At 66.0% G+C, this 44,770-nt stretch carries 40 protein-coding genes, 3 tRNA genes and 2 pseudogenes (1 of these 45 cut by a window edge); 22 read left to right on the forward strand and 23 right to left on the reverse strand.

Annotation, left to right across the window (positions count from 1 at the left end; translation table 11 throughout):
* From ACT53U_RS14785 to ACT53U_RS14820, 8 genes are all read left to right on the forward strand, one after another.
* Positions 1-53 carry the end of an efflux RND transporter permease subunit gene (locus ACT53U_RS14785; RefSeq protein ID WP_476156291.1) on the forward strand. It extends 3,073 nt beyond the left edge of the window, so 53 of the gene's 3,126 nt are visible here — the last part of the coding sequence; its start codon lies beyond the left edge, outside the window; it ends in the stop codon at positions 51-53.
* Complete coding sequence (locus ACT53U_RS14790; RefSeq protein ID WP_476156292.1) at positions 50-3,145, forward strand: efflux RND transporter permease subunit; 3,096 nt, start codon at positions 50-52, stop codon at positions 3,143-3,145. The genes ACT53U_RS14785 and ACT53U_RS14790 overlap by 4 nt, the downstream gene beginning before the upstream one ends.
* 44 nt (positions 3,146-3,189) lie before the next feature.
* Positions 3,190-4,611, forward strand: coding sequence for an FAD-binding oxidoreductase (locus ACT53U_RS14795; protein ID WP_476156293.1), 1,422 nt, complete (start codon positions 3,190-3,192; stop codon positions 4,609-4,611).
* A 294-nt stretch (positions 4,612-4,905) separates the two neighbouring features.
* Positions 4,906-5,943, forward strand: a complete 1,038-nt coding sequence (pyrC, locus tag ACT53U_RS14800; protein ID WP_476156295.1) for a dihydroorotase — start codon at positions 4,906-4,908, stop codon at positions 5,941-5,943.
* 157 nt (positions 5,944-6,100) lie between these two features.
* Positions 6,101-6,610 (forward strand): MaoC/PaaZ C-terminal domain-containing protein, encoded by a 510-nt coding sequence (locus ACT53U_RS14805; protein WP_476156297.1) that lies wholly within the window; start codon positions 6,101-6,103, stop codon positions 6,608-6,610.
* A 22-nt stretch (positions 6,611-6,632) separates the two neighbouring features.
* The gene (locus ACT53U_RS14810) at positions 6,633-7,019 is read left to right on the forward strand and encodes a DUF423 domain-containing protein (protein ID WP_476156299.1); all 387 of its coding nucleotides are present in this window, start codon (positions 6,633-6,635) and stop codon (positions 7,017-7,019) included.
* Positions 7,020-7,127: 108 nt separating this feature from the next.
* Positions 7,128-8,009 carry an HpcH/HpaI aldolase/citrate lyase family protein gene (locus ACT53U_RS14815; protein WP_476156300.1) on the forward strand — a complete coding sequence of 294 codons (882 nt, stop codon included), beginning with the start codon at positions 7,128-7,130 and terminating at the stop codon, positions 8,007-8,009.
* An 8-nt stretch (positions 8,010-8,017) separates the two neighbouring features.
* Complete coding sequence (locus ACT53U_RS14820) at positions 8,018-8,224, forward strand: DUF1737 domain-containing protein (RefSeq protein WP_476156302.1); 207 nt, start codon at positions 8,018-8,020, stop codon at positions 8,222-8,224.
* Between the two features lie 107 nt (positions 8,225-8,331).
* Here ACT53U_RS14820 and ACT53U_RS14825 read toward each other — a convergent pair whose 3' ends face one another.
* The 4 genes from ACT53U_RS14825 to ACT53U_RS14840 all read right to left on the reverse strand — a co-directional run bounded on the left by ACT53U_RS14825 (position 8,332) and on the right by ACT53U_RS14840 (position 10,831).
* Positions 8,332-8,538, reverse strand: coding sequence for a Trm112 family protein (locus ACT53U_RS14825; RefSeq protein WP_476133781.1), 207 nt, complete (start codon positions 8,536-8,538; stop codon positions 8,332-8,334).
* Positions 8,539-8,551: 13 nt separating this feature from the next.
* Positions 8,552-9,232 carry an LON peptidase substrate-binding domain-containing protein gene (locus ACT53U_RS14830; protein ID WP_476156304.1) on the reverse strand — a complete coding sequence of 227 codons (681 nt, stop codon included), beginning with the start codon at positions 9,230-9,232 and terminating at the stop codon, positions 8,552-8,554.
* Positions 9,233-9,242: 10 nt separating this feature from the next.
* A complete protein-coding gene (trxA, locus tag ACT53U_RS14835; RefSeq protein WP_476156306.1) occupies positions 9,243-10,184 on the reverse strand; it encodes a thioredoxin in 942 nt (313 codons plus the stop codon).
* Between the two features lie 128 nt (positions 10,185-10,312).
* Complete coding sequence (locus ACT53U_RS14840) at positions 10,313-10,831, reverse strand: prolyl-tRNA synthetase associated domain-containing protein (RefSeq protein ID WP_476156308.1); 519 nt, start codon at positions 10,829-10,831, stop codon at positions 10,313-10,315.
* Between the two features lie 324 nt (positions 10,832-11,155).
* Between ACT53U_RS14840 and ACT53U_RS14845 the strand changes: the two genes are divergently transcribed.
* Positions 11,156-11,230 (forward strand) — tRNA-Gly (locus ACT53U_RS14845).
* Between the two features lie 91 nt (positions 11,231-11,321).
* Here the strand turns inward: ACT53U_RS14845 and ACT53U_RS14850 are convergent.
* The 3 genes from ACT53U_RS14850 to ACT53U_RS14860 all read right to left on the reverse strand — a co-directional run bounded on the left by ACT53U_RS14850 (position 11,322) and on the right by ACT53U_RS14860 (position 13,042).
* Positions 11,322-11,735, reverse strand: a complete 414-nt coding sequence (locus tag ACT53U_RS14850; protein ID WP_476156310.1) for a VOC family protein — start codon at positions 11,733-11,735, stop codon at positions 11,322-11,324.
* A gap of 79 nt (positions 11,736-11,814) precedes the next feature.
* Positions 11,815-12,738 carry an NAD(P)H-dependent flavin oxidoreductase gene (locus ACT53U_RS14855; RefSeq protein WP_476156312.1) on the reverse strand — a complete coding sequence of 308 codons (924 nt, stop codon included), beginning with the start codon at positions 12,736-12,738 and terminating at the stop codon, positions 11,815-11,817.
* Positions 12,739-12,965: 227 nt separating this feature from the next.
* A tRNA-Arg gene (locus tag ACT53U_RS14860) sits at positions 12,966-13,042 on the reverse strand.
* 109 nt (positions 13,043-13,151) lie between these two features.
* Between ACT53U_RS14860 and ACT53U_RS14865 the strand changes: the two genes are divergently transcribed.
* Both ACT53U_RS14865 and ACT53U_RS14870 read left to right on the forward strand, forming a co-directional pair.
* On the forward strand, positions 13,152-14,009 hold the full coding sequence (locus ACT53U_RS14865; RefSeq protein ID WP_476156314.1) for a thermonuclease family protein: 858 nt from the start codon (positions 13,152-13,154) through the stop codon (positions 14,007-14,009).
* A 5-nt stretch (positions 14,010-14,014) separates the two neighbouring features.
* Positions 14,015-15,514, forward strand: coding sequence for a M48 family metalloprotease (locus ACT53U_RS14870; RefSeq protein ID WP_476156316.1), 1,500 nt, complete (start codon positions 14,015-14,017; stop codon positions 15,512-15,514).
* Between the two features lie 94 nt (positions 15,515-15,608).
* Here ACT53U_RS14870 and ACT53U_RS14875 read toward each other — a convergent pair whose 3' ends face one another.
* The 6 genes from ACT53U_RS14875 to leuC form a co-directional block, all read right to left on the reverse strand.
* On the reverse strand, positions 15,609-16,475 hold the full coding sequence (locus tag ACT53U_RS14875; protein WP_476156318.1) for an RNA polymerase factor sigma-32: 867 nt from the start codon (positions 16,473-16,475) through the stop codon (positions 15,609-15,611).
* A gap of 271 nt (positions 16,476-16,746) precedes the next feature.
* On the reverse strand, positions 16,747-17,367 hold the full coding sequence (locus ACT53U_RS14880) for a CarD family transcriptional regulator (RefSeq protein WP_476156319.1): 621 nt from the start codon (positions 17,365-17,367) through the stop codon (positions 16,747-16,749).
* A gap of 660 nt (positions 17,368-18,027) precedes the next feature.
* Positions 18,028-18,366: a ferredoxin FdxA gene (gene fdxA / locus ACT53U_RS14885; protein WP_476156321.1), complete on the reverse strand. Its 339-nt coding sequence runs from the start codon at positions 18,364-18,366 to the stop codon at positions 18,028-18,030.
* A 156-nt stretch (positions 18,367-18,522) separates the two neighbouring features.
* Entirely contained in the window at positions 18,523-18,912 is a 390-nt protein-coding gene (locus ACT53U_RS14890; RefSeq protein ID WP_476156323.1) for an RNA-binding S4 domain-containing protein, read from the reverse strand.
* Between the two features lie 48 nt (positions 18,913-18,960).
* On the reverse strand, positions 18,961-22,014 hold the full coding sequence (locus ACT53U_RS14895) for a helicase-related protein (RefSeq protein ID WP_476156370.1): 3,054 nt from the start codon (positions 22,012-22,014) through the stop codon (positions 18,961-18,963).
* A gap of 573 nt (positions 22,015-22,587) precedes the next feature.
* Positions 22,588-23,991, reverse strand: a complete 1,404-nt coding sequence (gene leuC, locus ACT53U_RS14900) for a 3-isopropylmalate dehydratase large subunit (RefSeq protein WP_476156325.1) — start codon at positions 23,989-23,991, stop codon at positions 22,588-22,590.
* Between the two features lie 212 nt (positions 23,992-24,203).
* On the opposite strand from leuC, the gene ACT53U_RS14905 reads away from it, so the two are divergent.
* From ACT53U_RS14905 to ACT53U_RS14915, 3 genes are all read left to right on the forward strand, one after another.
* A tRNA-Thr gene (locus tag ACT53U_RS14905) sits at positions 24,204-24,279 on the forward strand.
* A 161-nt stretch (positions 24,280-24,440) separates the two neighbouring features.
* Positions 24,441-25,658 (forward strand): tyrosine-type recombinase/integrase, encoded by a 1,218-nt coding sequence (locus tag ACT53U_RS14910; RefSeq protein ID WP_476156327.1) that lies wholly within the window; start codon positions 24,441-24,443, stop codon positions 25,656-25,658.
* A gap of 124 nt (positions 25,659-25,782) precedes the next feature.
* Positions 25,783-25,989 carry a helix-turn-helix transcriptional regulator gene (locus ACT53U_RS14915; RefSeq protein ID WP_476156329.1) on the forward strand — a complete coding sequence of 69 codons (207 nt, stop codon included), beginning with the start codon at positions 25,783-25,785 and terminating at the stop codon, positions 25,987-25,989.
* 132 nt (positions 25,990-26,121) lie between these two features.
* Here ACT53U_RS14915 and ACT53U_RS14920 read toward each other — a convergent pair.
* The 5 genes and pseudogenes from ACT53U_RS14920 to ACT53U_RS14940 all read right to left on the reverse strand — a co-directional run.
* A pseudogene (locus ACT53U_RS14920) lies at positions 26,122-26,433 on the reverse strand (EamA family transporter); the annotation flags it as partial.
* A 26-nt stretch (positions 26,434-26,459) separates the two neighbouring features.
* Entirely contained in the window at positions 26,460-27,146 is a 687-nt protein-coding gene (locus ACT53U_RS14925) for a ZIP family metal transporter (RefSeq protein ID WP_476156331.1), read from the reverse strand.
* A gap of 242 nt (positions 27,147-27,388) precedes the next feature.
* On the reverse strand, positions 27,389-28,639 hold the full coding sequence (locus ACT53U_RS14930) for a magnesium transporter MgtE N-terminal domain-containing protein (RefSeq protein WP_476156333.1): 1,251 nt from the start codon (positions 28,637-28,639) through the stop codon (positions 27,389-27,391).
* Between the two features lie 19 nt (positions 28,640-28,658).
* The gene (locus tag ACT53U_RS14935) at positions 28,659-28,856 is read right to left on the reverse strand and encodes a hypothetical protein (protein WP_476156335.1); all 198 of its coding nucleotides are present in this window, start codon (positions 28,854-28,856) and stop codon (positions 28,659-28,661) included.
* A gap of 19 nt (positions 28,857-28,875) precedes the next feature.
* Positions 28,876-30,144, reverse strand: a complete 1,269-nt coding sequence (locus tag ACT53U_RS14940) for an NRAMP family divalent metal transporter (RefSeq protein ID WP_476156337.1) — start codon at positions 30,142-30,144, stop codon at positions 28,876-28,878.
* 767 nt (positions 30,145-30,911) lie between these two features.
* Between ACT53U_RS14940 and ACT53U_RS14945 the strand changes: the two genes are divergently transcribed.
* The 3 genes from ACT53U_RS14945 to ACT53U_RS14955 all read left to right on the forward strand — a co-directional run bounded on the left by ACT53U_RS14945 (position 30,912) and on the right by ACT53U_RS14955 (position 33,035).
* Positions 30,912-31,088, forward strand: coding sequence for a hypothetical protein (locus tag ACT53U_RS14945; protein ID WP_476156339.1), 177 nt, complete (start codon positions 30,912-30,914; stop codon positions 31,086-31,088).
* 240 nt (positions 31,089-31,328) lie between these two features.
* Positions 31,329-32,216, forward strand: coding sequence for a cation diffusion facilitator family transporter (locus tag ACT53U_RS14950; RefSeq protein WP_476156341.1), 888 nt, complete (start codon positions 31,329-31,331; stop codon positions 32,214-32,216).
* Positions 32,217-32,441: 225 nt separating this feature from the next.
* Complete coding sequence (locus ACT53U_RS14955) at positions 32,442-33,035, forward strand: DUF4337 domain-containing protein (protein ID WP_476156343.1); 594 nt, start codon at positions 32,442-32,444, stop codon at positions 33,033-33,035.
* 393 nt (positions 33,036-33,428) lie between these two features.
* On the opposite strand, the gene ACT53U_RS14960 is transcribed toward ACT53U_RS14955, so the two are convergent.
* Both ACT53U_RS14960 and ACT53U_RS14965 read right to left on the reverse strand, forming a co-directional pair.
* Positions 33,429-33,629 carry a hypothetical protein gene (locus ACT53U_RS14960; protein ID WP_476156345.1) on the reverse strand — a complete coding sequence of 67 codons (201 nt, stop codon included), beginning with the start codon at positions 33,627-33,629 and terminating at the stop codon, positions 33,429-33,431.
* Positions 33,630-34,147: 518 nt separating this feature from the next.
* Entirely contained in the window at positions 34,148-34,807 is a 660-nt protein-coding gene (locus ACT53U_RS14965; protein WP_476156347.1) for a ChaN family lipoprotein, read from the reverse strand.
* Here ACT53U_RS14965 and ACT53U_RS14970 point away from each other — a divergent pair.
* From ACT53U_RS14970 to ACT53U_RS14990, 5 genes are all read left to right on the forward strand, one after another.
* Positions 34,775-39,067 carry a hemagglutinin repeat-containing protein gene (locus ACT53U_RS14970; RefSeq protein WP_476156349.1) on the forward strand — a complete coding sequence of 1,431 codons (4,293 nt, stop codon included), beginning with the start codon at positions 34,775-34,777 and terminating at the stop codon, positions 39,065-39,067. The genes ACT53U_RS14965 and ACT53U_RS14970 overlap by 33 nt on opposite strands.
* Positions 39,068-39,189: 122 nt before the next feature.
* Positions 39,190-39,678, forward strand: coding sequence for a hypothetical protein (locus ACT53U_RS14975; RefSeq protein ID WP_476156351.1), 489 nt, complete (start codon positions 39,190-39,192; stop codon positions 39,676-39,678).
* Positions 39,679-39,803: 125 nt separating this feature from the next.
* Positions 39,804-40,076 (forward strand): hypothetical protein, encoded by a 273-nt coding sequence (locus ACT53U_RS14980; protein ID WP_476156353.1) that lies wholly within the window; start codon positions 39,804-39,806, stop codon positions 40,074-40,076.
* 488 nt (positions 40,077-40,564) lie between these two features.
* Positions 40,565-40,801 (forward strand): hypothetical protein, encoded by a 237-nt coding sequence (locus ACT53U_RS14985; RefSeq protein WP_476156355.1) that lies wholly within the window; start codon positions 40,565-40,567, stop codon positions 40,799-40,801.
* Positions 40,802-40,828: 27 nt separating this feature from the next.
* Positions 40,829-42,148, forward strand: coding sequence for a hemagglutinin repeat-containing protein (locus tag ACT53U_RS14990; protein ID WP_476156372.1), 1,320 nt, complete (start codon positions 40,829-40,831; stop codon positions 42,146-42,148).
* Here the strand turns inward: ACT53U_RS14990 and ACT53U_RS14995 are convergent.
* The 3 genes and pseudogenes from ACT53U_RS14995 to ACT53U_RS15005 form a co-directional block, all read right to left on the reverse strand.
* A pseudogene (locus ACT53U_RS14995) lies at positions 42,118-42,573 on the reverse strand (helix-turn-helix transcriptional regulator); the annotation flags it as partial. The gene ACT53U_RS14990 and the pseudogene ACT53U_RS14995 overlap by 31 nt on opposite strands.
* A complete protein-coding gene (locus tag ACT53U_RS15000) occupies positions 42,473-43,789 on the reverse strand; it encodes a hypothetical protein (protein ID WP_476156357.1) in 1,317 nt (438 codons plus the stop codon). The pseudogene ACT53U_RS14995 and the gene ACT53U_RS15000, both read right to left, overlap by 101 nt.
* Before the next feature lie 398 nt (positions 43,790-44,187).
* Positions 44,188-44,770 (reverse strand): tyrosine-type recombinase/integrase (locus tag ACT53U_RS15005; RefSeq protein ID WP_476156358.1); only part of this gene is annotated, 583 nt, incomplete at its 5' end.

Genomic DNA, 44,770 nt, shown 5'->3' on the forward strand with positions numbered 1-44,770 from the left:
TCTCCCGTCCGCCGGGGGCGGAGACGGGCGAGGCGGAGGAGGCGGCGCGGTGATCGACATCTCGGCCCCCTTCGTCCGACGGCCGGTCGGGACCACGCTTCTGGCGCTGGGCCTGCTGGTGCTCGGGCTGGTGGCCTGGAGCCAGTTGCCGGTGGCGAGCCTGCCGGCGATCGATCTGCCGACCATCCGCATTTCGGTGAACCGGCCGGGCGCCGATCCCGCCACCATGGCGGCGAGCGTCGCAGCCCCCCTCGAGCGCTCGATCGGCGCCATCGCCGGGGTGAGCGAACTCACCTCGACCTCGACCTTCGGCTCGACCGGCATCACCGTGCAGTTCGACCCGTCGCGCAAGATCGACGGCGCGGCGCGCGACGTCCAGGCGGCGATCAACGCCGCGGCGGCGGATCTGCCGAGCGATCTCAACTCGGCACCCGTGGTGCGCAAGATGAACCCGGCGGCGATGCCGGTGCTGATCCTGGCGCTGACCTCGGACACGATGTCGCCGGCCGAGATCTACGACGTCGCCGACACCACCATCGTCCAGACGTTGTCGCAGGTCGAAGGCGTCGCCGACGTCTCGGTCGCCGGCGGCGAACAACCGGCGATTCGAGTCCGCCTCGACTCGGCGCGGATGGCGTCCGCCCGCCTCGGCATCGAGGCGGTCCGCGCGGCGATCGCCGGGGCCAACGTGCGCAAGGCGACGGGCGGGCTCCAGGGCGACCGCGGCTTCGAGGTCATCACCACCAACGACGCGCTGTCGAAGCCGGAGGAGTTCGCCCGCATCCCGGTGCGCGTCTCGGGCGATCGGATCGTCCGCCTCGCCGACATCGCCGACGTGACGACCGGCGTGCGCAACACCCGGTCGGTCGGCTGGTTCGGCGCCAAGCCGGCGGTCCTCCTGATGATCACCCGTCAAGTCGACGCCAACGTCATCACCACGGTCGACCGGGTGAAGGCGGCGGTCGAAGATCTGAAGAGCCGCATTCCGGCCGGGCTCGAGATCTCCACCGTCTCCGATCGGACGACGACGATCCGCGCCTCGGTCGCCGACACGCAGAAGACGCTGGTGATCTCGATGATGCTGGTGATGGGCGTGGTGGTGGCCTTCCTCGGCCGTTTCACCCCGACCTTCGCCGCCGGCATCACCGTGCCACTGGCGCTCTGCGGCACCTTCGTGGCGATGTGGATCGTCGGCTTCTCGATCGACAATCTGTCGCTGATGGCGCTGACCATCGCCGTCGGCTTCGTCGTCGACGACGCGATCGTGATGATCGAATCCATCCATCGCCGTCGCGCCGAGGGCCTCGCGCCGCTCGACGCGGCGATCGAGGGGTCGCGGCGGATCGCCTTCACGGTGGTGGCGATCGGTCTGTCGCTGGTCGCCGCCTTCATCCCGCTGATGTTCACCGGCGGCATCGTCGGCATGTTCTTCGCCGAATTCTCCTTCACCATGACCTTCGCCATCGCCATCTCGACGGTGGTGACGCTGACGGTCACGCCCATGGTCTGCGGCCAACTGATCCGTCCGGCGCCGCCCAATCGCCTGGAGCGGATTGCCGAGGCGGTCACGGCGAGAGTCGTCGCGGTCTACGGACGGAGCCTCGACCGCGTGCTGCTCCGTCCCTGGTGGATGGTGCTGGTGGCGACGCTGACCGTGGCGGCGACGGTCTGGTTCTTCGCCACCCTGCCCAAGGGCATGGTGCCGGAGGACGACACCAGCCTGGTCTTCGCCTTCACCGAGGGCAATCCGGACGTCTCCTTCCCGCGCATGTCGACGCTGCAGCGGGCGGCGACCGATCGGGTGATGAAGGACCCGATGGTGGTCGGCGTCGCCTCGTCGATCTCCGGCGGCACGGGTCCCGGCGGGGCGCAGGTCAACCAGGGCCGCATGTTCATCTCGCTGAAGTCGGTCAAGGCAGGCGGCGAGCCGGCGCGGCGAGTGATCGACCGGCTCAGGCGCCAGTTCGCCGACCTCGCCGACATCCGCGTCTACATGTTCCCGATGCAGGACCTGCGCGCCGGCGGGCGGCAGGGCAAGTCGCCCTATCAGTTCACCCTGTGGGGACCGGACCTCGACCAGATCGTCGAATGGGCGCCGAAGGTGGTCGCCGCGCTCTCCAAGGCACCGGGTCTCGCCGACGTCTCCTCCGACCGGCAGGCGCCCGGGCTCGAGGCGCGCATGGTGATCGACCGCGTCGCCGCCGCCCGGCTAGGCGTGGCGGTGAAGGACATCGACGCGGCACTCGCCTCGGCCTTCTCGCAGCGGCAGATCTCGACCATCTGGGGCAATCGCAACCAGTACAAGGTGGTGGTCGAGATCGATCCGAACCGGGCGCGCGACCCCGGCGATCTGTCGGATCTCTGGGTCTCGGCCGCCGACGGCACGCAGGTGCCGCTCTCGGCGCTGGCCCGGGTCGAACGGTCGACCTCGCCGCTGGCGGTCAACCATCAGGGTGCCTTCCCGGCGATCACCATCACCTGGTCGCTGCTCGACGGCGTCACCGCCGACGCCGGCAACGCCACGGTGAAGTCGGTGTGGGAAGGACTGCATCCGCCCGACACGCTGCGCGCCGAGTTCGCCGGCGACGCCAAGGAACTCGCCAAGTCGGGCTCGTCGACCTGGGTTCTGGTGCTGACGGCGCTGGTCGTCGTCTACATCATCCTCGGCGTGCTCTACGAGAGCCTGATCCACCCGCTGACCATCATCTCGACCCTGCCGCCGGCGGGACTCGGCGCTCTGTCGGCCCTGTGGATGTTCGGCATGCAGCTCGATCTCGTCGGCATCATCGGCATCATTCTCCTGATCGGCATCGTCAAGAAGAACGGCATCCTGCTCGTCGACCACGCGCTGCAGGTGATGCGCGAGGAGGGCGTCTCTTCGCTCGAGGCGATCCGCGCGGCGGCCGCCGAGCGCTTCCGGCCGATCCTGATGACGACGCTCGCCGCTCTCCTCGGCGCCCTGCCGCTGGTGGTGGCGACCGGCGCGGGCGCCGAGCTGCGCCGGCCGCTCGGCGTCACCATCGTCGGCGGTCTCTTCGTCTCACAGCTCCTGACCCTCTACACCACGCCTGCTGTCTGGCTGCTGATGGACCGGGCCTCGTCCTGGTGGCGCCGCCGGCGCGAACGCTTGGCAACGGCGGAGTGAGGGGGTATCGAGGGGCTCCCGTTTTCCACGATCGGATGCCGTTCATGACCGCTGCCCTTTCGCCCGATGCCGTGCGCGCCCATCTCGCGTCGATCGTCGGCGAGAAATACGTGCTCTCCGACGGACGCGACACCGAGCCCTATCTGACCGAACCGCGCGGCCTCTACCGCGGCGCCACGGTCTGCGTGGTGTCGCCCAAGACCACGGCCGAGGTCGCCGCGATCCTGAAGTTTGCGAACGACGCCGGGCTGAAGATCGTGCCGCAGGGCGGCAACACCGGCCTCGTCGGCGGTCAGATCCCGTCGCAGAGCGGCGAGGAGATCGTGCTCTCCCTCAAGCGCATGGACGCGATCCGCGAGGTCGATCCGATCTCCGACACGATGACGGTCGAGGCCGGCGTCACGCTGCTGCGCTGTCAGGAGGCGGCCGAAGGCGTCGATCGCCTGTTCCCGCTGTCGCTGGCGGCGGAAGGCTCCTGCACCATCGGTGGAAACCTCTCGACCAATGCCGGCGGCACCCAGGTCGTCGCCTACGGCAACACCCGCGCGCTGGCGCTCGGTCTCGAGGTGGTGCTCGCCGACGGCCGCGTCATCAACGGCCTCGGCAAGCTGCGCAAGGACAACACCGGCTACGACCTGAAGCATCTCTTCATCGGCTCGGAAGGCACGCTCGGCATCATCACCGCCGCCGTGCTCGAGCTGGTGCCGCGGCCGCGCGCCTTCGGCACCGCCATGGTGGCGCTGACCGATCCGGCCGGCGCCGTGTCGCTGCTCGAGGGCGCCAAGAAGACCTTCGGCAAGTCGCTGACCGGCTTCGAGCTGCTGCCGCGCTTCGGCATCGAGCTCGTCCTCAAGCACCTGCCCGGCGCCCGCGACCCGATGGCCGACGTCTACGACTGGTACGCGCTGGTCGAGATCTCGACCGCCGAGGAAGAGGGCGTCGGCGAGGACCTCGAGACCTGGCTCGGCGGCGCGATGGAAGAGGGCATCGTGCTCGACGCCGTCATCGCCGGTTCGCTCGACCAGCGGGCGCAGCTGTGGAAGCTGCGCGAGGCCATGTCCGAGGTGCAGAGCCACGAGGGCGGTTCGATCAAGCACGACGTCTCGGTGCCGATCGCCTCGGTGCCGGCGGTGATCGTCGAGGGCATCCGCGCCGCGGAGGCCTTCATCCCCGGCATCCGCCCGGTGCCCTTCGGCCATCTCGGCGACGGCAACATCCATTTCAACTTCACCCAGCCGGTCGGCGCCGACAAGGCCGAGTACATCGCCAAATGGCACCAACTGAACGAGCGGGTGCACGCGGTCGTCCTCGCCCACGGCGGTTCGGTGTCGGCCGAACACGGCATCGGCGCGCTGAAGCGCGAACTTCTCGCCGAGGTGAAAGATCCGGTCGCGCTGGAAGTCATGCGTTCAGTGAAGAGCGCGCTCGACCCCAAGGGCACGCTCAATCCGGGCAAAGTGCTCTGAGGCGAGGTATTCCGGGCGCGACATCTGGTCGCGCGGCGATCGTTGCCTCACGTAGGCATGCATTTCTGCATGTCTGCCACGCGGGTCTTCCCGTATTGCGCCGGCAAGCGATCCGACTTATCCAAGACTGGTGAAGCGGTCGTCGCGATCGTTTCACAGCCCTCCTTGGGCGTTTCCTCCCTAGACTTGGGCCGCCGTCAGGCGGCCTTTTTTCTTTTGCGCCCCTGTTCTCTTGAACGGGTCGGCGAGGCGTGCTCTCCATCGGGCGGATCGACCGCCGCCGAGGAGCCCGCCATGACCCGCCTGACCTTCCGCCGCCCCGACGACTGGCACGTCCATTTCCGTGACGGTCCGGCGATGCGGGCGGTGGTGCCGCACACGGCGCGGGCCTTCGGTCGGGCGATCGTCATGCCCAATCTGACGCCGCCGGTGACGACCACCGCGCTCGCCGCCACCTATCGTGATCGGATCCTGGCCGCGGTGCCCGCGGGCGTCGCCTTCGAGCCGCTGATGACCGCCTATCTCACCGACGACAGCGACGGCGCCGACATCGTCGCCGGCCACGCGGCGGGCGTCATCACCGCGGTGAAGCTCTATCCGGCGCATGCCACGACCAACTCGCACTTCGGCGTCACCTCGATGGCCAAGGTCGCGCCGGTGCTGGCGGCGATGGAGAAGGCCGGCGTACCGCTCCTCGTCCACGGCGAGGTGACGCGGGCCGACGTCGACGTCTTCGATCGCGAGGCGCGTTTCGTCGACGAGGTCCTGCCGGGCGTGCTGAAGGATTTCCCCGGCCTCAAGGTCGTGCTCGAACACGTCACCACCGCCGAGGGCGTCGACATCGTCAAGGCGCATGCCGGCCGCATGGCGGGCACGATCACGCCGCAGCATCTGCTCTACGACCGCAACGAGCTCTTCCGTGGCGGTGTGCGCCCGCACATGTACTGCCTGCCGATCCTCAAGCGCGCGACCCACAAGGCGGCGCTGCGCAGGGCGGCGACCGCCGGCGACGGGCTCTTCTTCCTCGGCACCGACACCGCGCCGCACCTGCGTCATCTGAAAGAAGCCGCCTGCGGCTGTGCCGGCGTCTTCTCCTCCCCGACCGCGATCGAGGCCTATCTCAAGGTCTTCGAGGAGGAGGGCGCCCTCGACCGCTTCGAGACCTTCGCCTCGCTCGCCGGCCCGGCCTTCTACGGTCTCGCCGCCAACGAGGAACGGGTGACCTGGGAGAAGAAGCCGCGGCTCGTCGCCGAGGCGGTCGAAGTCGAGGGCCTCGGCGAGATCGTCACGCTGTTCGGCGGCGAGACGGTCGACTGGTCGCCCGTCGCCTGAGATCGGCGGAAACGGCCGGGCGACCACCCGAGCCATGCGTCCGGTGTTTCCCTTCCTCGCCGAAGGTCGGGGTCACGACGCGTCCGTCGGGCGATAGGATCGCGACGAAGCACGAAGCACGAAGCGGCAAAGGCCGCGACCCAGGGAGACGAGACGCATGACCGAGATGACCAACCGCACCTACGACGAGATCGCCATCGGCGAGACGGCGGAGGTGACCCGCGAGGTCACCCGCGACGACATCGCGCTCTTCGCCGCGGTATCGGGCGACGTCAATCCGGCCCATCTCGACGAGGCCTATGCGGCCGGCACGCGGTTCAAGGGCGTCATCATGCACGGCATGTGGTCGGGCGCGATCGTCTCGCGCCTGCTCGGCGTCCAGCTGCCGGGACCCGGCACGATCTATCTGTCGCAGTCGCTCGCCTTCAAGCGCCCGGTCACCCCCGGCGACCGCATCACCTTCAAGGTGACGGCGAAGGAGAAGCGCGACGACAAGAAGATCGTCGTCTTCGACTGCGTCGCCACCAATCAGGACGGCAAGGCCGTGGTCGAGGGCGAGGCCGTGGTCATCGCGCCGACCGAAAAGCTGGTGCTCGCCAAGCCGGAGGCGCCGGTGGTGACCGTCGCCACCGGCGGAGCGGCGGCAGCGACCTACGTGCCGCGGTGAATCCATTCTCGGAGGCGAGACCATGCGCAGAACCGAACTCGATCTGATGCTCGCCGGCGTGATCGGCGCGGCCGGCGTCGCCGACGCCGCGCTGTCGGCCCACGTCACGGCGGGCGGGCCGCTCGCCCAGGCGGCGGAGATCATGATGATCCACGCAGCCGCCATCGTCGGCCTCGTCGCCTATCGGCGCGGCGTCGTCGGGGCGCCGACGGCGGTCGGCAAGATCGCCCTGACGATGGGCCTCGCCGCCGCGCTCTTCGGCGCCGACGTGACGCTCTTCTCCTTCTCCGGCGCCCATCTCTTCCCGATGGCGGCGCCGATCGGCGGGTCGATCCTGATCCTCTCGTGGCTCGCCCTCTCGGTGCTGGTGGTGGTCGAGCGGTTGCGCCACGGCGAGCCGCCGACCTGATCGGGCGCGCGATTTCCTCCGCCGAAGGACCGATTGCAGTGCAACATGGGCTCGCGTAGGGTCCTGCCCGCTTCAATCCATTAGATCGGATTTCCGGGGAGATCTTCCATGACCATCCGTCCGCGTCGCAGCGTCCTCTACATGCCCGGTTCGAACGCGCGTGCGCTCGAGAAGGCCAAGACGCTGGCGACCGACGCCGTCATCCTCGACCTCGAGGATTCCGTCGCCCCCGACGCCAAGCTCACGGCGCGCGAGCAGGTGGCGGCGATCGTGAAGGGCGGCGGCTTCGGCTCACGCGAGGTGGTCGTCCGCGTCAACGGGCTCGCCGGTCCCTGGGGTCGCGACGATCTCGCTGCGGCCGTCGCGGTGGCGCCCGACGCCATCCTGATCCCCAAGGTGTCGAAGGCCGAGGACGTGTTCGAGGCGGTCGCCGAGCTCGACCGGCTCGGCGCGCCCGAGAGCGTCAAGATCTGGGCGATGTTCGAGACCCCGCTGGCGGTGCTGAACGCCCGCGAGATCGCCGCGGCCGCGAGCGTGAAGGAAGGCCGTCGCCTGACGGTCTTCGTCCTCGGCACCAACGATCTCGCCAAGGAGACGCGCGCCCGCTTCGTGCCCGGCCGCACCACCATGCTGCCGTGGCTGACGACGGCCATCGCCGCCGGTCGCGCCTTCGGCCTCGACGTCATCGACGGCGTCTACAACAACCTCGCGGACGCCGAAGGCTTCGCGGCCGAATGCGCCCAGGGCCGCGATCTCGGCATGGACGGCAAGACGCTGATCCACCCGAACCAGCTCGAGGTCGCCAACGCCACCTTCTCACCGTCCGAGGCGGAAGTGGAGGCCGCGCGCAAGATTCTCGCCGCCTTCGCGCTGCCGGAAAACGCCTCCAAGGGCGTGATCTCACTGGACGGACGGATGGTCGAGCGGCTTCATGCCGAGATGGCCGAACGCGTCGTCGCCATCGCCGACGCCATCGCCGCCAAGGCTTGAGGGTTCCCATGAAGCTCTACCGCTATCTCACCGGTCCCGACGACAGCGCCTTCTGCAAGCGCGTCTCCGCCGCCCTCAACAAGGGCTGGCAGCTGGCGGGCAATCCGACGCTGACCTTCGACGCGGTGCAGGGGCGGGTGATCTGCGGCCAGGCGATCGTCAAGGACGTGCCGGGCGTCGCCTGGAACGACGACGTGACGCTGTCGGACTGGTGAGCGGGAAAAGATACCCGAGACATGCACGGGGCGGCCTCTGGGCCGCCCTCGTCGTTTCGGGGAGGGCGGATCCGCCGGAGCACCGCCGCCGCCGCGAGAGAGCCGTCTCAGCCGATCTCGCGCGCCGCCTCGGCGACCAGGATCGGCACGCCGTCGCGGATCGGATAGGCGAGCTTGGCGACCGGCGAGATCAGCTCCTGCGCCGCCTCGTCGTATTCCAGCCGCCCCTTGGTCAGCGGGCAGACCAGCAGTTCGAGCAGTTTGGGATCGATCCGGCCGCGCCGGCGATCCTCGGGCTGGAACGCGTCGCTCATCGCGCGGTCTCCCTCATTGCAATGGGCCGACCGGCGTGCCGGCGCCACCGAGCGAGCGCTCGGTGATGGCGACCAGCAGGTTCGCCCGCTCCGCCACCGTGGTGGCCTCCAGCAGCGCCTGCTTCTCGCGCGGGCCGCAGGGCGACATCATCGCCAACCCGTCGACCAGTGCCTCGTTGCCGGCTTCCGAGAAGGTCGAACGGTCGATCTGCGGCGCATTGGCCTCGAGCCAGGCGTCGAGTGCCGACAGCACCGCCTCGCGATCCACCCGGTCCTCGCCGAGCCCCGGCTCGAAGTCGGCGGCGAAGGGCGCGGTGTCGAAGCGGCAGAGCCGATAGGGCGTGGTCGTCGACAGTTCCTCGACGATCGCGAAACGGGCGACACCGGTCAGTCCGATCGTCAGCCGCCCGTCGCCGGTCTCGCCCCACTGGGTGATGCGGCCGACGCAACCGACCTGCTCCAACGGCGGCCGCGACGCCACGGTGACACGCCCGGCGTCGACCTTCGGCTGGATCATGCCGATCAGCCGGTGGCCGGCGAGCGCCGCCTCGATCATGGCGAGATAGCGCGGCTCGAAGATCATCAGCGGCAGCACCCGCCGCGGCAGCAGCAGGGCGCCGGCGAGCGGAAACACCGGCAGCACCGCGGGCAGATCGCCCGGACCGTCGTAGACCTCGTTGCCGGCGCGCGTCATCGGCCCGTCCTCAGGAGAAGAGAACCGAGGACAGTCGCCGACGCCCGTAGAGCGTCGCCGGATCCTTGGGGCCCCAGGCGTCGAAGAAGGTGAGGAGCTGCCGGCGCGCGCCGTCGTCGTTCCAGGTGCGGTCCTTGCGGAAGATCTGGATCAGGTGGTCGACCGCCTCGTTGGGATGGCCCTTGGCGGCGAGCAGCAGGGCGAGGTCGAAGCGAGCCTGATGATCGTCGGGATCGCGGGTGATCCGCGCCTCGAGCTCGGCGGCGTCGCCCAGGCTCGCGGTCTGCTCGGCGACCGCGATGCGCGCCTCGAGCGCCGCGACGCGCGGGTCCTTGGCGGCGGCCGGCGGCAGGGTGGCGAGGATCTGCTTCGCCTCGTCGATCTCGCCGGCGTCGACGCAGACGCCCGCCAGCCCGAGGGCCGCGTCGAGGTTCTCCGGGTCCTGCTGCAGGACGGCGGCGAAATACTGCGACGCCGTCTGCAGATCGCCGGCGGCGGCGGCGGTCACGGCCTCCGCGATCAGCTGATCGACCGGCGAGGGCGCCGCGCCGGCGGTCAGCTTGTCGACGAAGGCCTTGATCTGGCTCTCCGGCACTGCGCCCATGAAGGCATCGACCGGCTGGCCGCCCTTGAAGGCGACCACCGCCGGGATCGAGCGGATGCCCATCTGCCCCGCCACTTCCGGGTGGTGGTCGATGTTCATCTTGACGAGCTTCACCTTGCCCTTGGTCGCCCTGACCACCTTCTCGATCGCCGGGGCGAGCTGCTTGCACGGGCCGCACCACTCCGCCCAGAAGTCGACCAGCACCGGGACCTCCATCGAGGCGTCGATGACGTCCTTGACGAAGTCGCGGGTGGTGGTCTCGCGCACCGTGTCGTCACCGCCGACGGCCGACGCCTGGGCGGGCTTGGCCGTGAGGCCGGGGGAGAAGGTGAAGCTGGGACCGGACATGGCGGGCTTTCTCGGGACGGGCCGGTCGCACCGCGACGCGCGGGACCGGCGGATGGATCTTCGGCACTCAACATGGTGCGATCGGCGGCGTTCCGCAACGCCTCGCCCACACGGCGAGGGCGCCCGCGTCAGTCTTCCGCAGCGATCTTGCCGTCCGACACGGTGACCACCAGCGCCGGATGGCCCTCGGCCTCGAGGAAGTGGAGGAAGTCCTCGCGTCGGATCGCCGTCGTGGCGGTGTTCTCCAACGGATGGAAGTTGAGGATCTCGTGCTGGAGCATCGGCGCATCGACCACCACGGTGACGACCCGCTCGACGTCGTTGACGATGCCGAAGGGGGTCACCGAGCCGGGTGTGACGCCGAGCAGCTCCATCATCGGCTCCGGCTTGCAGAAGGTGACGCGGCCCGAGGCGCCGATCTTCTCGGAGATCGCCTTGAGGTCGATCGCCGCGTCGCCCTCGGCAGTGACGAGGAAGATCCGCCCCTTCTTGTCCTTGATGAAGAGGTTCTTGCTGTGGCCGCCCGGCAGCGCCGCCTTGATCGCGTGGCTCTCGGCCACGGTGAAGACGGCGGGATGATCGTGGGTCGTCGTCTCGATCCCGAGCGCGGCGAGGCGGTCGAGGAGGTCGGCGCGGGAGAGCGGCATGACAGGGGTCCGAACATCGTCGTTGGCGGGTGGCCGGACCTTACGGGAAGCCCCGCCGCGCTGGCAAGGCGGCCGCGCGCGCGACGGTGATGCATCCCCCCACCCCTCGCCGCCCGTCGACGGCGCGAAATCGCCCCGCGCGCGGCCCGTCGCGCAATTTGCCGGCGCATCAGACATCCCATTGAATTCGCTGGCATTTGATTTCAGCGACCCTGTGGAAAACGCTTTCCCGGGCGATCTTCCGAAAAAAGGGGGTTGCCATGTGCCTCGGGCTTTGGCATAGAGGCGCCCGTCCGGCGGCGACGTCGGACATACCCTAAGGATGCGGGTGTAGCTCAGGGGTAGAGCACAACCTTGCCAAGGTTGGGGTCGAGGGTTCAAATCCCTTCGCCCGCTCCAATTTCCCTCTTCGAGAGAGGGAATGTCGACAAGGCCGCCTTCGGGCGGCCTTCGTCGTTTCAGGGCCCTGCCGAGGCGCGATCCGGCGAACTCACGTCGCGAAGACCGCGTCGAAGTCGGCGAAGCCCTTGATCTCGATCGGATTGCCCGACGGATCGCGGAAGAACATCGTCCGCTGCTCGCCCGGTTCGCCGGGGAAGCGGATGAAGGGCTCGATGTCGAAGACGACGCCCGCGGCCTGCAGCCGGTCGGCGATCACCAGCCAGTCGTCGAGACCGAGCACCAGCCCCAGATGCGGCATCGCCACCATGTGGTCGCCGACCCGGCCGGTGTGGGTCACCGCGAAGGGCCGGCCGAGATGCAGCGAGATCTGGTGGCCGAAGAAGTCGAAGTCGACCCAGGTGTCGGTCGATCGCCCCTCGCGACAGCCGAGAATGCCGCCGTAGAAGTCGCGCGCCGCGTCGAGATCGGTGACGTGATAGGCGAGATGGAAGAGCGACTTCATCGGCGAACCTCCGTGCGGTCGACCGGGCCGGGCAGAAATCATGGCACGACGGACGCGACCGCGCGAGAGGGGCTCGCCGTCACAGGCTCGCAGCGGCCGCCTTCGCCGCCTCGAACTCGCCGACCAGCCGGGCGCAGAGCTCGGCGGTCGTCGGCACGTCGGCGATCGAACCGACGCCCTGGCCGGCCGACCACACGGTCTTCCAGGCCTTGGCCTCGTTGTTCATGTCCATCTGGGAATGGGGCGGCAGATTGTCGGGGTCGAGCCCGGCGGCGACGATCGACGGCCGCAGGAAATTGGCGTTCACGCCGCTGATCGCGGACGTATAGACGATGTCGGAGGCCTTGGCGCCGACGATCATCTGCTTGAAGCCCTCCGGCGCCATGCTCTCCTTCGTCGCGATGAAGCGAGTGCCGAGATAGGCGAGATCCGCCCCCATCAGCCGCGCCGCGGCGATCTGCGCGCCGTCCGAGATCGCCCCGCCGAGCACGATCGTGCCGTCGAAGACCGAGCGGATCTCGCGCAGCAGCGCGAAGGGGCTGAGCGTGCCGCCGTGGCCGCCGGCGCCGGCCGCCACCGCGATGATGCCGTCGACGCCGGCCTCCGCCGCCTTCTCGGCATGGCGCCGGCCGATCACGTCGTGGAAGACGAGACCGCCGTAGGAATGGACCGCGTCGACCACGTCCTTCACCGCGCCGAGCGAGGTGATGACCAGCGGAACCTTGCGCCTGACCGTCGTCTCGAGGTCGGCCTTCAGCCGCACGTTGGAGCCGTGGACGATGAGATTGACGCCGAAAGGAGCGCTCGTCGCGTCGAGCCCGCTCTCGATGGCGTCGAGCCACGCCTCGTAGCCCTCGCCGGTGCGCTGGTTCAGCGCCGGAAACGTGCCGACGAGCCCGGCGCGACAGGCCTCGACCACCAGATCGGGGCCCGACACCAGGAACATCGGCGAGACGATCGCCGGCAGACGCAGACGGCCCGAAAAGGCGGCGGGCAAGGGCATGTGTCGATCTCCTCCGTGCCGCGCCGACCCCCGCCGGCGCGTTTTTCGGGAGACTGACATCGCCTCGCCCTTTACGCAATCAGATTTACCAATACGGCATGTTGGTATCGCCGCCACGGTGCGATTCGCACGACACCGCGCCACCGGCGGAAGCTCTCCGCCTCCGAGCGCATGCCGAAGCCACAGGTGACGAAGGACGCCGCGTCGATCCGGCCGTGACCGGACGATGGCCTCCCGGAAGGGATTCGAACCCCTGACCTACGGTTTAGGAAACCGTTGCTCTATCCTGCTGAGCTACCGGGAGGTCTCGTGCCGCGGTGCGCGGGGCCGAACGTCGCCGCATCGACCCTCGCGTCTCGACGCGGGTCGAATAGCATGTTTCGTTCGATGGTGCAGCAGGAACGATGCCGCCGATGTCGCCCTTCCCGACGAACCCGTACCGACGCCGCCGCCCCCTCGCCGGGTGGACGGTGCGGCTCGTCGCGACGGTACTCTGCGCCCTCCTCGTCGCTCCGGAGACGGGCGTTGCCGACGAGGCGCTCTGCCTCGACGGCCCGCGCGAACGGGTCCGGGCCGCAACCGTCCTCGCCGGTGACGAGATCCGCCTCGCCGATGGGCGCGTCCTGCGCTTCGCCGGCGCCGAGGCGCCGCGCCCGCCGCTCTCCGACACCCGGCCCGCCACGCGCACGACCGCCCTCCGCCTCGCCGCCGAGGCGACCGCGGCGCTCGCCGCACGGGTCGAAGGACGCGATCTCGAGGTCCTCGAGATCGGCGAAGATCGTTGGGGGCGACGGCTCGGCCATCTTGTCGACATCTCTGCCGGGCAATGGATCGATGGCGACCTCGTTTCGGACGGCCGGTTGCGCGTGATGCCGATCGCCGACGACGGCACCTGCGCCGCTGCGCTCCTCGTCCGAGAGGACGCGGCCCGCGCGGTCGGGCGCGGTCTGTGGGGCGAATCGCTCTTCGCGGTGCGTCCCGCCGACCACGCTCTGATCGAACGGGTCGGGGACGGCGTCGTGGTGGAAGGCACCGTGCGGTCGGTCGGCCGGTCGCGCGGACGGACATGGCTGAACTTCGGCGAAGACATCGCGCGTGACTTCGCCGTGGTCATGAACGATAACGACCGGAGCCGGTTCGAGCGCGCAGGGCTCGTTCTCGACGACCTGAAGGGGCGTCGGGTCCGCGTCAGGGGCCTTCTCGGCCGCCGTGCCGAGGCTCCGCGGATGACGATCGACGATCCGATGGCGATCGAACGCCTCGGGAGGTGAGGGTGTTGAGGAAGTCCGTCGCCGTAGCTCAGACGAGGCATCGCGCCGTCCGCGCCGCATCCGCGGCACGGAACGCCGTCGCGCTCGTGCTGGTGGCGGCGCTCGCCGGCTGCGGTTCGGTCGGCATGCGCGACGAGATGATCTCGCAACCCGGCCGCCCGCTGATCGACAAGAGCCTCACCGCCCAGAAGTCCGATCCCGAACACGATCGCATCGTCGCCTCCTACGGCGGGCTCTACGACGACCCGGCCGCCGCCCAGGCGGTGGCGCGTGCCGTCGGCCGCCTCGTCGCGGCGTCGGACGATCCGGCCCAGTCCTACCGCATCACCATCCTGAACTCGCAGGCGATCAACGCCTTCGCCCTGCCGAGCGGCAATCTCTACGTGACGCGCGGCCTCCTGGCGCTCGCCGACGACACCTCGGAAGTCGCCGCGGTGATCGCCCACGAGATGGCCCACGTCACCACCCGCCACGCCGCCGCCCGCGCCCGTCGCGCCGAGGCGGCGAGCGAGGTCAACCGCGTCGTCGCCAACGTCATGCAGGATCAGGACGCCCAGCGCCTCGCGCTCGCCTCGACCCAGCTGTCGCTCGCCCGGTTCAGCCAGGTGCAGGAGCTCGAGGCCGACGCCATCGGTATCCGCACCCTCGCCAAGGCCGGTTTCGACCCCTTCGCCTCGTCGCGCTTCCTGTCGTCGATGGCGCGCTTCGCCGACTACCGCACCATGCGCGGCGCGGCGGCGGCCTCGCGCAATCCCGACTTCCTGTCGAGCCACCCCTCGACGCCCGAGCGCATCGCCTTCGCCGTCCGCGCCGCCCGCGAGATCGGCGCGCCGGGCATCGGCGAGCAGGAGAAGGACCAGTATCTGCTCGGCCTCGACGGTATGGTCTTCGGCGACGACCCGACCGAAGGCTTCGTCCGTGGTCGTGCCTTCCTGCACAAGGGCCTGGGCATCCAGTTCACCGTGCCGCAGGGCTACGTGCTGGAGAACACCACCAAGGCGGTGCTCGGCACCGACCAGACCGGCACCGCCATGCGCTTCGACGGCGTCGCGCTGGCGCCCGAGACCTCGCTGGTCGACTATCTCGGCACCGGCTGGGTCAACGGGCTCGAGACGGCGTCGATCAAGGTGTCGAACGTCGGCGAGTTCCCGACCGCGGTCGCCACCGCCCGTGCCGACGGCTGGATCTTCCAGATCGGCCTGCTGCGCAAGGGCCAGACGGTGTTCCGCTTCATCTTCGCCGCCCAGGAGGGTCAGGCGAACCTGGAGACGGCGCTCGCCGAGAGCATGGCGAACTTCCGCAAGCTGACGCCCGAGGAATCGGCACGACTGCGCCCGCTCCACCTGCGGGTGATCCGGGTCAAGGCGGGCGACACGGTCGAGCATCTCGCCGAGCAGATGAGCGGCGTCGATCGCAAGATCGAGCTCTTCCGCATCCTCAACGGCCTCGGCTCGAACGATGCGCCGGAGGTCGGCCGTCTGGTCAAGGTCGTCAGCGAATCCTGACGCCGCCCGTCGGTTCCCGCCGCCGACGTGCGAAGGCCGGAGGCGTTCCCGCCCCCGGCCCGAGGTCTTTCGTCGATCGTTCGCGCGAAGCGCCTCACACGAAGGCGGCGCGGTCGGGATCGCGGGCGAGCAGGGCCGCCTTCAGCTTCTCCAGCGCACGCGCCTCGATCTGGCGCACACGTTCCTTCGAGATGCCGAGCCGCCGCCCGATGGTCTCGAGCGTCTCGCCTTCCTCGCGCAGGCGGCGTTCGCGCACGATCGTCAGTTCGCGCTCGTCGAGCACGCCGAGCGCGTCGGTGAGCCAGACCGTGCGGCGGTCGCCGTCGATCGTCTCCTCGACCGTCTCGTCGACCGCCGGCGCTCCGGAGGCGAGCGAATCCTGCCGCTCGGCGCCGTCCTCCTCGCGATCGAAGGCGGGCGCATTGAGCGAAGTGTCGGGGCCGGAGAGCCGCGCCGCCATCGCCTCGACGTCGGCCAGCGACACGCCGAGTTCCTCGGCGATCTCGCGATGCAGCGCCGCCTCGCCGATGTCACCCTTCTCGGCCATGAGCCGGGCGCGGATGCGGCGCAGGTTGAAGAACAGCGCCTTCTGGTTCGACGAGGTGCCGCCGCGCACGATCGACCAGTTGCGCAGCACGTGGTCCTGGATCGCCGCGCGGATCCACCACGCCGCATAGGTCGAGAAACGCACGTCGCGTTCCGGCTCGAAACGGGAAGCCGCCTCGAGCAGGCCGACATTGCCTTCCTGCACCAGATCGGAGTGATTGAGGCCGTAGCGGCGGAACTTCGCCGCCATGGCGATCACCAGACGCATGTGCGACGCGGTCAGGCGATGGAGCGCCACCTCGTCGCCGTGCTCGCGCCAGCGGATCGCCAGCTGACGCTCTTCCTCGCGTTCGAGGAAGGGTGCGTCCATGGCCGCCCTGACCAGGCGGCGTCGCTCGCTCGTCGCATACGCCATGCCCATCGCTCCTCTCGCCTCGGCTCATCGCTATCGACCGAACCGATCGTCATTGGATGAACAATAGATAACATCGATATCGATGCGGCGGGATAGGTATATTGCCGGTGGCAATGCATGCCGTCCATGCGATTCGCGAATGCCTCGCAATGACGTGAACACCCGTGACGCCGCTCGATCGGCCTCCTTCCGGTCCCTTTCCGACCCTGGAGACGAAAAAAGGGGCCGATCGCTCGGCCCCTCGCTGAATTCCCGGCGGTGAAGCGACCGATCAGGCCGCCTCTTCCTGCTCGTCTTCCATGGCGAAGTCGGCTTCGGTGTCGGCTTCCGCCTCGGCACCGGCCTCGTCGGCCTTGACGACGCGACGCGGGTTCTTCTGCAGATTGGCTTCGATCTGACGGACCGCCTCGGTCTCCGAGATGCGGTCGACGGCGGCGACTTCACGCGCCATGCGGTCGAGGGCCGCCTCGTAGAGCTGGCGCTCGGAATAGGACTGCTCGGGCTGGGTGTCGGCGCGATAGAGGTCGCGGACCACCTCGGCGATGGCGACGAGATCGCCGGAGTTGATCTTGGCCTCGTATTCCTGCGCGCGGCGCGACCACATGGTGCGCTTCACCCGGGCACGACCCTTCACCGTCTCGAGCGCCTTCTTGACCACCGCGGTCTCGGACAGCTTGCGCATGCCGACGGCGGCGATCTTGGACACCGGGACGCGGAGCGTCATCTTGTCCTTCTCGAAGGAGATGACGAAGAGCTCCAGCTTGTAACCGGCGATCTCCTGTTCCTCGATCGAGGTGATCTGGCCGACACCATGGGCCGGGTAGACGATGTGCTCGCCGGCCTTGAATCCGTTGCGGGTCTGGGACGTCTTCTTGATGGGGGTGGTGGCCATACGCCCGATACTCCTGGTCTATCGGCCCCGCTCGGGGCTCGAAGAAACGACGTCGCACCATCCGATGCGGACGCGAGGCGCGTCGCGATCGGATCGTCGCGGACACGTCCACCGCCCCGAGAACACCGGGGCCCGATGGACGCGATCACTCGATTGTCAGCCGGTTCGTCGTATGCTCTCCCGCCCGATCGTCGGGTGCGGAGCGAAGAAATCCTTCGTCTCGGTCGAGGGGCGGCGGGAGGCCGTCACGGTCCGAGACCAATCGATGATCCTGACGATCATTCGGGGAGCTCCGCTGGGGAGAAGCCGGTGGGAAAACGACTGAGGGATATTGCATACCACAAAATCCCCGATCATGAAAGCGGTACGATCGCCCGACTCGCGTGCCGGGCGAATCGTTCCTTCGAGCAAATCCTCGATCTCTCGACGAATTGAAGGTTTTCCGCCGTCCGCGTCCCGCGACGACGTCGCTTTCGCATGTGCGAACGGCGGCCCCTCGCGGGACCGCCGTCGAACGATTCGTCGAACCGAGACGTTTCGACGCACCCCGTCGGGCGCACCCGCCCGCGTCCCGTGCCGCCGCTCGTCTCGGATCTCGGCGAGGTCGCCCTCGCCGGGCGATGTCTCGAGTCAGTCGCCCTCGCCGGGCAGATTCTTCGTTCAGTCGCCCTCGCCGGGCTCCGGCGAGAAGAACTTCTCGAGCTTGCCGGTCTGGCCGTCGAAATCCTTGGCGTCCGGCGCGTGGTCGCGCTTGGAGGTCAGGTTCGGCCACTTCTGGGCAAATTCCGAGTTGAGGGCGAGCCACTTGTCGAGGCCGCTCTCGGTATCCGGCTTGATCGCCTCGGCCGGGCACTCGGGTTCGCAGACGCCGCAGTCGATGCACTCGTCGGGGTGAATGACGAGCATGTTCTCGCCTTCATAGAAGCAGTCGACCGGGCAGACCTCGACGCAGTCGGTGTACTTGCACTTGATGCAGTTGTCGGTGACCACGTAGGTCATGTCGCAATCCTCTCGGGCTCGAAGGCTCCGGCGCGGGCCGGCGGAGCGCTCCTCGGGCTGGAACGCTTCGAAGTTGCTCTCGCGATCGGGGTTAGCCGAGGTCGCGCCTTCGTGCAAGCATGCGATCGTCGGGAAGGGCGAACTTCGCGCGCGCCGTCAGCCCTCGTCACCGTCGATCAGCCGATCGATCGCCCGGCGCTCGCGCTTGGTCGGCCGACCGGCGCCCGCCTCGCGCGTGCCCAGGGCGACGCTCTCCACCTGCGGTTCGCGCGGCGGAGGCGGCGGGCTCAGATCTTCGTAGAGGCGGCTCGCCACCTCGGCCGAGCCGCGGTGGTCGACGAAACCGAGGATCCTCAGCACGCGGACGCGGCCGGGCAGCGTCACCGTCAGCACCTGGCCGGCCTTGACCACCGCCCCCGCCTTGGTCTCGCGTGCGCGATCGACGCGGACGTGTCCGCCCTCGACCAGCGCCTTGGCGAACTCGCGCGTCTTCACCACGCGGGCATGCCAGATCCAACGGTCGATGCGCTGCCGATCGTGTTCCATGTACGGTCCCTGAAGGGTCGCGCCCGCCCGCTCGTCGCGGGCGTGGCGTCACTTCTTCTTGTCGCCCGGGCCCTTCTGCTCGAGCTCGGCCTTGAGGGCGAGGAGCTTGGCGAAGGGCGAATTGGGATCGAGCGGCTTCTCCGGCCGCGCCTCGCGCTGCGGACGATGGTCGTCGCGGCGCTGCGGACGATCGCCACGGCCCTGCTCGGGACGGCCGCGACCGCCCTCGGGACGCGGACCGCGCGGCCGATCGCCGCCCTCGCGGTTCTGGAAGCCGCCTTCGCGATTTTGGAAGCCGCCTTCGCGGGGACGACGCGGGCCACCGCCCTCGCCGCCTTCGCGACGATCACCGTCGCGGCGCGGACCGCCGCGCTGGCCCTGGTGACCATGGCCGCGATGATGATGCTCGCCGCGCTCGAACCGACCCGGACGCCAGACGTCCACCTCGACCTCGACGGTCTCGACCACCGCTTCGACGACCGGAGCCGCCTCGACCACCTCGGCAGCCTCGGCCGGCGCCTCCTCGACGACCGGCGCTTCGGCCGGAGCTTCTTCGGCGACGGCCTCGATCACCGGGGTCTCGACGACGTCGGTCTCGGCAACGGCCTCGACGCTCTCCGCCGGCGCCTCGACCGAGGCTTCCTCGACCGGCGCGTCCGCTGCGACTTCGACCGGAGCCGCCGCTTCGGCGGCCGCAGCCGCGACGGGCGCGGCGACGGTCTTGGTGACCTTGCGCTTCTCGACGCGATAGCCGAGCGACTTCAGCACCGAGGCGAAGTCCTCGCCCGAGCAGCCGAGCAGCGACGTCATCGCCACCGTCACGGTGAAGGCACCGCCGCCGGCGAGCGCGCCGTCGGGCGGCGTCACGGTCGGGTCGAGCGGCTTCCAGGCGATCAGCGGACGGATGATGTCGGCGAGGCGCTCGAGAATGTCGATGCGCACCGCGCGCTCGCCGCAGACCCGGAAACCGGCGATGCGATAGAGCTGCTTGGGGATCGTCTTGTCGACCGGGATCGAGGTGCGACCCGAGGCCGAGAGATGGTTGAGGTCGACCGCCGAATGGGTGTCGACGTCCGGATTGGCGAGCGCCCACAACCGCGCCACCAGCGCCGACGGCGCCGGCTTCAGGAGCGCCGGCACGAAGATGTGATAGGCGCCGAAGCGGATGCCGTACTTGCGCAAGCTGGCGCGCATCGTCTGGTCGAGCGCCTTGACGTCCTCGGCGATCTGCGACCGCTCGATCACGCCGAGCGCCTCGACGACGCGGAAGGCGACGCCCTTGCCGATGCCGTCGACGTCCGCCGCGTCGCGCAGGTCGATCAGCGGCTTCAGGAGATTGGTGATCTGGGCGCCGATCCACAGTTCGAGCCGTGCCTGCACCTTGTCGCGGGCCGGGCCGGTCAGTTGCTCGTCGGCGAGCAGGATGACGGCGGGCTTCAAGGCGTCGGCGCCCGGTGCGAGCTTGGCGACCGCGTCGCCCAGCCAGCGGATCGAACCGTCGGCGGCGAGTGCGAACTCGCCGTCGCCGCCGCGACCGAGCTTCTCGGCCCGCGCCTCGATCTCACCGGCGAGCGCCTTGGCGGCGGCGTTGCGCAGTGCGCGGGCGTCCTCGCCCTCGGCGCTGGCGTCTGCGACGAAGCGGAACCCCTGGAGGTGTCCGACGCGATGGCCCTCGACGATCACGTCGCCACCGTTGGAGATCTCGGCTTCGATCATGGCATTCTCTCTCAGGCGTCTCATCAGGACGGAAGTGCGCCGATCCACGAAACGCCGGGTCAGGCTCTCGTGCAGGGCATCGGAAAGTCGATCCTCGATCGCGCGCGTCTTGTCGCGCCAATGGACGGGGTCCGTCAACCAGTCGGGACGATTGGCGACGAAGGTCCATGTGCGCACATGCGCGATTCGGGCCGACAGAGTATCGATGTCCCCGTCGATCCGATCCGCCTCGGCGAGCTGCCGGGCGAACCAGTCGGAGGGGATGGTGCCCTTTTCGACGAGGAATCGAAAGAGGGTCGCGACCAGATCGGCATGATTGGCGGGCGCGATCTTGCGATAATCGGGCACCTGCGCCACGTCCCACAACAGCGCCACGCGTTCGCGGCCCTGCGCCAGACGCATGACGTCGGCATCGCGCACCGCCAGATCCAGCGCCCGCTGGTCGTCCGCCTCCGGCGCCCGCGTCAGGCCTTCCTCACGCGGCGCCTGATCGAGACTGCGCCGCAATGCCGCGATCGACGCGAAGTCGAGCGCCGGATTGCGCCACTGGAAACGCTGCAGCGCGTTGAAGCGATGGGCCTCGAGCTGTTCGACCAGCTCGTCCGGCAACGGATCGACCCGCCCCGTCACCCCGAAGGTGCCGTCGCGCAGATGTCGCCCGGCGCGGCCGGCGATCTGGCCGAACTCCGCCGCCGTCAGGCTGCGATACTGCCAGCCGTCGAACTTGCGGGAGCCGGCGAAGGCGACGTGATCGACGTCGAGATTGAGCCCCATGCCGATCGCGTCGGTGGCGACCAGAATGTCGACGTCGCCCGACTGGAAGAGCTCGACCTGGGCGTTGCGGGTGCGGGGGGAAAGCGCGCCCATCACCACCGCCGCACCGCCCCTCTGGCGACGGATCAGCTCGGCGATGCCGTAGACCTCCTCGGCCGAGAAGGCGACGACCGCGGTGCGGGCGGGCAGACGCAGGAGCTTCTTCGAGCCGGCATAGGTCAGCAGCGACATGCGCGGCCGCGACACCACGATCAGGCCCGGCACCAGCTTCTCGAGCAGATCGCGCGCCGTGGCGGCCCCCAGCAGCAGCGTCTCGTTCTTGCCGCGCAGATTGAGGATGCGGTCGGTGAAGACGTGGCCGCGCTCGAGATCGCCGGCGAGCTGCACCTCGTCGATCGCCACGAAGTCGACGTCGGCCGAGCGCGGCATCGCCTCAACGGTCGAGACCCAGTAACGGGCGTGTTTCGGGACGATCTTCTCCTCGCCCGTCACCAGCGCCACGGCATGCTTACCGGCGCGTTCGACCAGCTTGCCGTAGACCTCGCGGGCGAGCAGCCGCAGCGGCAGGCCGATCAGGCCGGTGCGGTTGGCCAGCATCCGCTCGATCGCCATGTGCGTCTTGCCGGTGTTGGTCGGGCCGAGCACGGCCGTGACCGTGCGCGCACGAGCCGAGCGCGGCAATTGAGGCAGCGAGGCGAGGTCGGAGGGACGAGGCGCCGAGGTGGTCGTGTTCACGTGGTCGAACCGGAACGGGTCGCGACGGGCGGATCGGAGAGCGACCCTTAGCACGGGGCTGCGGCGATTGCGCCCCCTTAATCGTTTCCCGCCGACGACGACGCGTCGCCCGACACCTCCGTTCACCCCTCGGCGGCAACCGGAACGAGTCTGGAACGAACCCGGCCCGAATCGCTGACTCGGCCCGATTCCAGTTCCGTTCCCCACGAGATCTGGTGCCGCCGCCCCGCCGCCGCACCAATTTCCGAATCGTCGTCAGAGACTTGGGCGAGAATGATGAACGAACGGCAACCGCTTCGTCCCGTCCCGGGACGGCGCTCGGCAGGACCTGCGAGCCACAACCATCACGAGTCCGCGAGGTCGCCGCGCCGGCGCCGATCCTGGCCCGAACAACGAAAAAGGCCGGGGTCTCCCCCGGCCTCTCGCATGTCCGATGTGGTCGCCCGCAGATCAGTCGAGATCGCGGATGTCGACGAAGCGGCCCTTGATCGCGGCAGCCGCCGCCATGGCGGGGCTCACCAGATGGGTACGGCCCTTGAAGCCCTGACGGCCCTCGAAGTTGCGGTTCGAGGTCGAGGCCGAACGCTCGCCGGGCGACAGCCGGTCGGCGTTCATCGCCAGACACATCGAGCAGCCCGGCTCGCGCCATTCGAAGCCGGCCTCGATGAAGATCTTGTCGAGACCCTCGGCCTCGGCCTGCTCCTTGACGAGGCCCGAGCCCGGCACCGCCAGAGCGCGGACGCCCTCGGCCACCTTGCGGCCCTTGGCGACCGCGGCGGCGGCACGGAAGTCCTCGATGCGGCCGTTGGTGCAGGAGCCGATGAAGACCGTGTCGATCTTGACGTCGGTCATCTTCATGCCCGGCTTCAGATCCATGTACTCGAGCGCGCGCTGCTTGGAGACGCGCTTGGTCTCGTCGGCGATCGCCGCCGGATCCGGGATCGGCTGGTCGATGGCGATGACGTCTTCCGGCGAGGTGCCCCAGGTGACGTTGGGCTTGAGCGTCGACGCGTCGATGTGGATCTCGGCGTCGAACTTCGCGCCCTCGTCCGAGAACAGCGTCTTCCAGTAGGCGACGGCCGCGTCCCACTTCTCGCCCTTGGGCGACTTCGGCTTGCCCTCGAAATAGGCGATGGTCGCGGCGTCCGGCGCGATCAGGCCGGCGCGGGCGCCCGCTTCGATCGACATGTTGCAGACGGTCATGCGGCCCTCGATCGAGAGGTCCATGATCGCGTCGCCGGCATATTCGATGACGTAGCCGGTGCCGCCGGCGGTGCCGAGCCTGCCGATGATGGCGAGCACGATGTCCTTGGCGGTGATGCCCTCCGGCGCCTTGCCGGAGACCAGCACGCGCATGTTCTTGGCCTTGGCCTGGACCAGCGTCTGGGTGGCGAGCACGTGCTCGACCTCCGACGTGCCGATGCCGTGGGCGAGCGCGCCGAAGGCACCGTGGGTCGAGGTGTGGCTGTCGCCGCAGACGATCGTGGTGCCGGGCAGGGTGAAGCCCTGCTCCGGGCCGACGACGTGGCACACGCCCTGACGGATGTCGAAGGCGTCGTAGTACTCGAGGCCGAAGTCGGCGGCGTTGCGGGCGATGGTCGCCACCTGCAGCGCCGATTCCGGATCGTCGATGCCCTTGGAACGGTCGGTGGTCGGCACGTTGTGGTCGACGACCAGCAGCGTCTTCTCCGGCGCGCGGACCTTGCGGCCGGCGACGCGCAGCCCCTCGAAGGCCTGCGGGCTCGTCACTTCGTGGACGAGGTGACGATCGATGTAGATGAGCGAGGTACCGTCCGGCTGGGTGGCGACGACGTGATCGTCCCAGATCTTGTCGTAGAGCGTGCGCGGAGCCATCGGCCGTATCCTTCTCGAGACGGGAAAACGTGGGGGCTCATTTAGAACAGGTCGGGCCGAAGGGAAAGGGCCGAAACGCGCGGCGGCACGGCTCGCGCGCGCCCGAGTGCTTGCAATGGGCGGCGAATGTTGCTATCGACCCGCCCGTCCGGCGTGATCGCCGTCGACGCGGCTTCCGCGTCGCCTTCACGATCACGCGACCGACAGAGGTCGCCGCGGTAGCTCAGCTGGTAGAGCACGTCATTCGTAATGATGGGGTCGGGGGTTCGAATCCCTTCCGCGGCACCACCCACAGGTTGCATAGCTACACATTGCGCGCCATTTTCGCTCGGGAAACCAGCGACTTGGCTCATGTGTGCTGCACATAGCTCGACACTGCGAAACGCGCTAGAATCCGCGAAAATTGGTACCAGAGGTTGTCTGTTACCCGTGGAGCGAGGGCGTTACCCATGTCGCTGTCGGATTTCACAATCAAAAGCGCCGAGCCGAGAGAAAAAGCGTATCGCCTCGCCGACGGTGATGGTCTGTATATTCAAGTTCGACCTAACGGCTCGAAGCTTTGGCAAATGAAATACAGGTATGACTGTAAAGATAACATTCTATCGTTCGGACAATACCCGATAGTCACTTTGCGCGAGGCGCGACAAAAGCGCGACGAGGCACGAACACTTCTGAAGGACGGCATCAGCCCGTCGCAGCAGCGGCAGATGAAAAAGCAGGCGCACCTGAAATCCGCTGCCAACACCTTCAAACTACTCGCCAACGAATATATAGACCGCCTCGTCGACAGGGAAATGGCCGATACGACACTGTCGAAGGTCCGGTGGTTGCTGCATACGGTCGCTGCACCGCTTGCCGATCGCCCGATCCGCGAGATCAACGCAGCGGAAATTCTGCTGCTCTTGCAGAAGGTGGAGAAGACCGGCCGGCGCGAAACGGCGAAGCGCCTGCGTGGCGTCATCGGTGCCGTGTTCCGGCACGCCGTCGTCACGTTGCGGGCGGAGACCGATCCGACTGTCTTCCTGCGCGGCGCACTCTTGCCGCCGAAGACGCAGAACCGAGCGGCGATCACCGACGAGCAGGCGTTCGGTCGCCTGATGCTGTCGATCGACGAATACGACGGCTATCCCTCGCTGAAGGCGGCGCTGCAATTTCTCGCGCTCACCTGCGTTCGGCCGGGAGAGGTGCGCGGCGCTGTGCGTGAAGAGTTCGACCTCGACAAGGCGGTCTGGCGTATCCCCGCGGAGCGCATGAAGATGCGTCATCCGCATGAGGTGCCGTTGTCGAAGCAGGCGCTCGCGGTGCTGGACGAGGTGTGGCCATACTCCGAACATGCGTCGCTGGTGTTCCCCTCGATCCGATCGAATCGTCGCCCGCTCTCGGAAAACTCCATGAACGCCGCGCTGCGCCGCCTCGGCTACACCAAGGATGAGGTGACGGCCCACGGCTTCCGCGCCACGGCGAGCACGATATTGAACAGCCGCGGCTACGACTCCGACGTCATCGAAGCCGTCTTGGCGCACCAGGATCGAAACACGGTGCGCCGCGCCTACAACCGCTCGAAATACTGGCCGCAGCGCGTGGCGCTGATGCAGGACTGGGCCGACCTGCTCGACGAGTTGAAGCGAGAGAAGCCGGTCGAGCGACGTGGTGGTCGGGGTCGGTAGCGGCTGCGCGTTGACGGGCGGGTGTCCGACTGCACACGCTTGTCGTGTGGACCGCCTCGGGACTACACTCTTCCTGCTCTGGGCTAACCGGACGTTGCAGCGTCCCTTTCACGAGGGAACTGTCATGTCACGGAAGCTGGTATCCAAGAAGGAACTGAAGTCGGTCTACGGCGTCCCCTACTCGTTCGTGCACATCGCACGGCTCGAAGCCGCCGGCACCTTCCCCAAGCGGATCATGCTCGGCGCCTGTCGCGTCGCGTGGGTCGCGGAAGAAGTGGAAGCCTGGATCGACGACAAGATCGCCAACCGCGCTCGCACGTCTCCTTCCTAGGAAGGGCAAGGGGCCTGGGGTCCAAGCCAGGCCCCTTTAACGTTGGGCCAATGACCGACCGCATCGCGCCGATTGCGGCCACTGGCCTTACAGGCTGCATCGCACCAAACGCAGCCGTAGTCCGCGTCGACCTCAATGGCCGTGTCGGTGGTGGAGATCGGGGTAGTGGACGTGGGCGTGGACCAGCGGCGCATGTCTGTGGAGATGTGTGTGCGGCTCGCTCACCGGTCCATTTTGGACGTGGTCGTGGTGGTCGTCGTGAGAATGTGGATGCTCGTGCTCGATCTCGTCGTGGGAATGGTCGTGTTCGTGGCGTTCGATCAGGTGCAGCCATAGACCGATCGCCATGAGGGCCGCGGCTAGGCCAAGCCGAACCGTCACCTCCTCGCCGACAACGCCGACCGCCAGAAGCGCGCCGATGAAGGGAGCGAGCGAGAAATAGGCGCAGGGTGGTCGGCTCGGCGTCCAGTTCACATCGTGTCTTCGAGGATCAACAGGGCCAGGAAGCCGACGAAGAAGAGGGCGGTCGCCCAGGGCGTGTCGCCGGCTTCGTGGGCTTCGACCAGAAGTTCCTCGGTGACGAGATAGAGCAGCGCGACGAGGCCGAAGGCAAAGGCACCGGTGACCATCGCCTCGGGCGCCGAGGCGAGCGGAGATGCGAGGACGACGCCGACCGGCATCATCAGGGCCAACATCGACGTCGTCGCGACATTCCGGATCCGTCGCTCGGGCGCGTCTCCCAATTCGGCCGCCACCGACAGCGCCAGGAACAGGACCTCGATCGTCAGGGCGATGGTCAGGAGAAGACCGGCCTTGGCACCGGCTTGGAAGGCCATCCCGAGAACGACGCCGTCGATGAGCAGATCGGCGGCGATCAGCGATATGAGACCGACCTTGCCTTCGGTCCGCTCGCCGATCGACTTCAGCCCCAGCATGGCGGCCACACCCAGTCCGCCACCGATCACGATCGGCCAGAGAGCACCCTCGTGCTTCAGATGAGGCAGGATCTCGACCGCGGCGGCGGAGAACACGATACCTGCGGCAAAGTGTTGGATGGCACTCACCACCGTATGGGTCGGGCGGTAGAGAAGCGTGAGGACACCGCCGAGGACGGCCGCGAGGATGGGTACGACCGTATAGGAGAGTGCCATCGTCATGTTCGGCGCCTCGCGTCTCGCGGCATCGTGTCGAGTGTTGGAAATTTCGTGAAGTTTCAATTCGGGACGGCGCCGTCCGTCTCGGGCTCGCAGACCAGAGGCGGACGGGCCTTCGTCACCTCGTCAGGTGAGCGGCCAATGCGGCGATGGCAGCGAGAGCTCCGAACCATGCCACACCTCGAAGCAGGCCCATGCTCGCGGCGTATCGTTTGTGATCGGCCGACATCTCGCATCTATCCGGATCAATGGCTGAGGTTCACGATGTCTCGATAGGGGATCACCCCCACGAGGCGCTCGTCGTCATCGACGATCGGGATCGCGCGGAAACTATATCGCTTGAAGAGCCGCGAGGCCTCTTTCACCGGATCCCTCGCATTCAGCCACACCACGTTCGAAGACATGATCTCCTCGAGCTTCTGGTCGAGATCGGCCTGCAGAACCTCCTTGATGTCGACGACACCCAGGAGCTTCCGGCTCTCGTCGAGCACGTAGATGTACATGACGACGTCGGCATCCCGGGCAAGATTGCGGAAGTCGCCGATCACCCGGCCGACGGTCGCCGTGGGCGGAAGCTCGATCGCGTGCGACGAGGAGAAGTGGATGATCTCCTCGTCGTGGTGTTCGATGATGTGACGGATCTTCTCGGCGTCCTCGGCGTCGATGTCGGCGAGGATCTCGTCGACCTCCGAACTGGGCAGGACGGCGAGGATGTCGGCGGCCTGGGCCGGCGTCATGTCGTTGACGAGTGCCGCTGCCCGCTTCTTGTCGAGGGCGGAGATCAATTCGCGCTGCACGCGCGGTTCTACCTCCTCCAGCGTGTCGGAGGCCTGCTCCATCGGCAGTTCGTTGAAGATCGCCAGACGCTCCGCCGGCTCGAGCTCCTCGAGGATGTCGGCGAGATCGACCGGATGGATCTCCGGCAGTTTCTCCTTCAGGACCGTCAGCTTCAGATCGCCCTTGAAGCTGGTCAGCGTATCGGGAAGCCGCTGAACATAGGTCCAAGGGATCGTGTTGTCGGTGCGAATGCGGTCGGCCAGACCGCCGATGAGATCGGCGATGCGCCCGAGACCGATGCGCCGCAGGAACGCGGAACGGCTGCAGTCGACTTCGGTCGCGTAGAGCCTGCCGGCACGAAGGGCCAGCTTGATGTCGTAGACGACTTCGACCTCGTCGTCGTCGCAGTCGAGGACTTTCTTGTCGAGGAGATGATCCTTGAGGCAGATCTGGGTCGGTTCGGGCTCACCCTCGACTTCCGCGGGCGAGGACACCTCGATCGTCAGACGCCGGCCGTCGAAATCCGACACCTTGTCCCACGGCACCAACAGAGCCTTGTGCCCGAACGGGCGCGAGACGACGAAGCCGCAGACTTCCGGCAGTTTTCCGGTTTCGACGGCGATCAGATCGGAGATCTTTCCGACTTTCTTGCCTGCGATGAATGCCGGCTTGCCGATCAGCGCACTGAGAAGGAAGGTTTGCTCGAGCTGGATGTTCATGTCTCGGCTCCTCTCTGTCTTAGGACGCGGCCAGGACGGCGTAGAACTTGTAGGCGAGCAGGCCGACGAGCAGCAGCAGATAGATCCGCAGGCTCAACAGCGCGAAGCCCACCGCCGGCGACATCGCGATGCGCGGCTTGGCATATTTCGCGTTGATGTAGCGAATGCGCGCGAAGGCATCCGAAAAGAGGGCCCGAAGGAGATGGGGATAGGACATTGGGGTCTCCTCCCGTCGCTCAGTTGAAGACGTTCGGGAACAGGGCGCTGACGCCGTAGCAGGTCGATAGCACGATGATGACCGTGACGATCACGCCGCCGATCCAGTTCTGAAGCGGAGTGTTGCAGTACTCGCCCATCGTGTGACGGTCGTTGAGCAGAAGGATCAGGAACACCAGCGCAGCCGGCAGGAGCGTCACGGCGACGACCTGCACGAAGAGCGTGATCAGAACGAGCGGAGCGCCAGGGATCAGGACGACGGCGCCTGCCGTCGCAAGGGTCAGGAAGTAGTTGACGTAGAACCAGGGAGCTTCCTTGATCTTGGTGTTGAGCGAATGCGCCCAACCGAAGATCTCGCCGAACGCCCACGAGCTGGCGAGCGAGATGCAGATCGCCCCGAGAAGGCCGGCGTCGAAAAGGCCGATCGCCATGAAAGCCCCGACGTATCTGTCGGTCTCCATCAACTTCTGCGCAGCTTCCGCCGCGTCGCTGATTTCGACGCCCTTGAGGACCGTGCCGGTCAGGACGACGATGAACAGTGCCACGACGACGGTCAGGATCGCACCGACCCAGGTGTCGGCCCGCCCCCAGGGGATGTCCTTCTCCTTCATCCCCTTGTCGACCACCGACGACTGCTGGAAGAACAGCATCCACGGGGCGATCGTCGTGCCGATGTTGGCCATCAGGAAGAAGAACAGATCACCGTTGAAGCCACCCGGAAAATTCGGAACCAGCCCCGCACCGATCACTTCGGAAACCGGCGGGTGGACCATGATGGCGGCGGGAATGTAGATCAGGTTGAGCGCGCAGAAAGCGAGCGCGATCTTCTCCCACGTCCAGTACCGACCGTTCAGGACCATCGTGAACATCAGGATGCAGACGGCGACGACGGTCAGCCAATCGGGGACGCCAAAGATCCTGAGCGCCGCCGTCATGCCGATGAACTCGGTCACCAGCGTCAACCAGTCGACCAGGATTAGGTCGAGCAGCGAGAACCAGCCCCAGAACGAGCCGAAGCCGTCGAAGATCGCTTCGGCATGCCCGCGTTTGGTGACGGCGCCCAGCCGGACCGTCATTTCCTGGACGTAGTAGGCGACCGGAACCAGGATCAGCAGGAACCAGATCAGATTGTAGCCGTATTTCGCACCCGTGGCCGCATAGGTGGTGATGCCGCCGGCGTCGTTGTCCGCGATCATGACGACCAGCCCGGGGCCGGAGATCATGAAATACAGGGCCACGGCCTTCCAGATGCGGCGCAGCCGGTAATAGATCCGAGCGAAGAAATCCATCGTGACACCGCTTGTTCCGATGAGATCGAACAGCTGGCTCGACGAACCAGCTCCCTTTCGCGGCGCTCGTGTCCGAGCGCCGTCAGGCGGCGATACTGAAAGGATCCTCGGATGCGCCGCACGGGCGCGGGCGTGGGCGAATGAAACAGATGCGATGACGTCGCGCCTGATGGACGTGAACGCCCGCCACCGGACGAGCCGGTGCCGACGTCCGAACCGAACGCGTCGTGGATCTCTCGTTCGTGCCGATGCGGGTTGCAGTCGCCATCGCCGTCACTCTCGATGTCCATGGACGGCCATGGCACTCGAGACGCGGCAACGGCTCACCGGAGAGCCGCGTCTCTCGAATGCCCTGGGCGACCCATGGTCGTCATGTCTGTCGTCGGCGTCGCGAAAGGTCGCACGCCGGTGAGAATACTGCCCATGTCACTTTCTGTCGTTGTCGGATGACGGCATCGAGACACCGTTCGACGGCGAGGCCAATGCGCCCGTATCGCGACGAAGTCAACCCGGACCGAAACACTTTCTCACCAATTGAAATCCTCGATCGATATTGCGAACGAGGAGCATTTCCGAATTGGTGCGCCGCCCTGATTTCGAATGTTTTCACAAACGACGGTCGGCCTTCCGCAGGACGGAAAGCAGAGCCAAATCGAAACCATTCCCGATGCGCACGACGTCCCGGGCATGTCGGTCGCGGTGTGTCATTTTAACTCGATCTCAATGAATATACGGCAAATTGCGGATACGCCCTTGGAGGAACGCCCATGTCGATGTCGATCTCGTCCGCCGCGCCGGCCATGCCGTCGCGCACCACCGAAGCCGCCGAAGGTCCGGGTCGTGACCGGGCTCCCGACAACGATGCCGACGACATGAAGGCTGCCGTCCCGTCCAAGGCCCCCGCGCCCGCCGGAATGGGGACGATCGTCGACAAGACGGCGTGAGCATATCCGCCTGAAAACTCCAGAGAGGGCTTCTCCGGCCAGAGCCGGCGAGGCCCTCTCTCGTTCTCGACGCGCATCTGCGTTTCGACGACCGATCCGTCTAGGTGTGGAACATTCGGCGAGCGCTTCCGATCGGCTTCAGGTCACTGTCAGGATTCTCGCGTAAGGGGGCGAGGCGGTGTCGGGATCGACCGGTCACCTGCGGCTGACGCAAACCAGAAGATCGCGATCGAGGGCCACATGAACAGGACCACACGCATTGCCGTCGGCAGCATCTTCGTCGGCCTCGTCGTCCTGGTGCTCAAGCTGATCGCGTGGTGGTTGACGGGATCGGTCGCTCTGCTGTCCGACGGGCTCGAGAGCACGGTCAACGTGGCGACCGCCATCGCCGCGCTGATCGCCATTCGCGTCGCGGCGCAGCCGGCCGACGACAAGCACCCCTACGGCCACCACAAGGCGGAACTCTTCAGCGCGACGCTCGAAGGCGTGATGATCATCGTCGCGGCGATCCTCATCATGCGCGAGGCTTATGCCGGTTTCCTCGCCCCCCACCCGCTCGACGCGCCGCTCGAGGGCCTGCTCGTCAACGGCTTGGCCAGCGCGATCAACGCCGGCTGGTGCTGGGTCCTGGTTTCCCAGGGCCGCAAGCTGCGCTCGCCGGCACTCGTCGCCGACGGTCATCACCTGCTGTCCGACGTGATCTCGTCGGCCGGCGTGGCGATCGGCGTCCTTCTGGTCGTGGTGACCGGCTGGACGGTCCTCGACCCCGCCCTGGCGGCGCTCGTCGCGCTGAACATCCTGTGGTCGGGCTGGAAGGTGATGCGGGATTCGCTCAGCGGTCTGATGGACGAGGCCGTTCCGGCGGAGATGCTCGCACGCATCCACGCGCTCATCGCGGAAAACGCCGGCGGTGCGATCGAGGCACACGACCTTCGGACCCGTCACGCCGGAAAGGCCACCTTCGTCGACTTTCACCTCGTCGTTCCGGGAACGCTGACGGTCGACGAGGCCCACGCGATCTGTGATCGCATCGAGGGCGCGCTCGCGGCCGAGATCGAGCATGCGATCGTCACCATCCATGTCGAGCCGGCCGAGAACGCGCTGCGCAAGGGCGTGCTCGTCCTGTGAGCGGTTCGCGCACGACGCGGCGCGAAGACCGCGCCGACGGCAGACCATCGACCACGAGACGCGAGCCGCCGCCGATGCCGAAAAAGCCCCGGAACCGATCGACGATCGTGATCGCCGCCGTCATATTCGGCGCGGCGGCGATCACGGCCCTGCTGTTGCCGCCGCTGCGCTGATCGTCGGGCGGACATGCCCGATCGCCGGAATTCGGACGGAAAGGACGACGTCATGAGCGACGCTCATTCGAGCATGGAACATTCGGAGCACGCCGCGCATGCCGCCGGGCACAACAAGCAGATCGCCCTGGCGATCGCGGTGCTGGCGCTGTTTCTCGCCTTCTCGGAAACGCTCGGCAAGAGCGCCCAGACGGCCGCCCTCAGCAACAACGTCGAAGCCTCCAATCTTTGGGCGTTCTTCCAGGCGAAGACCATTCGCATGACGACGCTGCAGACCGCCGCCGAGGGGCGCGCCGTCGATCTGAAGACGATCGCGGACGCCGAGACCAAGGCCGCGACGACCGCGCAGATCGACGCCTGGCGCAAGACCGCGACGCGATACGACGACGACGCGGCCGGCGGCGAAGGCCGCAAGCAGCTCGCCGCCCGGGCGAAGGACGCCGAGCACAAGCGCGATCTCGCCATGGAGCGCTATCACCACTACGAACTCGCGTCCGCGGCCTTCCAGATCGGCATCGTCCTCTGCTCGGCGGCGGTCATCACCGGCATGGTCTTCCTCGCCGTCGTCGCCGGCGGCCTCGGTCTGGTCGGCATCGCCTTCACCGCGATCGGCCTCCTGGCGCCGCAGGCCGTCCACCTCTTCTGAGTGCGATCGAAGGCAATCGGGTTGGCCTGCCAACCGACTGGAGGGCCGACATTTCCGTCGACGCGGATCGCGCGCATACAGCCGATCGACCGGGGCCCGACGCCGCCTCGTGATGCGAGATGCACCCGCCTCACCCTCGTTCACCGAGTCTCGAACCGGACCGAGATCGAGAAATGAAACGATCCGCCGAGCGGCGCGGTTCACACTGACCAGATATTGGCATGTCTCTTCGATTAGGAGGCGCGTGTGTCCGCTTCGGGTCGCAGGGAGACGGCCGCTTCCGGAAGCCGAACGCGGCCGTCGTAAGGGGGGCAGGCTGGACCGCCTTGGCCTTGAGGCAAAGCGGCGCTTTCGAAGCAGAAGCCGAGATCGCGACGTTCGCCCTCTGCAGCCTCAAGACACCGGTTTACCCCGTTGCTTCTTCAGAGTGGGCGCGTCGATCTTCGAGACCGGTCGCAGGATTGCATGAACCGGATTCGGCTTGTGGTCCTGCGTCGCGCCTGTTGCAACGTCTGCACCCATGCCGACCTCACCACCGACGATGACGTTACCGGCGAACCCTGCGGCGCCGTTGCCTGCGAGTTCTGTCTTCACTTCGATCGATTGATCTTCGAATCCCTCTTTCGAGAAGACCGCTATGAATTCCTCCTTGCGCGAAACATCGAATGTGCACGGCGTTGCGGAACAGGCCAGTCCAAGTCGAGGTCCGAACGGAGGCCCCTGACGGCTCCGAAGTGAATGTCACCTGCTCGCTCATTCCACGCGTGACGGTCGCGTCAGCCGGCAAGTCCAAGCACAGGTATCAAGAACAAAGAACGCACCAACATTGAAATCTCCATCTGATTGCCATTATCAGATTTGCAGCTTATATGGCACGGTGTCAATCGTGTGATATCGTCTTGCCTAGGTTAAACTGCGTCCTTCGCTGGCACAGCGCAATTCCCCCTTTGAAATACATGATAAACAGTAATGTTGTACATTATTGCACCATGTTTTGATAACTTCTGCGAACAAATACGCGACTTTCACCTGATTAATTTGGTGAATTCAAGAGTATCTGTGTTTCGGCCAAACATATAATCTTCTTGAAATTGCTTTCATCAAACCATTTTCTATGGACGAAGCGGAATCAAACCCTTGCGTCGTAATCGCTCGCATGCGGTTTCGCTCTCCGACGCGGGTGCGACCCAGACGTAATCGAAGGGCGGACGGCCGTCGATCGATGTGGGGAGCAACCTGTCTGGCTTCTCTTCCGGCTTGCCATCGATGATCGCCACGGACGTCGTGGTCACACCAGCCAGGTAGAGTGGGATGCCCCTGTCGCGCCGCGCATGCGCAGCGCCAACGATCACGAATGCGCCGTCCGGTCGAACACCGCGCATCGCGTTTTCCGCCATCGAACGATCGCGTCCAATCTGTCGAGAGACGGTGGTCTCGAGTTCCTTCGCCTCGATCAGGTCGCAATGGGCGGCACGCATCGTTTCCCGCCACGAGGCTACGACGGTTGGCGGCGACGGCACTTCGATCGCCTCGCTACCGATCGTGTCGGCCGCGATGATCGGCAGTTTGGCGAGGAAGGCTGCCTCGAAGACGGGTCGGTAGAAGTCGAACGACGGCCAACCGGTCCTGGCCCAGTCGAGTGCGAGACCGAGGGAGCCGGGGTCCTCCGGATGATCACGGCGCCAGTCCGCGATGATCTTCTCGCCCTCCGGTGACACCATTTCCATGATGACAGCGGGATGGCGTCCGCGCTCGGCGAGAGCGCCGATCAAGAAGGCCTCTCGCCCCTGATGTTCGCGGCGTCCATCCATTCCGCCAAGGGTGCCGACTACGCCTCTTGGCGGGCTTATCTCGTCGCAGATCCGCTGGTCGAATCCCTGTCGACCCTGCATTCGGCGTCCGGTGGCCGGCAGATCTCGGCCGCAGCCCACAAAGTCGGCACCTCCATCGATCTCTCGACGTTCAAGACTACCGATACGACTTGGTCCGAAATCCTCGTCCCCGTCACCTACAACTGGTGGGGATGGAGTTGGACCTATTGGATGTCGCAGTGGGTGCCGATCACGACGACGACCGAGCACGCCAAGCTGACGCCGACCACCGGCTACGACACCCTCTCGCAGGCCATCGCTACCGAGCGACCGCAACGCGGCACTGTCGACGATGCCGTCGCGGCGGCCGTCGCCTATGACTGGTCGGCCAAGAGCGCTTCGATGTCGCTCGACCAGACGACGCGCGGCATTCTTCAGGCCGGCCGCGACCTGACGCTCGTCTCCGGCAACGACACCATCATCACCGGCGGCACCGTCGCCAATGCGAAGCGCAACGTCCGTGTCGACGCCGGCCGCGATTTCGTCATGCTGGCGCTGCGCGATACCGGGCTCGCCGACGGCAGCGATCTGGTCGCCCGGCAGGCCGACTTCCACGCCGGCTTCCTGTCCACCGGACCGACGACGTCGGTGGCGATCTCCGGAACGACTCCCACCGCTCTCGTCGCCGGTGGCGACATGACCATTGCCGCCAAGCGGAATGTTCTGAACTACGGCGGATCCGCCGTTTCGTCCGGCTCGATGATCGTCGCCGCCGGCCAGGACGTTCTCAACGACGCGGTCCGCAGCTTCTATACGCTCACCGCCGCCGACGGCTGCGCGAACTGGGCCTGCGGCATGCTCGGGCACCGTTACAAGAGCGGTGAGTTCCTCGCGGGCTCCGGCCTTGTGGTCTCGGCCGGCCGCGACATCGTCAACACCGGCTCCCAGATGGCCGGCGCCGGTTCCGTTCTGCTCACCGCCGCGCGCGACGTCCGCAACGAGGCGCTCTCCTCGCAGTTCCTGATCGACTACCTCGAGAAGCGGAACTACATCCACATTCTGTGGTGGGACATCTACGTCGGGTCCACCATCATCAACAAGTACCAGGGCGTCGTTCAGGAATCGAACGTCGTCTCCGAGTTCGGGTCCGTCTCCGCGCAGGCCGGGCGCGATCTGATCAACATCGGCTCCGTGTGGAGTGCCGGCGGCGCGATCGATCTCGCGGCCAAGAACGACGCTCGCTTCGATACCAAGACGGAGGAGATGCAGAACGTCTACAAGAGCTCCGGCTTCTATGCGTTCGGCTATTCCTCGAACAAGCAGTACTGGAACGGCTTCGTCAACGCCTTCTCCGACATCGAAGGCGCGTCGGTCTCCATCGCCGCCGGCAACGATCTGCGCGGCATCGGCGTCAAGCTCGTCTCAGGTGGCGACACCGTCCTCTCCGCCGGCCGCGACGCCACCTTCGACGCCCTACAGAATGCCTATTACGTCCGCGCGAGCGGCTGGTCGATCGGCTTCGTCGCCCCGGCCTTCTCGATCGTCGCGGCGGCGCTGCGCGGCGACGGCAAGGCGGCTCTCCAGAGCTATGTCTCGCAGAACCCGCTGCTCGCCGCCGTCCACAATCTGGCGACCGGCAACGGCGGCTCCCTCGGCAACTCGCTGAAGCTCGTCACCGGCGGTGCGTCGCTGCTCGCCTCTGCCAACTACGCCGCCCGCAGCCCCGACAGCCTCGGCCTCACCGGCTCGCTCGCCGCCCAGTTCTCGCCGCTCCTCGGCAACGCGCTCGATCCCTTCGCCCTGTGGAAGGACGGTGCGAGCGGCCTCACCAACGCCGCCAAGAACTGCGTCACGAGCCCGCTCTCCTGTTCCTTCCTCTCCGGCATCGCACTGCGCTTCTCCACCTGGAAGTCGGAGCAGGAATGGACCGAGACCACCGTCTCCCGTCTCCTCGTCGGGCAGGACCTGACCGTCTCGGCCGGTCGCGACATCGCCCTCGTCGGCGGTACTGTCGCCTCGGTCGCGCGTGACGCCACCCTCGTCGCCGGCCGCAACATCGGTCTCGCGGCCGTCGCCGACACCAACCGTTCGCGTTCCTCCTCCTGGGGCCTCACCCTCGGCTTCCAGCCGAACGGCGTGCGCATCGGTGCCGATGCTTCCGCCTCCAACGCCAATGCCACCGTCTTCTCCAACGCCAGCCTCGTCGCCGGCCGCGACGTGACCATGGTCGCGGGGCAGGACCTGTCGCTGATCGGCGCCAACGTCTCGGCCGCCACCATCACCCTCGATGCCGGCCGAGACCTCCTGCTGATCAGTCAGCAGAACCAATCGACCTCCAACAGCTGGTCCTTCGATGTCTCGGTGACAATCGGACCCGGCGGCGTTCCGACCGGTGGATCGCTCGCGGGCTCGTTCTCCAATGGCGCCCGCACCTACACCGACACCCCGACTGCCGTCATCGCCGGTGACCGGCTCGACGTCTACGTTGGCCGCACCACTGTGCTTGCCGGAGCCGGTATGTGGTCGAAGACGGGCAAACTCAAACTCGACACCAACGACCTCGTCTTCGACAACTATTCCAACAAGGACACCTACGTGGCGGTTTCGGCAGGCCTGTCGATCGACACGAATGCCAACCATCCTTGGGACGGCAATCTCTCGGTGCAGTACCGCAACACCCGGGGCCTGACCTTCGCGACGCTGGGCGCCGGCGACATCAACGTCCGCGCCCGCCCCAGGCTCGACCTCTCCGGCCTCAACCGCGACGTCGCCAACATGACGCGGGTGACGAGCTCGACGTCGTGGTCGTTCACCATCCCCGCCCTCAACCTTGCCAAGCTCGCCGACGACCTGAAACTCGCGGCCAACTACGTCAACGCACTGACCACACAGGTGCCGAAGAGCGTTCAAGAAAGGGGCGAGCGGGCTGTCAGTCAGTGGAACACGATGCTCCTGAACGGGGCGTCGCGTTCGGTCATGTACGACTTCGTCGCCTCCGGTGCCTTCGACGAAGACATGCGCGCCCGCGCCACGATCGAAGCCGCACGGCGGATCGGGCACGAACCGAGCGTCGCGGAACTGGCGCTGGTGATGCAACTCGAAGGCGTCGTCTACAAGATGTCGGACGCCGGCGAGGTGCGCATCGAATTCACCTGCCCGCAACAGGGCGTGTGTGGATACGTCCTGTCCGAATTCATGAAGATGTTCCCCGACAAGCAGCGTCAGGATGCAGTCCTGAAGCAGTTGTCGGAAGCTTGGACGCCGCTGTCCAGGATCATGACCGGCACGAATGGCGATTGGGTCTACGCCGATACGGTTCTCCAGTACTTTGGGACGATGTTGCGCTGCGCCTACGAGGAGCCGGACGTATTCCGGAAATTCGTAGAGCTGTACCCCGACGCCCTTCCTCGAATGGCAAAAAGCTTCGGGAATACATATGCCAATATCGAGGCCATCAATGGGCTGATTATTGCTGCAAATGCGCCCGGTGCGACCAAGGAGACGATCAGGACTTTCTATCTCGCGAATTTTTCAACATTCGATCAACTGACGGTCGCACATCTCTATTCGATCGTTCAGATCCGTTATCTGACATCGACTGCCACCGACTGGACCATTGCAACCTTTAACGGGGACCCCGTCGCGATCGCAAGAGCGAAAGCAGCGACTACGCTTGCGATGAAGTTCGCCGAGTATGTCAAAGACCATCCTGGAGAAGTTGCCGAGGGCGTTCTCGACGGCGTAACAAAGCAACTCGCCGCGCTCAAGAATGGTGATGCCGACGCGATTTATGCGCTGGTCGAGACCGTCGTTCTCGCGAAGGGGGCTGCCTTTGCGACGGAACGGTTGACGGCCGTCGCCGGCCTGTCGCAAGCTGAAGCAGCTGCAGTGACTGCCGAGGCAGAGCGCTTGAGGGAGGCAGTTGCGGCCGCAACGAGTGAACCGTGGTACGCACGTCTCAATCTTGGTCGCGCCTTCAACAAATCACAATGGTCAAAGTATGAATACAACGAGCTTTATATCAAAAACCCGAACGGTGAATACTATATTCTAGACTCGTACTCAGTGAGTACGCCTGAGATCGTTTCTCGGAAATTTACACAACTCTCGGAAGTTCAAGAATCCACTGCGAAGGCGTATATAAATGAAATATTAACAAAGTATCCGGCCGGCGCCACGATTGCTGATGTTGCTTCGTCGTCGCGCGATCTTGCCGGGTGAGCTTTAAGGGGACAATATATACTGGAGATCCCAGTGCAGAGTTCCGGCGTTGCGCACAGCATTATCGAATATGCCAACGCTCGCGATGTGATAATCCGGGACATTGCGGGGAGGATATACAAATGACGGACGAGTTAATTTATTGTAAAAAGTGGTCTTTTGGCCGCAAGGGGCCCTTCTGCCTGATGAGCGAAGACAAAGCACGAACTGCTCATGCGAATGGTCAAGAGTACTGTGCTCTGCATGGGCCTCAGAACCATCCGACTCATGCGATCACGCTGAATCCTAAGACGCGATATGTAGGCGTGACGTTTTTGGACACCATGTTGCGGCCAGAAATTGATTTTTCTTACATATTGTCAGCAACGGGTATGCTCGAATTCAATGATGCAACGCTGCGTCACTATGCCGACGATAGTGACGAACCATTATTCTACATAGCCCATGTCTACAGGCCGAACGGCGAAACGTCGGTCGTGAAGTCCTACAAAGGAGGCAATAGGGAAGCGCGCGTCGTCCAATTTGCACCACCAAGACGCGATTTGATTTGGCCAAAATTCGGCGAATACGAGGAACTACTTGATAATACAATAACGTCATGGGAAATTTGATCGGAAAAATTCCGCTGTGCCATAGCTGAAGAGTGTTCGGTTTCATCTCCTAGGCCGTTTTAACTATCCTGCTCGTTCCTCTCCGGCATCGCACTGCGATTCTCCACCTGGAAGTCGGAGCAGGAATGGACCGAGACCACCGTCTCCCGCCTCCTCGTCGGTCAGGACCTGACCGTCTCGGCCGGTCGCGACATCGGCTGGTCGGCGGTACCGTCGCCTCCGTCGCCCGTGACGCCACCCTCGTCGCCGGTCGCAACATCGGTCTGGCGGCCGTCGCCGACACCAATCGCTCGCGCTCTTCGTCCTGGGGCCTCACCCTCGGCGTCTCGGAGACCGATGTAGTCGGCCTCGCCGACCTCTCGCTCGCCGGTGCGTTCGCCAACGGCGGCCACGCTTGAAATCAACCACGACGGCTCTTTAGCCAAGGAAGTCGGGGACCGTACGCTTCACGCGACGGCACGATCGAGAAGGGTCCGCCTCGGCCTCGCATATTCCTCGTTGTCGACGAGCCCGCGTTCGCGTAGCGTCGCCAACCGCTCGAACTGACTACCGATGTCATCGGTTGACGAGGCGGCCTGTTGGGTCTGGGGCGTCTTCGGAGTGAGAATCGGCACGGGATCCGCAGGCCGATCGGCGCCGCAAGCTGCGGAAATCGCGTGAGGCGGCGGGGTCAAACCTTGGTGCCGATTCACAACATCTGAGATCGATCGACCAGAAAATTGGGCGGCATCCAAAGCATCCCAACGGCCGAGAGGAAGCTGCCCTGATGCGATTTCCGGTTATCACCGCGATAAATCGTCACCTCCGAGCAGGCTCCCTTCCCGAAATCCCTGGCGACCCTCCGGAGCGTCGCCTGAGGGAGCGATACTGGCCCATCATCGAGATCTTGCGCGACTTCGGTCTCGCGACCGTCGAGCTTCCCGCGCATGAGGACATGATTTCGGACGACTTCGAGCTGTGGTCCGACCAGATCACTCCGCTCGGCCTCGAATTCTTCAAGGGGCCGGCAGAGAGATATGTTGTGAACTGCAGCCGCTCACCTGGGCACAATCCGGCGCGCAACAAACGCCTGCGTCAGAAATTCCTGAAACTGAAGGAAGAATTCGAAGCGAAGCTGAACTGAGGCTAGGGCCTGACCCTCGGTTTCCAGCTGAACGGCGTTGGGATTGGTGCCAACGCCTCCGCCTCCAACGCCACGGTCTTCTCCAACGCCGGCCTCGTCGCCGGCCGCGACGTGACTATGGTTGCCGGGCAGGACCTGTCACTGATCGGCGCCAACGTCTCGGGCGCCAACGTCACCCTCGACGCCGGCCGCGACCTTCTGCTGATCAGCCAGCAGAACCAGTCGACCTCCAACAGCCGGTCCTTCGACGTTTCCGTCACCCTCGGCGTCTCGGAGACCGGTGCAGTCGGCCTCACCGGCTTCTCGCTCGCCGGCGCCGGCATGTGGTCGAAGACGGGCAAGCTCAAGCTCGACACCGACGGCCTCGTCTTCGACAACTATTCCAACAAGGACACCTATGTCCCCGTCTCCAGCGAGATCTTGCACGGCTCTAATTCGAGCCACCCCAGGGACGGCAATCTGTCGGCGCAGTATCGCAACACCCGGGGCCTGACCTTCGCGACTCTGGGTGCCGGCGACATCAACGTCCGCTTCGTCGATTGCCGTCAGCAGCGTAAACCTGGGTCCTCATGCGGACGACTCCGCACGCTTCTTCTCCGCATCAAAGTGAATCCACGCCAGCGCTGCCGCCTCGAAGATCCCGAGGTTCGGGTGCTGCCCGAGCCAGGGCTTGCGCGGCGGCGGCACGTATCGGCGCAGCGCCGGCAAGCGCTGTGCGATCGTCTCGGCGAGCGCCTGTTTGGTGACGGCGCCGAGCGGCGCGACGTGCGCAAGCACGGCCTCACGGGCGAAGACGCGGACGGCGACGCCGCGTTCCTGCGCAAGGTCGACGACGGCAAAATGGAGTTCGTGAATGCGCGAGGCCCGGCGATCACCGCGGGCGGGCACGTCTTCGAGCAGGAGGACGTCCGGCGCATATTGGGCAATGAGTCGGTCGAGATGCGCGAGGCACTGCGCATTCTTCGCCTTCGTCCGTGCGTGCCGGATGCCCCAGTCGATCGGCGAGAGGAAGCTCTCGAAGAGACCGAAGGCGAAGCCTCGCGATTGCAGGCACAGAGCAAGCACATGATCGTAGCGGCGGCGCGGGATCATACTTGGCTGTTGCGCTGCTTGGCGCGTTCGATCACATCTTCGAGCAGTTCGATCTTCGCGCGCGTGCGCGCCGTAGGATGTCCTTGCATTCGTTCATACAGGTCCCAGACACGATCAAGGATTCCCGCTTCGACCGTGTTGAAGAAGCTCGGAAAAAGTTCCCTAGCCTGCGTGCCGAACAGAATGAAGCAACCGAGAACCACCCGGATGCTCGGATATCGCGCCCCCTTCTCGATCCGGGAGATGACGCCGTGATCGGCAAGGCCGAGGAGCTCGGCGAGATCCTTCTGTGAGAGCCCCCAGCGTTGGCGATATGCGCGCAAGTACGAGGTGCGTCTCTCGGGTGAACTCATACCGATCATTCTCGGCGAGGAGCCGTTCGGACGACAGGCGCACAATGGTGACCCTACGACACAAACAGGGGGAGGCGACCCAACCGGTCCCGTCATTAAACCACGGGTGGACGTGGGGACGTTGGAAGGCTCGGGTGGACATCCAGGCCGAGGATCGCTCTCGGAGACCTCCCCTTCGAACACTCGCCCTGCTACCCCGCTACGACGTCCCCCAACGTCCCCACGTCTACCCGAGCCGCTGCGTCGCTTCTCCCAGCGCGACGCCATACCGTGCGCACAGCAGCGCGATCTTCTCCCGCTCGCCTGTCGGGACGACATAATTGCCATGACTCTTCACGGTGCGGATGTTGAGGCGCTTCAGCACACCGCCGATCCACCGGTTGGTGATCGGGCGCTCATACTCCTCGCGATACCGCGCCAAGAGTGACGCGACCACCTGCTTGAGCGGGAGCGTGGCAGATGGGTCGGCAGCAAAGCGTTCGCCGAGGACTTCCAGAACCTGTGCCTCGATCTGAAGACCTCGTTCGGCGACGAGGCCGCGCTGTACCTCCCGCGCCATCGTGCGCAGCTCTCCCCTGCGGCTCTCGTCTGGAACGATGGAGAGGAGCGGCAGGAGGACCTGGTTGAGCCGGGGTTCGAGCAGGGGGTCGATGAGGCGTTCATCGAGCCGCACCTCGTGCCGCCGGTGGAAGCGGTACAGGAGCAGCTTGTTGCGCAGCTCCAGCGCCTCGTCGTGGAACGTGTCCGGCAGGTTGATGGGAATGTCGGCGCGCAGCCTCCGGGAGCCGGTCTCCTCGGTGAGGAAGCGGCTCTCCAAGGCCTTGTCCTCGTAGCTGCCGCGGGTCGCGGCGATCTTCGGACCGAAGACCTGGAACGCTTCCGGGTTGAACTCCCGCTGGCGGTTGATGACGGTGCGCAGGACCGGCATGCCGCGGACATTGCCGTTGTTGAGGATCTTCACCAGTTCCGAGCGCTCGTCGCTGAAGCGGAAGTCGGCCTCGTCGAAGACGAGCGTTCCACGGAAGGCGTTGAGCGTGTGGAAGATCGGCGAGACGGTCGAGGCACCGCTCGCGAAGAACGGCTTGTAGCAGAGGGAGCCGATGGTCAGGAGAGCGCGGGTCTTGCCGCTGCCGTAGTCGCCACGAAGGCGCAGGTACGGCAACTCGTTGAAGGCGTCGTATACCCAGGAGAGGAGGACGTAGTACGTCGCCACACGTTCGAAGGCCGGCGACAGGTCGACGTAGCGGTGGATGAAGGCCGTGATGGCGGCGGCGAGCTGCTCCTCGCTTCCATATATGCGCGGCTCCGACGGGAGCAGGACCGCGGCGTTCTTGATGAGGTTGTTGTCGGCTGAGAACGGGACCAGGCGTGCCGCACGGTCGAGATCGACATGCGTCTTCAGCGTCCATCGCCCAGCATCGTACACCGCGAAGAGCGTCCGGCGCTCCTGCCGCCGGAATATGAGTTCAACGATCGTGCCATCGTCGAGCAGGGCGGAGGCGGTGGGGATGACGCACCGGTTGTCCTTCGTCTCACGATCCATGGACAACAGCCTATCGCATTGCGCCACCGTAGCGCGGCGCGCAATCGAGCCGCTGCGGCACGGCGAAAGCTGCCGCTTCGCCGCTTGGTCCTGATCACGTGCTCACCACTTCCCTTCTGAACCACTCTTTGCGGGTAATATGGGCGGCGCGGCATTGCCCACCGGTTGCCCAAGAAGGGGTGAACACTGATCATTCCTGACAATCACTGGGTACTACTGAAAGATTCGGCCTTGATCGAATAATCCAGCCATAGAGCCGAATATCGTTGTTTTGCGCGTTCGATATTGGATTGTCGAACTGGTCGATTTTGCGGAGAGGGAGGGATTCGAATATCCGTGTCTCCGTTCCAATTCGCAGGAGTTCTTGGAGAGCGCGAAGCACATTTCAGCGCTTCAGCTCAATAGATTTTAGACGAAGCGATTTCTCGCGTCATCTTTTTCTGCTCCTCTTGAATCCAGATGTTGCCTTCAGTTTGCCCAGCGTTTCCGGCGGCCAATTGTTTCGGATTCAACAGATCGATGGCCGATCGCAGCGTCGATGGTGCCACGTGTGAGTAGCGCATGGTGGTCGTGATCGACGTGTGTCCGAGGAGCGCCTGGACCGCGGTGAGCGGCACGCCGCGCATCGCGAGGTGCGACGCGAAGGTATGGCGAAGCGCGTGCCACCCGATCTTCCGGAGCCCGGCCTTCTTGCACGCCGCCGACAGCCGGCGCTCCATGCGGCAGAAGTTGAAGGGCTCCCCGTCCGTGTCGAGGAACACATACCCCGTGCTCTTCTTTCTTCGGTCGAGGAGGTCGTACACATCGACGTCCAACGGAACCTGCCGCTCGCGGTTGCTCTTGGGCGCGACGAGGATCTTCCGGTAATCGTCGCGAGAATGCCTGACGACGAGGCTGCGGGTTTTGACGTTGCCCCTCAGGCCTAATCCAGTTTGAAGTTCGCTCTGGCCCAACTCGAGGACCAGAGCATGAGGCGTAGCC

Source organism: Pinisolibacter sp. DMC19 (genome assembly GCF_056313985.1).

Bases quoted from the DNA above. Each gene is read 5' to 3' on its own strand.
- ACT53U_RS14795 (WP_476156293.1), top strand. From the start codon at position 3,190: ATGACCGCTGCCCTTTCGCCCGATGCCGTGCGCGCCCATCTCGCGTCG.
- pyrC (WP_476156295.1), top strand. From the start codon at position 4,906: ATGACCCGCCTGACCTTCCGCCGCCCCGACGACTGGCACGTCCATTTC.
- ACT53U_RS14805 (WP_476156297.1), top strand. From the start codon at position 6,101: ATGACCGAGATGACCAACCGCACCTACGACGAGATCGCCATCGGCGAG.
- ACT53U_RS14810 (WP_476156299.1), top strand. From the start codon at position 6,633: ATGCGCAGAACCGAACTCGATCTGATGCTCGCCGGCGTGATCGGCGCG.
- ACT53U_RS14815 (WP_476156300.1), top strand. From the start codon at position 7,128: ATGACCATCCGTCCGCGTCGCAGCGTCCTCTACATGCCCGGTTCGAAC.
- ACT53U_RS14820 (WP_476156302.1), top strand. From the start codon at position 8,018: ATGAAGCTCTACCGCTATCTCACCGGTCCCGACGACAGCGCCTTCTGC.
- ACT53U_RS14825 (WP_476133781.1), bottom strand. From the start codon at position 8,538: ATGAGCGACGCGTTCCAGCCCGAGGATCGCCGGCGCGGCCGGATCGAT.
- ACT53U_RS14830 (WP_476156304.1), bottom strand. From the start codon at position 9,232: ATGACGCGCGCCGGCAACGAGGTCTACGACGGTCCGGGCGATCTGCCC.
- trxA (WP_476156306.1), bottom strand. From the start codon at position 10,184: ATGTCCGGTCCCAGCTTCACCTTCTCCCCCGGCCTCACGGCCAAGCCC.
- ACT53U_RS14840 (WP_476156308.1), bottom strand. From the start codon at position 10,831: ATGCCGCTCTCCCGCGCCGACCTCCTCGACCGCCTCGCCGCGCTCGGG.
- ACT53U_RS14850 (WP_476156310.1), bottom strand. From the start codon at position 11,735: ATGAAGTCGCTCTTCCATCTCGCCTATCACGTCACCGATCTCGACGCG.
- ACT53U_RS14855 (WP_476156312.1), bottom strand. From the start codon at position 12,738: ATGCCCTTGCCCGCCGCCTTTTCGGGCCGTCTGCGTCTGCCGGCGATC.
- ACT53U_RS14865 (WP_476156314.1), top strand. From the start codon at position 13,152: ATGTCGCCCTTCCCGACGAACCCGTACCGACGCCGCCGCCCCCTCGCC.
- ACT53U_RS14875 (WP_476156318.1), bottom strand. From the start codon at position 16,475: ATGGCGTATGCGACGAGCGAGCGACGCCGCCTGGTCAGGGCGGCCATG.
- ACT53U_RS14880 (WP_476156319.1), bottom strand. From the start codon at position 17,367: ATGGCCACCACCCCCATCAAGAAGACGTCCCAGACCCGCAACGGATTC.
- fdxA (WP_476156321.1), bottom strand. From the start codon at position 18,366: ATGACCTACGTGGTCACCGACAACTGCATCAAGTGCAAGTACACCGAC.
- ACT53U_RS14890 (WP_476156323.1), bottom strand. From the start codon at position 18,912: ATGGAACACGATCGGCAGCGCATCGACCGTTGGATCTGGCATGCCCGC.
- ACT53U_RS14895 (WP_476156370.1), bottom strand. From the start codon at position 22,014: ATGGCGATCGAGCGGATGCTGGCCAACCGCACCGGCCTGATCGGCCTG.
- leuC (WP_476156325.1), bottom strand. From the start codon at position 23,991: ATGGCTCCGCGCACGCTCTACGACAAGATCTGGGACGATCACGTCGTC.
- ACT53U_RS14910 (WP_476156327.1), top strand. From the start codon at position 24,441: ATGTCGCTGTCGGATTTCACAATCAAAAGCGCCGAGCCGAGAGAAAAA.
- ACT53U_RS14915 (WP_476156329.1), top strand. From the start codon at position 25,783: ATGTCACGGAAGCTGGTATCCAAGAAGGAACTGAAGTCGGTCTACGGC.
- ACT53U_RS14925 (WP_476156331.1), bottom strand. From the start codon at position 27,146: ATGACGATGGCACTCTCCTATACGGTCGTACCCATCCTCGCGGCCGTC.
- ACT53U_RS14930 (WP_476156333.1), bottom strand. From the start codon at position 28,639: ATGAACATCCAGCTCGAGCAAACCTTCCTTCTCAGTGCGCTGATCGGC.
- ACT53U_RS14935 (WP_476156335.1), bottom strand. From the start codon at position 28,856: ATGTCCTATCCCCATCTCCTTCGGGCCCTCTTTTCGGATGCCTTCGCG.
- ACT53U_RS14940 (WP_476156337.1), bottom strand. From the start codon at position 30,144: ATGGATTTCTTCGCTCGGATCTATTACCGGCTGCGCCGCATCTGGAAG.
- ACT53U_RS14945 (WP_476156339.1), top strand. From the start codon at position 30,912: ATGTCGATGTCGATCTCGTCCGCCGCGCCGGCCATGCCGTCGCGCACC.
- ACT53U_RS14950 (WP_476156341.1), top strand. From the start codon at position 31,329: ATGAACAGGACCACACGCATTGCCGTCGGCAGCATCTTCGTCGGCCTC.
- ACT53U_RS14955 (WP_476156343.1), top strand. From the start codon at position 32,442: ATGAGCGACGCTCATTCGAGCATGGAACATTCGGAGCACGCCGCGCAT.
- ACT53U_RS14970 (WP_476156349.1), top strand. From the start codon at position 34,775: ATGGCGTCCGCGCTCGGCGAGAGCGCCGATCAAGAAGGCCTCTCGCCC.
- ACT53U_RS14975 (WP_476156351.1), top strand. From the start codon at position 39,190: ATGACGGACGAGTTAATTTATTGTAAAAAGTGGTCTTTTGGCCGCAAG.
- ACT53U_RS14980 (WP_476156353.1), top strand. From the start codon at position 39,804: ATGGACCGAGACCACCGTCTCCCGCCTCCTCGTCGGTCAGGACCTGAC.
- ACT53U_RS15000 (WP_476156357.1), bottom strand. From the start codon at position 43,789: ATGGATCGTGAGACGAAGGACAACCGGTGCGTCATCCCCACCGCCTCC.